A 56,520-nucleotide genomic window follows, 5' to 3' on the forward strand; every position below is an offset into this window, starting at 1 on the left:
GCGGACCCCCACGCGGCCCCGGCCGTCGGCGCCCCCGCCTCACCCTGCCCGGGGAGGTCCCCGGCGGGCGCGACCGCACCCGACTCGACCGGGGCGGAACGGGGAACGGCGGGCGCGCCGGCTCCGCCCACGTCCCCCGCCCCCGCCGCCGCTGCCGCTGCCAGGTCGACGATGTCGATCACGTGATCGGGCCCGCGGAACACTCCGTCGCGGGTGTTCACTTCGGCGGTCGAGCCGTCGTCGAGGGCGGTGAGCCGAATCTCCATCGAGCCGTCCGAACTGGTGGCCGCGGTGGTCGTCATGCCCGGCCGCCAGGTGGCGAGCGCGTCGCCGAGCAGGCGCAGGAACAACTGGAAGGCGAGCGGATCGAGTTCGCCCAGCCGGGACAGCCGCACCGGCCCGCCCGTGACGAGACGCTCCCGCGCCTGCCGGATCTCCCCCGCCTGCCGGGCGGCGATCTCGGCGAGCCTGCGCTTCGCCTCGCCCCGGTCGGCGACCTTGCGCGGCTTGCCCCGCCGTTCGTAACTGCCCGTACGGCGCAGCTGAGGGCTGATCCGCAGCGGCCGCGCCTCGCTCCAAGGGGTCGAGGCGGGCTCCGGCGAGGCGGCCCGCTCGGCGAGGGTGTCGGCGTCGACGGTGAGATGCCGGGAGGAGTGCAGCCCGAACGCCACCCGCCACAGCCGGTGCCTCGCCGCGTCGTCCGGCGCCTGGGCGAACCATCGCGCCAGCGTGCGGAAGTCGGCCGAACGGTCGGAACGCCCGGCCCGCCGCTCGTTCAACTGCCGTACCACGGCCAGCAGCTGCGGAATGGACCCGAGCGCCCGCCCGCGCAGCAGCCTGGCCTGCGACTCACGCCCCTCCCCCGACACGAACCACTGCCCGAGCCCGGACCAGCGGTCGGCCCACTTCTCGTACGCCGCCGCCTCCGCGTGCTCGGCGTCCTCGGGAGCCGCGTCGGCGGCCTCGCGGGCGGCGGCGAGCCGCAGCAACGGCCCGACCCGGCCCTGCCCCTCGAGTTCGCCGATCAGCAGGGCGATCCGCCCGCCGACGGTGATGAGGTCCTGGATGAACCGCTCCAGGTACTGGATCAGCCGGTCCTTGTACGCGAGGAACGCCTCGACCTCGATGTCGTGCAGATCGATGGTGCGCTGGAGCGACCCCATGAAGGCGCGGGCGTTGTCCGCGAGGTCACCGAACCGTGTCGTCAGCACGGACAGCGCGACGTACGCCTTGGCCGGGTCGGGCTCTTCCTCCGCGGCGATCACCAGGAGCGCCCGCAGCTGCGTGACGATGTCGTGCAGCGCGACCGCCTGAAGTTCGCCGCGTCGCCCCAGCACCTCGTCGTACGTCCCGAGCGCCGCCTCGGCCGCCTCACCGGCGCGGGTGAGCTGGTAGATGAACCGCCTGCGGTAGAAGTCCTCGACCGCCGTCACCCGCGCGTGGTCGGGATCGGCCCGCAGATTGCCCCAGCCGACGAGGCTGTCCAGCGCCTTCACGACCGCCTCGACATCGGCGGGCCGGCTTCCGGCATCCAGGGCGGCATACACGTCCTCCGGCCGCAGATGCACCGCGAACCGCTCCTTGGCGACGAGGAACGCGCGCATCACCTGCCGGTAGAGGGCGGCGTTGGGGACGGTGAGGTGGGCGAAGGGTGCGTAGTCGGCGGGCCGGTCGGTCGGGGGCACCGGAGAGGTCTGAGACGTCATCGTGGGTCTATTCTTCCGGACCGGTGGCCGCTCCCGTGCACGGTGTCCGATATTCGGCGGCCCGACCCGCCCGTGCACCTGCTGCGGCCCAGAACCCGCCAAGCACAGCAGGTAGGCGTCCCAGGGCCGAGGAGTCCCGCCGGATGTACGTCACCAGCCACTGCGACGTCGTACACGTCCCCGGGCGGAAGCTGTTCGGCACTCTCGTGGCCAGGGGATACGGCGGCACGCCGGGGCGGCCGTCGAGTACGACGGCGTTTCACCGAAATCCGTACTAGAATCTGTACAAAATCAAGACTCTATTGGGTACGGTGACAGCATGGAGATCCCGAAGGTCGTGACCGTCAGCGACGCGCGCGCGCGACTGTCACGGATCCTGACCGACCTGTCGGAGTGCGGCGCGGATGCCGACCCGGTCCTGATCGGCGCCCACCGCAAACCCCAAGGCGTCCTCCTGTCCGTCGAGGCCTTCGAGGCACTGAGCGGCCGAGCGGCACGGCGCGCGGCCGTCGCCTCGGCCACCGGCTCCATCGAGGCCGAGGGGCTCCACAGCTCCGAGGCCTCCGACCGCGACACCGAGGCGTACGTGAAGGGCGACCTCGACGCGGACACCCTTGTCGCCCGCGCGGTCGCCCGCCACCGACAGACTTCGGAGCGGCGGGCAGGGTGAACGATCCGTACGCCATGCCCAACGGCGTGCTGCGCAACAAGCTCGGCATCACCGACCGTGAGCCGCTCGATGCAGCGGAGGCGGACATCACTCGGGCACGCCTCGTCATGCTCTCCGAACGCCCCCTGCCCGGCGCGTACGACCTCGGCCATCTCCAGGCGTTCCATGCCGCGATCTTCGGCGACATCCATCCGTGGGCAGGCGAGTTACGCACTGTGAACATCGCCAAGCGCACACCGTTCTGCCCGGTTACGACCTGAACTGGTCGGGCATGGACCCGCAGCGCAACGAGGACGCCTCGGTGAAGAGTTTCCTCGGCGACAACAGACTGTTGTCGCAGGTACTCGATGAACTCATCACCACCCCGGGATGACGGCCTCCGCCTTCCCTGCCGGGCAGGCACGTGTCAGGCCGACGCCTCAGCCCGTCCAGCGCGGCCGGCATCGCGAGGCCTACAGCCGCAACAGCTGACAGATCGCGGGCCCGTTGCCTTTCGTTTCAGTCGCTCAGTCGCCCGTCCCTGATGGCCGAAACGAAGGAACTCCAGCCAGCAGTCGGGAACACGAGCACCGGCCCGTGCGGAGCCTTGCTGTCCCGCACCGGGACGGCAGCGGCGATATCGTCGGAGACCTCGACGCAAGCACCACCATCCGAATTGCTGTACGAGCTCTTGCGCCACGTCACGACGCTCGGGTCGATGGATCGCACGGTACTTCCTCCAACATGCGCAGGACGATCTTCCGCGACTCGGCCGGGGACAACGCCAGGTCACGCACTGCATCGTAAGCACCTTGCAGCTTCTCAACCGCCGCGCTGTCTTCGATCAGGTCGCCACGGTGTGCGTTCTCCGTGTACGCCACCGTACGTCCGTGCGGCAGACGTAGGAACCACACGTCAGTGCTGTCGAGCCCGTAAGGACCAGCGCTGAACGGAAGCACCTGAACGGCAACGTTCCGACGCTCCGCCATGTCAGCCAGGTGCTCCAACTGTCCGCGCCACTCGGAGGTGTCCAGCAACGCCGTCCGCAACACCGCTTCGGAAAGGATGGTCCGGAACCGGGGCGCATCCTCCCCCTCCAGCAGCTCCCGCCGCCCCATCCGCGCCTCCACCTGCTGCTCAAGCTCCTTCCCCTTGAGCCCGCCCGCCGCCAGTACCTCCCGCGCGTACCCCGGCGTCTGCAACAGCCCCGGCAGCACGCTCACCGCGAAGTGCCACAGGCTCACCGCCTCCGCCTCCAGGGCCATGTACCGCCGGTACCGCTCGCGGAACTGTGTGTGGTCCCCGGCGGCCACCTCCCACAGCGCCAGCAGCAGGCCCGGCGTCCCGTAGTGCGTGTCGAGCGCCTGGACGACCTCCGGGCTGCCGAGCGTCTCGCCCTTCTCCATCTTGCCGAACAACGACCAGTCCCAGCCCAGCCGTTCGCCGAGCGCCCGCAGGCTCGTCCCGCTCCCCGCCCGTAACGTCCGCAGCTCCTCGGCGAACCGCTGACGGGGCTCCTGGCTGCGGCCGGTGATGACGCGTCGCTGCGGCATACCGCTGCTCCCTCCGGGACGTTCACGTGACCGATGTGGAACGTGTGGAACCACCTCCGCGCGACGGGGAAGCACCTCCCCGTCCACGCCCTGATCGCCCACATCCAGCCGCATCCTCGTAACGGCCGGACTACGCAGCGTAATTCAGCCCGCGCAGCCCGGTCATGGAATCCGCGGAACCCCACCGCACCGCCCACCACACCGACGAGGACACATGGCCCCCACCGCTCACGCTCCCCGCCCTCCCCACACCCCCAAGGTCCAGGAGGCGGTCGATGCCCGCGACGCCCTCGCCGTCGCACTCACCCAGGCCGGCATCCAGCTCCCGGCGATGGACATCCGCACCCCCTGGGCCGACGACCGCAAGGCCGACGCCCAGTACGCGCTCGTCCACCTCGGCGTGTGCTCGGCACCCGTCGCACACCTGCTCGCGGACGTGATCACGAAGGGGATCGCCAGGTGACGCAGGACGCCGGCGGGACGCCCACCGTCGCCGCCGTCGGCGTGGCCGTCCACGACAGCGCCCACGACCGCGTCGGACGCGTCATGGGTCACGAGGGTTCGTACGTCCAGGTCCGCCCGCTCGCCGGGGGCCGCGAGTGGGACGCCGAGCCGGGCCACCTCCGCCCCCTCACCCAGGACGAGCTGCTGAGCGCCCTCGTCGCCGAGGTGAACGCCCGGAGCAGACAGCCCCGATGACGGAGTCACTCCCCGTCCGGAGCCGCACGCCAGTGACCCGCCCGCCGCCCCTCTCCGCCCCGCCCCGTCCCGGCCGGCTCCGTACCGATCCCCTCCCCCGTACAACACCTCCAGAAAGGGAACTCCCATGACCGTCACGCTCGACGCCCCTCCCGCATCCGCACCAGGGACCCGAAGGAGCTGCTCAACGCCGTCCTGCCGCGCGTCAGGCACCTGACCGTCAACGTCCTCGACAGCGGCATGAGCCTGTGGGATCGCGAGGTCGCCCTGCTGCTGCGCGACCACACCATGGTCCGCGACATGGCGGAACGCGTCCTCGGCAACGCCATCATGTACACCATCGGTTGCATGGAGCGCCCCGAGGTCCACCTGGGAGTCGGGAAGCTCGTCGACATCGGCGTCCACCAGCTCATCCTCGACACACCCGTGTGGTGGGCACTGTGCGATGCGTACAACGAGGGCCGCTACAAGCACCACGCCCCGTTCATCGACCGCCGCCGCGACGGGCTCTGCCTGCGCACCGCGGACTTCCTGACGTCCATCGGGTTCGCCGTCGACGATGAGCTGTGGGCGATCGACGTCACGGATTGCTCGCCGTGCGACAACAAGGTCCCCGACAGCCACTGAACCGCACTGCGCGGCCCCCGGCCTCGATCCCGGAGGGCAGGGGCCGCCGCCCCGCAGAGAGGAAGCGTCTTGCCCGCACAGCACGACATCGCCGCCGAGACCGAGCTCTGGGACGCCTACGCGGCCTCCGCCTTCAAGGACGACGCCGAGCCGGGCTTCTGCTGGACCCAGTACGCCGGTCACGGACCCGGCCCCGAACTGCTCGGCGACCCGCGCTCCGTGCTGGAGATCGGCTGCGGCACCGGCCGCGCCCTCGCCCACCTCGCTCGGCGCGGCGTCACCGCTCACGGCGTCGACCTGTCCCCCGTCATGGTCGAGAAGACCACGGCGAAGTGGGCCGGCACCGGCGCGGCGTTCGTGTGCGCAGAGGTCCTGGAGTATCTCGGTGAGCACGAGGAGGCGTACGACGCCGTCTACTCCATCTTCGGGGCCGCCTGGTTCACCGACCCCGCCCGTCTCTTCCCGCTCGTACGCCGGCGGCTCGGGCCCGGCGGTGTCTTCGTCTTCTCGCAGCCTCCGGCCATCCCGGGCGCGTACGGACCGCAGGGCATGTACAAGGGGGGCTTCGCGGGCAAGGCCATGTTCACCTACCGCTACAGCTACCGCCCGGCGGTGTGGGAGCGCCTGCTCACCACGGCCGGTTTCACCGCGGCCGACGCGCAGGTCCTGGAGGCGCCGCACCCCGGGCACATCGGAACGCTCCTCGTCCGCGCGGTCGCCCCCTGACCGGTTCTCACGACGTGTTTCGCTCACGACCAGGAGGCGGATGTGGGGACTTGACCGAAACCGAGGACGAAGCAACCGCACAACCTCGCGGGCGCCGACGCCCTGTCCGGATCCTTCTGGGGAATGCTCTTCGGACTGATCTTCCTCATGCCGCTGTTCGGAGCGGCGATCGGCGCCGCCGCCGGCGCTCTCGGAGGCAAGCTCGCCGACGTCGGCATCGGGGACGACTTCATCGACTCCGTCAAGGCCGAGGTCAAGCCGGGAACGTCCGCTCTGTTCCCGCTGTCCCGGGACGCGGTGGTGGACCGCGCGAGGAAGGCGTTGCCGCACGGCCACGCCCCAGCTGATCCACTCCAACCTGGACGGCGTCAAGGAAGCGAAGCTCCGGGAAGTGTTCGAGGCGTGAGTGCGGGTGTTCGGGGGCGACCGGAGGGGTGACGGCGAGCGGGGGCTCCGCATCTCTGGCGGAAACCGGCGTGCGCTTCGTGATCGTGGCACCCCTGCCCGCCAGGGCGCGCTGATGCCGGGTGGCGGCCGCGATCCCTCGGGGGGTGTGCAGTGGGCGTACTGGCAGGATACGGGGATGGCGACGAATCAGCCCTGGGCAGGGGTTCATGCCGACTTGCTGGCCGCGAAGGCCCGGGTGTACGACCCGAGTGGCTTTGCCTGCTCACAGCCGGTGCCTGAACCGGAGAGTGCCGAGTACGCGGCTCATGGGTTCGCGCTCGACGGGCAGTCGGTCAGGTTCCGCGTGGCCAAGACCACCCCGACGAAGGCCGGCCAGTTCGTGACCGTGTGGCAGCGGTCCGAGGAAGGCCCGATCCGGCCCTTCGATGCCGACGACGGAGTTGATCTCTTCGTCGTCAGCAGCCGCGCCGGCGGCCACTTCGGACAGTTCGTGTTCCCCCGGGAGGTGCTGTGCCGACGCGGCATCGTGTCCCGGAACGGCCTCGGCGGGAAGCGAGGGTTCCGCGTTTATCCGCCGTGGGTGACCACGACCAACCGGCAAGCGTGCAGCACTCAGGCGTGGCAGGTGACCTACTTCCTGCAACTCGGGGAGGACGGGTCCGCCGACGTGACGCGTGCCCAAGCCCTCTACCACCCGTAGGCGCGCCCTTCGGTCCCCTGGGCCTTCCCGGCCGTGGTCACGAAGCGGGAGGCCACTCCCGGCCAGTCCTCGGCGTCGGTGGAAGAGTGGCTGGGCCGGCCAAACTCACGGCTGCCCGACGGGAGTTGATCGGGCCGGATCTCGACATCCCGGGTGTTCTCAGCGATCAGAACGATCGCGAGGGCCGCCGGCAGGGCCGCGGTGATGCGAGTCGGCGTCATGGCGATGCGACGGTCCGTGCGCTTGCCCCGACCGATTCTTCGCTCCTTCTTGGCTCATGCCATCAGCTGCCGCGTACGCAGGCGGCCCCGCTCCGGTGAGCTACGCCGTACGGGCGACCGGCACGCCGTGCGGTCCGGCCGTCGACGAAGTGAAACCGTCCGGAGGCCGCGAACTCGGTGAACACCGACTCGAAGTGACTCGAGGTGCGGGCGGAGACAGCGGGGCAGCTGAGACGCACGCGTTCTCCAGGGGCCTTGGAGCCGGTGGCACGGGCCTTGCCGGGAAGGTGTGAATGGTGGTTCACTTCTTCCATGGCCTACCGCAAGACCTCAGCCGAGCTCCGCCGGCTCGAGGCCGCCCGGGAACACCTTGTCGCGCGTGCCACCGAGGTCGTCGCCGAGGTGGGCTGGGCCCACGCCTCCGTGACCGCGGTCGCCGACGCCGCGGGGATCGCGGCCGGCTCCGTCTACCAGCACTTCCCGTCCAAGGCGGCGCTCGCCGTCGAGGTGTTCCGACGCGCCGCGGGACGGGAGGTCGACGTCCTCCGCGAGGTGCTGCGGGGCTCCGGCACCCCCGTCGAACGGCTCGCCGACGGTGTCCAGGTCTTCGCGCGGCGCGCCCTGGAGAACCGTGGACTGGCCTACGCTCTGCTCGCCGCCCCGGCCGAGCCGGCGGTCGGCGCAGAGCGCCTCGACTTCCGCCTCCGCTACCGCGGCCTGTTCGCCGAGGTCGTTCGCGAAGGCATGACGGACGGCCTCCTGCCGGCCCAGAATGCCGATGTCACCGCGGCCGCCCTCACCGGCGCGATCGGCGAGGTCCTCGTCGCGCCGCTGGGCGCACCGGAGGAGGACGACACCGGCGATCTGCTCGTAGAACTCACCGCCATGGCACTGCGCTGCGCGGGCGCCGCACCCGCTGCACCGCGCCCCCGGCCCGGTACGCCGTACCCGCTGCACCGCGCCGCTGACCCGGCCCACCACATCGGAGACGCCCATGTCCGCAACGCCCGCACCGCGCAGCCACCCCACGGCGACGACACACGAAGTGACCAACCAGCCCCCACCGCTGACCGGCCATGACGTCGCCGACGACCCGGTGCTGACCGAAGGCGTACGCCGGGAGGGCGCCGCGTGGTACCTCGACGAACTGCACCGGCTCGGTCTCCGCGCCGGCAGCGAGGAGGTGCAGCGGTGGGCCGACGAGGCCAACCGCCACGAGCCGGTGCTGCGCAGCCACGACCGCTACGGCCATCGCGTCGACGAGGTCGACTTCCACCCCTCGTACCACGCCCTGTTGGACGTGGCGATCAGCGAAGGTCTCGCCGGTGCGGCCTGGGTGGACGAGCGTCCGGGTGCCCACGTCGCGCGTGCCGCCGGGTTCATGGTGTGGAGCAGCGCCGAGGCCGGTCACGGCTGCCCCGTGTCCATGACCTACGCGGTCGTCCCGGCCCTGCGCCACGCCCCTGATCTCGCCGAGACCTACGAGCCCCTGCTCACCAGCCGCGTCTACGACCCGGGACTGCGTACCCCCGCCGGCAAGCGCGGCCTGCTGGCCGGCATGGGGATGACCGAGAAGCAGGGCGGCACCGACGTCCGCGCCAACACCACCACGGCCGCGGAGCAGCCCGACGGCAGCTGGCGGCTGCGCGGTCACAAGTGGTTCACCAGCGCCCCGATGAACGACCTGTTCCTGGTCCTCGCCCAGGCACCCGGTGGGCTCACCTGCTTCCTCGTACCGCGCGTCCTGCCCGACGGCAGCCGCAACACGTTCCGCATCCAGCGTCTGAAGGACAAGCTGGGCAACCGCTCCAACGCCAGCAGCGAGCCCGAGTTCGACGACACCGTCGCATGGCTCGTGGGCGCCGAGGGCAAGGGCGTGCGCACCATCATCGACATGGTCACCATGACCCGCCTCGACTGCGTTCTCGGCTCCGCCGCCGGAACGCGCGCCGCGCTCGCCCAAGCCGCGCACCACGTGCGCCACCGCTCCGTCTTCGGAGCCAAGCTCATCGACCAGCCGCTGATGCGCAACGTCGTCGCCGACCTCGGCCTGGAGTCCGAGGCCGCCACCACCCTCGCCCTCCGCCTGGCCGGGGCCGCCGACCGTGCCCAGCGCGGCGACGCGCAGGAGCGCGCCTTCCTCCGGCTCGCCACCGCCGTCGGCAAGTACTGGGTCTGCAAGCGCCAGCCCGCCGCCGTCGCCGAAGCACTGGAATGCCTCGGCGGCAACGGCTACGACGAGGCGTCCGGCATGCCCCGGCTCTACCGGGAGGCCCCTCTCAACGGCATCTGGGAAGGCTCAGGCAACGTCAACGCCCTCGACATGCTCCGTGCCCTGGCCCGGGAGCCCGAGTCCCTCGACGCCTTCCGCGCGGAGATCGAGTCCGCCACCGGAGCCGACCGCAGACTGGACGCGGCCTGGCGCGAGCTCCAGGCCGAACTCGTCCTGAGTGAGGACGCTCCGCTGCGGGCCCGTCGCGTCATCGAACGCGCGGCACTGGTCCTGCACGGCTCCCTGCTCGTCCGCCACGCTCCCGCCGCGGTCGCCGACGCCTTCTGCGCCTCACGGCTCGCCGGCGACCACGGCCTCGCCTTCGGCACCCTCCCGCCCCGGACGGACTTCACGGCCCTGCTCGCACGGCTGCCGGTCTGAGGCCGTCGGACGGAGCGTCAGGAACCGGGTGCGGCTGCCGCGGTCGGCGCTTCCCCTGGTCGGGCTCGCGCGCACGGGTGAGGCGGCGGGCCGGGTCACTGCGGTGCTTCAACCCGCTGCGGGATCTGTCCGGGTCGGCACGAAGACTGTTCGCCGCCGTCGACGACGGTGGCGAGCATTTCGTCGTCGCATGTTCATCACGCAGACGTGCGTGGCGCATGCCGCTCAGGGGGTGTCCCTCCGGAAAACTGACCGGTGATCGCCGGAGCCTGCGCGACGAAGTCCGCGCGGGTGGCGCGCAACCACCCGCGCGCCTGGTGGAAGGACGGGGAATGGTCACACGCAGAGGCTTCATCGACGGAATGTCGGCGGCCGGTGCCGCAACACTCCTCGGTATCACCCCGTCGGCCTCCGCCACCACGCATGCAGGCGCGGCCGTGACGGACGCGGAGCTGAAGGCCCGTGACGCGATCCGAGCGGCCAACGTCGGTATGCGGGCGAACTATGCCGCACTCAAGTCCGAACTGATCAGTCGTCTCAGTCCTGTGATCGTCGTCCAAAACGATGCCAGGGGCGGCAAGTTCACTCTCATCCATGGCGGAAGCCCACGGGAATCAGTCAACCCGGTGCCCGAGCTGTTCGAACTGGCGAAGTCGATCAGCCACGTGCCTCAGGGCATTTTCTCGATCATTGCCGCGTACTTGAGCGACAAGGTGCCGAACCTCCCCAACGCCGGTCGCATCGACCCGCACGACCTGGACATGGTCGCGTTCGAGGGGCCCCGGGCAGACGGCTGGATCGGCCCGCTCCAGCGTTACGCTGCCACGCTCCACACTGCACGCCGTCAGCTCGGGGAGGCCAATCTGCCACAGGAGCTGGAAATCTCCTGCGGGAAGATCCTCGACGAAGCACTCACGTTCATCCGTGATTCCGTGCGCAGCAAAACGTTCGACATGGCGTCGTTCGAGGAGTTCTCGGGCAGGACGTACCCCGGTATCCGCACGAACATGAAGTACGCGGCCGCGGCGCAGATCCACGGCGTGGAAGGTCTGATGCGGAAGTGGCGGGCCACGATCGGCGAGGAGGCGTGGCAGGACCTGTATACGGTCGTGCTGTCGATCTGGACGACGTCCGAGTTGAACCAGGCATCGGTCATCATCAGGCAGTGCATGAATCCGGCGAAGGTCGCCACCCACCTGATCGACCTGCCGACCGTCGAAGTTCCTCGCGACCCGATCTTCGTCGCCCTGGACAACCTCGCCCGGATCGTTCAGGACAATGTCTCGGCCGAGATGGTCTTCCCTACCGATCCGGTGGTCGCGGACGCCTTCAAGGGCAAGGAGGACTTGCTCTCCGTCGAAATCCTGCATCAGATCGGGGAGACGGCCGGGGCATGCACGGTCTCCCCCTCGACGGCGGCGTCCGCCTGTCCCATGAACAAGGAGAAGGCTCAGCCTGCCGTTTGACGTCGGCGGCTGCTCGCCGGATCACCCTTCGGGAGCGGCATACCCGGGCACCGTCGGGTCCGGGCCGCCGAGCGCCTTCGCAAACCCCGTCGCACCCGGGGCCTCGGCCATCTCGGTGATCGCCGGCACCGTACGTCTGCGGATGCAGACGTCTCGCGAGTGCACGCCGGCGGCCAGTACCGCCACGCCGTGGCCGCCCGATCGCGCGAAGTGCCCGGCGCAGGACGCCGGCGGTCTCGGGGTCGGGTTCCGGCCAGGACCGTCCCGGCCGGTCTCTCGGCGGGCACCGAGCCGCCCTCGGGCCGAGGCAGCGCGGTCTGCCGGCAGCCGACCGCGCCTGGAAACCCGCAACAGCCGCTCGCCGCGACCGGCGGACGTATGCGGCTGGCTTCGCGACGGACACGGCGGACTGCACGAGTAGGGCTGTGGTAGCTTCCGGACGCCAGTCAAACTCGTGAACGCGGCCACGCGTGCACGAGTCAGGGAATCCGGTGAGAGTCCGGAACTGACGCGCAGCGGTGAGGGTGACGGGCGGGACAGCAGCCACTGGACGACGGTCACGGCCGGGTCCGGGAAGGCGTTCCGCCGGGGTGACCCCGAGTCCGAAGACCTGCTGGCACCCGACCGTCCGCACGGGACCCCGCGTATGGGTCCTGACGTTGAGAGAGCCGACACTGTGCATCTGCCGCGTCCCGCCCGCTGTTCCGTCCTGCTCCTGACCGGGGCGCTGCTGCTCACCGCATGCGGCTCCGGCTCAGGTTCCGGCTCGTCCGGAAAGTCCGCCACCGCCGGCGCGCAGGCCGTCACGTTCGACAACTGCGGGCAGAAGGTGACGGTCAAGGCTCCGCCGAAGCGGGCCGTGTCCCTGAACCAGGGCACCAGCGAGATCCTGCTCTCCCTCGGCCTGGCCGACCGCATGGTGGGAACCGCCACCTGGACCGACCCGGTCATGAAGGGACTGGAGCAGGCCAATGCGAAGGTGCCTCGGCTCGCCGACAACCGGCCGTCGTTCGAGAAGGTCCTGGACGCCGAACCGGACTTCGTCGCCTCCTCCTTCACCTCCACCCTGGGCAAGGGCGGGGTGGCACCCCGCGAGAAGTTCGAGGAACTCGGGGTGCCGACGTACCTGTCGCCCACCGACTGCGAAGGCAAGGACAACAGCGGCGACGGTGACGGCTCACGGACGAAGCCCCTGGCCATGGACACCGTCTACCGCGAAGTGAGGGAACTGGCCCGGGTCTTCGGGGTGGAGGACCGTGGCGAGAAGCTGATCGCCCGGCTGAAGAGCCGGGTGACGAAGGCGACGTCCGGAATCCGTGCCGAGAACGCCACCGTCCTGTACTGGTTCGCGAACCAGGAGTCCCCCTACATGGCGGGCTGCTGCGGCGCCCCCGGCATCATCACGAACGCGCTCGGCGCGAAGAACGTCTTCGACGACAGCACGCAGGAATGGCCCCAGATCAACTGGGAGACCGTAGCCGACCGCAACCCCGACGTACTCGTCATCGGTGATCTCACCCGCAAGTCGCAGACGGCCGAGACCGCCGCGAAGAAGATCGCGTTCCTGGAGTCGAACCCGGCGACCAGGAACATGGAGGCGGTGAAGAAGAAGAGGTACGTGCTGCTCAGCGGGCAGGCCATGAACCCGACGATCCGTACCGTCGAGGGTGTGGAGAAGGTGGCCGCGGCGCTGCGCGCGTACGGGCTCGCCGGATGACCACCGTCCTGCCGTCTCCCCGAGCCCGCCCGCTGCTGGTCGCCGCCGGTGTCCTGCGCGGTGCGGCCGGCCTGGGCGCCGGGCTGGCCGTGCTCGCCGCGTCCGTCGCCGTGGCCATCACCATCGGCCCGGCGGACATCGGCGTGGGCGACGCCTGGTCCGTGGTCGCCTCCCACCTGGGCTGGGGCACGACAGAGCTGACTCCCATCCGGGACGGCATCGTCTGGAACCTGCGGCTGCCGCGCACCCTGCTCGCCGCGGTGTGCGGCGCCGGGCTCGCCGTGTGCGGCGCGGTGATGCAGTCGTTGCTGCGCAACCCTCTCGCCGACCCCTTCGTCCTGGGTGTCTCCTCGGGGGCGTCGACCGGCGCCGTCGTCGTGGTCGTCCTGGGCGTCGGTGGCGGTGTCCTGTCCGTCTCCGGTGGCGCGTTCGTGGGCGCGGTCGGCTCGTTCGCGCTGGTGCTGCTGCTCAGCCACACGCTCGGCGGGGCGACGGACCGGGTGGTGCTGTCCGGTGTGGCCGCGATGCAGCTGTTCTCCGCCCTGACCTCGTTCGTGGTGATGACGGCGGCCGACGCGGAGACCACCCGCGGTGTGCTGTTCTGGCTGCTCGGATCGCTCAGCGGGGCCGACTGGACCGACGTGGGGCTGTGTCTGGCCGTCCTGGGACTGGCCCTGGTGGTGTGCCTGGGATACGCGCGCACGCTGGACGCCTTCGCCTTCGGCCAGGATTCCGCGGCGACGCTCGGGGTCTCGGTCGCCCGGACCCGGCTGGTGCTGCTGTGCGTGACCGCGCTGCTGACCGCCGCGCTGGTCAGCTCGGCGGGCGCGATCGGCTTCGTCGGCCTGGTCCTGCCGCACGCCGCACGCGCTCTCGTCGGCCCGGGGCACGCCCGGCTGCTGCCGGTCACCGCGCTCGCGGGGGCGGTGTTCCTGGTCTGGGCCGACACTCTGGCCCGTACCGTCCTCGATCCCCAGGAGGTGCCGGTGGGCGTGGTGACCTCGCTGGTCGGCGTCCCGGCGTTCGTCCTGGTCCTGTACCGCACGAGGAGGATGCGATGACGACCGGCACCGAGCGGCGGGACGACGGCGCCCGGCCGCCCCGCCCCGATCAGCCGACCGCAGGGCAGACGACCGCAGAGCAGACGGCCGCAGAGCGGACGGCCGCAGGGCAGACGGCCGCCGTAGACGCACCCGCCGGAGTGTCGCCCGCCGAGCCGCCCACCCTCGCCGCCGACCGCGTGAGCCGCACCGCCGACGGGCGGTTGATCCTCGACGGCGTGAGCCTCACCCCCCGGCCCGGCTCCGTGACCGGGTTGCTCGGCCCCAACGGCTCGGGGAAGTCGACGCTGCTGCGGCTGCTGTCCGGCGTCCTCTCCCCCGCCTCCGGCGTCGTCACCCTCGACGGGCGTCCACTCGGCGACTGGGGCCGCCGCGCCGTGGCCCGGCGCGTGGCCGTCGTCGAGCAGCATGCCGACACCCTCGTCGAACTGACGGTTCTCGATGTCGTACGCCTCGGCCGTATCCCGCACCGCCACGCCTGGACCCCCGCGACCGCGGCGGACGAGGAGGCCGTAGGCACCGCCCTGGAGCGCACCGGCCTCACCGACCGCGCGGACCAGCCCTGGCACACGCTCTCCGGCGGCGAGCGCCAGCGCGTGCAGATCGCCCGTGCCCTGGCTCAGGAGCCGCGCGAGTTGCTCCTGGACGAACCGACCAACCACCTCGACATCCAGCACCAGCTCGACCTGCTGAACCTGGTCGCCGAGCTGCCCGTCACCAGCGTCGTCGCCCTGCACGACCTGAATCTGGCGGCCATGTACTGCGACCAGGTCGTCGTGCTCCGGCAGGGCCGGGTGGTCGTTGCCGGTGCTCCGGGCAGCACGCTGACCGAGTCCCTGATCTCCGATGTCTACGGCGTGCGCGCCGCGGTCACCCGCCCCGGCCCCGGCGACCGGCCGCACATCCGCTTCCTGGGCACGCCGGCCGGGAACTGACCGTGGCCGACAGCGGAACGACGGAGCCCGCGTGGAGCGCGTGGTCCGCCTCACCTTCCGCACGCGGAAGGTGGCCCACCGGGCCGATGTCCGGCCCCGTGAGCCGGCCTGCGCAGCCGGTTCGCCCCGCCACCACCGGAGCCACCCCCGCGAACCCTGCCGAAACCACAGATCGAACGCCCTTCGGATGCGACGATGACGCGCCCTCGCTCGTGCCTCACCGCGGAGATCCGTGGTTGGCACCGTGCACCGCGCCGGGGTCACGGGGCAGCAGACCGACCGCGAGGACGGGGACGACGGCAAGGGCCAGCCAGGGGACGGCGGGTGGGAGGCCCAGGTCGAGGAGGGCGCCGGTCGCCGAGCTGCCTGCGAGGACGATCAGACCGGAGACGGAGGACAGTGCCCCGGTGTAGAGGCCGAGACGCCCGTCCTCGGCAAGGTCGGGTACCCAGGCTCGAGCGGTGGGGACGACCAGCATCTGGCCGAGCGTGAGCAGGACGACGTACCCCGCGGCGGGCAGCAGCCCGACGAGTCCTGTCCACTGAGCCGGACGTGCGACGGCCACGACCGTGAAACCGGCCGCGACCAGCAGCAGCCCGGCGGCCATGGAGCGGCGCAGGCCGAGCCTGTCGGCCGCCCAGCCGGTCACCGGGAGCTGGGCACACACGACCAGCAGGGAGGACAGGGCGAACAGCCACGACAAGGACGCCTGGGAGCCGGTCACACGCTCCACCTCTTCCGGCAGGGCGAGGTAGAGCTGGTTGTAGGCGAGCAGGTAGGCGCCGTACGCGCAGCACAGCGCGAGGAAACGGCGGTTGCGCAGCATCGCGCGGATCCCGCCCCGCTCCCGGATGCGGACCCGGCCGGGGATGTGCTGCGGCATCAGCCGCGCGTGCCCGGCGAGGACGAGGACGAAGACTCCGGCCCCGGCGAAGCACGCGGTACGGAAGTCCACGGCCAGCAGCAGACCGCCGAGCAGCGGTCCGACGAAGGCACCCGCCTGGCCGGCCGCGCTGAACAGGGCCAGCACCCGGGTGCGCGGGCCGTGGCCCTCCTCCTCCCAGACCACCGCCTGCCGGGCCGCCTCGGACTCCACAGCCGGTGAGAACAGGGCGGCGGCGAAGCCGATCAGCAGCACCGCGCCGATCACGGCCCAGGTTGCCGCCGCGCAGCCCAGCCAGGCGAACCCGGCGATCCGCAGCACGCAGCCGATCAGGACGACCGGGCGTACGCCGTAGCGGTCCACGAGCCATCCGCCGACCACGAACAGGCCCTGCTGGCTGAAGGTCCGCAGGCCGAGGACGAAGCCGACCAGCCAGCCGGCCATGCCGATCGCGGTGCCCAGGTGCTCGGCCAGGAACGGCAGCACGGCGAAGAAGCCGATGTTGAAGGCCAGCTGGGTCAGGATCAGGAGACGCAGCAGCGGTGACAGGTGCTTCCAGATCCGCCGGCGCGGGGGCTTGGGAGTCCGGGCGGCCCGACGGGGCAGGACGCGGGAGATCATGTCGGTCATCGTGCTCCCGTCAGTCCGCGGGCGGTGTCAGGACGGACGTACGCGGTGGCTCCGGCACGCTCGGCGCCGGCTCGGTCGGGGGTTTCGCGGGCGCCGCGGGAGGTTGCGACGCCTCCTTCTTCGGCCGGGGCACGCCTGCTGCCCCGACAGCCTTCGGCCGGGGTGATCCCCGTCTCGCCGCGCTCGCCGCCGTGACCGCGAGCGCGCCCAGGAGGGCGAGGACGGCGGCCGGGGCGAGGACGGCCCAGGGGGCGCGTTCGACGTACGGCTGGTTCTCGGCGAGCAGCAGGCCCCACTCGGGGGACGGCGGCTGAGTGCCCAGGCCGAGGAAGCCGAGGGCGGCCAGCGACAGGGCGATGCCCGGAAGCCGGAGCAGGGCGTGGCGGGTGACGGGCGGCAGGACGGCCGGAAGCAGTACGCGGGTGAGGACGTACCGGGGACCGGCACCGAGGGAGCGGGTGGCGGCCAGGTAGGTGGCGGCGCGCTCCTGTTGGAGCAGGGCCGAGACGTGGGTGGCCAGCGGTGACCAGGCGACGGCGGCCACGGCGAGCGCGGGAGTCCAGGGGCCGCTGCCTGCGACACCGGTGACGAGGAGGCCGGCCAGTACGGGCGGCACGGCGTTGACGGTGTCGACCACGGGCCCGGACAGCCGGGGCAGCAGCCCGAGCAGCACCCCGGTCACGAGGGCGGCGGCGCTCACCGCGAGGGCGATGCCGAGGGTCGTCAGGGCGCCGTGCGAGATACGGGCCAGGATGTCCCGTCCGAGCGCGTCGGTGCCGAACGGGTGGGTCGGGGAAGGGGCTTGGAGGCGGGCGCCGGTGTTCAGGGCGAGCGGGTCGCGCGGCAGGCCGACGCCGATGACGACGACGAGCAGCGTCCCGTACAGCAGGGGCGGCGTCCGCGGCGCGGGCGGTGCGGGCCGGTGCAGGGAGAGCAGGGCGCCGTCGCGCAGCGCGGGTCCGATCAGCAGCCGGGCACAGAGCCGGGCCAGGGTGCCGGCGGCGGCCGCGAGCAGTACCAGGCTGAGCGTGCCGGTCTGCAGGACGGGCAGATCCTGGGCGAGGGCGGCGCGCAGGGTGAGCCGGCCCAGGCCGGGTATGTCGAAGATCTGCTCGACGGCGACCGAGCCGCCGGTCAGGCCGACGACGAACAGTCCGAGGTTGGGCAGGAGTCCCGGCACGCAGCTCCGCAGGGCATGCCGCGCCACGGCGTGCGGCGGGATGCCTCGTGCGGCGGCGGCCACCGCCCATGGCGCGGTGAGCGCGCCGGGCAGCAGATCGTCCAGCATCCGCCCCAGGAGCGCGCCGGCGGGCAGCCCGAGGGCGAGCGAGGGCAGCACCATCCACTGCGGGCCGTACCAGCCCAGGGCGGGAAGCCAGCCCAACTGCACACCGATCACGGAGGCGAGTACGGCGGCGATGAGGAACTCCGGCAGCGCGGCCAGTGCCGCCGTCGCGGTGCCGCCGGGCGTGCGCTCGCCGAGTCTGCGCCGTGAACCGAGCCACAGGGTGCGGGCGGACACCGCGGCGGCCGTGCCCGCGGCGACCGCGAGGGAGCCGGCCATCAGCAGGAGCGAGACGCCGAGGGCCTCCGTCACGGACGGCAGGACGTCGGTACCGGAGATCCAGGACCGGCCCGCGTCCCCGTGCAGCAGCCCGCCGAGCCAGCGTGCGAGCAGGGCCGGCGGGCCTTCGTCCAGGCCGAGTTCGTCGCGTACGGCGGCCAGTGCCTCGGGGCTGGAGTCTTGCTCCGTCGAGCGGGCCTTGAGCACGGTCAGCGCGGGGTCGGTGCGCGAGAGCCACGGCAGCAGACCGATCCCGCACACCAGGGCCGCCGCGAGCAGGGCCCGCCACAGGAGCGTGGGCCCGCCGCTCCGTGCGAGGGCGCGCAGAGCGGCGGGCAGGGCGGCCGTGCCGCCCCGGGGGCCGTCGGAGATGCCGTTCAGCGCCGGGTCCCCGTCCCGACGAACTGCCGCTCGTACGGGTCGAGCAGCGTGCCCTGCACGGAGGCGCCGATGCCGGTGGCGACCTTCAGGTGTACGAGCGGAACGACCGCGTCGGTGCCGAGGACAGCCGCCTCCGCCTTCATGGCGGCGTCCTGCCGCTTGGCGGGGTCGGTCACGGCCTGGGCGTCCGCGACGACACTGTCGATCCTCTTGTCGCACAGCAACGACAGGTTGAAGTTCCCCTCGCAGGTGAAGTCGCTGCCGAGGACGGTGACGGGGTCGCCGGTGTCGAGCATCATGTTGCGGGAGGCGACGGCGGCGTCGAACTTGCCTGCGAGCAGGTCGCTTTCGAGGCGCGCGTACTCACGCACCTCCAGTTCCACCGTGAACCCGGCCTTCTCGAGCTGCTGTTGCAGCACCTGGGCGGTCTCCGCGAGCTCGGGCCGGCCGGTGTAGGTGGCGATGGTGATGCTCTTCGCGCCGGGATCGGTGGCCTCGGCCCGCCCGGTGGGCTCGATCCGCTTGCCCGCCGCCCAGTTCAGGGCGGGGCCGTAGATGCCCCGGGCGGCCTCGGCGTGGCCCTCGTAGACGTCCTTGGCGATGACGGAGGTGTCGATCGCCTCGCGCGCGGCGGCGCGCAGTCCCGCGTCGGTGAAGACGCCGGACTTGGTGTTGAGGTACAGGCTGGTGTTGCGGGGGGTGTTCGTCTCGTGGACGGTGCCCTTGTCCAGGGACGCGATCTGGGCCACGGGAAGGACCTCGGCGATGTCCGTCTGGCCGGTCCGCAGGGCGTTGGCGCGGGCGGTGCCGTCGGCGACGAACGTGGCGTCGATGCCCGGGGCCTGGGCGCGACCGCCCCAGTAGTCGTCGAAGCGGTCCAGGGCGGCCGCCGTGTCGCCGGTGATCCTGGTGAGCGCGAAGGGGCCGGTGGCGGTGCCGACCGGGCTCACGGCGCCCTTCTTCTCGTACGCCTTCGGTGAGAACACCGCCAGATTCGGGCTGGACATGCGCAGGGGCAGCACCGGGTCGGCCGCGCCGGTGCCGATCCGCACCCGGTCGTCGCCCACCGCCTCGGCGGTCAGCTCGACGCCGACGAGGGCGGTGGGGGCGGGTTCGGCTTCGGCGGCGTGCGTGAGGGCGGAGGCGACGGCCTGCGCGGTGAGCTCGGTGCCGTCCTGGAACTTCGCGTCCCGCAGCGTGAACAGCCAGCTGCGGCCGCCCTGCTCACTGGTCCACGACTCGGCCAGAGCGGGGACCGCGGTGCCGTTGGCGTCCAGCTTGGTCAGCCCCTCGGAGACCCCCAGTCGAGACAGGTGGAAGGCGTCCTGGCTGTACGGGGAGAAGTTCCGCGTCGGAGTGAACGCGAGCGCCACCCGCAGCCGGCTGCCGTCGCCGGAGCCGGCGGAGTCAGAGGACGAGCCGTCGCCGCCGGAGGCGAAACAGCCGGTGAGGAGCGGGGTAAGGAGCAGGCCGGCTATCAGGTGGCGGCGGGGTCTTCTCATGGCTCTCGCTCGTGTCTTCCGGTAGTACCGATCAAGGGAATAACGGAGAGTACATGAAAATCGTTTCCAGTTAAACCAGTGGGATCTCGAAGTGCAGAATCCCCTGCCCACCGCCGGGCTCCTCGGCCCGCTCGTCGCACACCAGCTTCCCCAGCGACCGCCACAGGGCCTCCGCCCCCGGGGACGTCGGAGAGGTGTGCAGGCAGACCGACCGGTAGCCACCGTCGGCCTTCGCGAACGCCACCAGCTCGGCGACCATGCGCCGGGCCAGCCCGTGCCGCCGATGCTCGGGGCGCACGCACACCCGTCGCAGCTGGGCGGTCTCGCCCGAGGGGTAACGCTCGGCCAGCCGACGCGGGTTGGGCGGGTGCTCGAGCCCGCGCCCGTCCAGTGCCGCCGTGGCGGCCACCGTCCCGTCCCGCTCGTCGACGGCCACCAGCAGCGTGTGCCGGGGCGGGGCGAGGTAGAAACGTTCCGGGTCGATGATGTCGGCGTGCCATCGGGGCACGTAGCCCGTACCGAAGTCCCGGTAGACGGCGTCCAGCATCACGGTCCGGGCGCCATCGAGGTCATCCGCGGTCGCGGTTCTGATGCAATATTCAAGCACTTGCACATCATAGGCAAGAGCCGTCGAGAGCATGTCGACGGCGGGCCGGGCCGCACCTGCCCGGCCCGCCGCAGCGGACCTTGGGGCACGCCGCTGAGGCGCCCCACGGACGTACAGGCCCCCGCCCGAGCGAGCCGGCCCAGGACGCGCGTCAACGGCTCCTGTTGATGTGCGGCGGATTCGCGGCCTGCGACATGGTGTTCCCGATCCACCTCGCCCGCCGCCGCTACGGCCCGAACCGGGCAGGCGACCGACTCGCCGGAGCACACACCGCGGGCGCAGACTGACAGTGGGTCGTGATGCCCTGGAGGCTGTTTCGGGGCCGATCCGAGAGGAGCGCCTCATGCATCCCATGGCTGTCGCCGGCGCCGCGGCCGGCCGGCTCGCCCACTACGCGGTTTCGGGAGTCGTGGGCGGCCTGATCATCCGTGGGCTCTCCAAGCGGCTGCCGGACGGCACGTCGGCGGCCCGCAAGGCCGTGGTGGGAGGGGTCGCCGGCGGTATCGTCGCCGGGCGCCGGCTCTCCTCGGCCGCCGAGGAGGCCCGGCTCAAGGCCGGTGACGTGCTCGCCGAGGCCCGTACGGCCCTGGGGGAGGAGGCCCCGCCGCCGTCCGCCGTCAAGGTCGGGGACCACGAGCACGAGCACTGACCTTGTCCCACGTCACCGTACGCTCGCTCGCCGCAGGCCGGGTGAGGCTGACCGTTCCGTGGGTGCGGGAGCGCCCGGGCATCTCGCCCCTGCCGCCGAACCCGGCGACAAGGTGGGGCTGCTGCGCCACTCGCGGTCGGTGTCCCGCACTTCGGGCACGGCACCACCCGTGGCGGGTTCGCGCCGACAGGCCGATCACCTCACCCTGGTCCGTCATGTTCTCAACGACCAGTGCCGGCAACCCGGAAAAGACACTTCCCACAAGGGAGTCGGCCTCACAGATGCGATACCGACCTCCCCGGCGGACTCGTTGACACCGGGTAGCAGCTTGCCATCCCGCACAGGGGATCGCTCGGCCCCGGAGCCGAAACCGCCTGGGCCGCGCGCAGTTGAGTCGGGCGCCGGACGCCAGGGGACATGAGCCTGCGCGGCCCCGGCCCTCTGTGACCTCCGCGTGACGTGAACCGCGGCCTGCCGTTGAAGGAGGCGATGCCCCTTACACCGCAGCGAGACGTCACCGCTCCCACGATCGTGATCGGAGCCGGCCCCCACGGCCTGGCTGCAGCCGCGCTACTGTGCCGCTCCGGCACGCCGACTGTGATCCTGGAACGGTCGGACCGAGTAGGAGCCAGCTGGGCGCGGCGATACGACCATCTGCGCCTGCACACACCCCCCGGCGTCTCACAACTCCCCGGCTTACCGGTGCCGCGCCAGGCCGGCCCGTGGGTGAGCCGGGACGACTATGTGCGCTACCTGGAGAGCTACGTCGCCCACCACCGGCTCGACGTTCGGCTGACCACCCCGGTGCTGCGCATCGAGCGGGCCGAGCCCGGCTCGGGTCCCCGGTGGCTGGTCCACACCCCGGACGGCCCCGTCCCGACTGAAGCGGTCGTGGTGGCCACCGGCCGCTGCCACACCCCGGACGTCCCCCACTGGCCCGGGCGTGCGACCTTCACCGGCACACTGCTGCACTCGGCCCACTACCGCTCTCCGGCCCCCTACCGCGGGCAACACGTCCTGGTGATCGGCGCCGGCAACAGCGGTACCGAGATCGCCGGCGTTCTGGCCGGAGCCGGCGCCCGGCGGGTTCGGATCGCAGTCCGCACCCCACCCAACATCCTGCCCCGCTCCAGCGCCCGTTGGCACGTGGTCGGCCGGCTGACGGAGGCCCTCCCGCTGTCGTGGCGCGACCACACCTCCCTGCTCACGCAACGTCTCGCGGTGCCCGACCTGACCTCACGGGGACTGCCGCGGCCCCGGACGGGGCTGTACACCCGCAATGCCCGCGAAGGGGTCAACCCGGTGCTCGATCACGGCTTCGTGGACGCCGTCCGCTCCGGGCGGGTCGAGCCGGTCACGGCCGTCCAGGGGTTCGACGGCCCCGACGTGGTACTGGCCGACGGCACCCGACTGCGGCCCGACACGGTCATCGCCGCCACCGGGTACCGGACCAACCTGCACGACCTGGTCGGGCCCCTGGGCGTTCTCGACGAGGACGGGCAACCCCTCGCCGTAGGGGCAGAGAGCCATCCCGAAGCCCCGGGCCTGTACTTCGCCGGCTACACCAATCCCCTCACAGGCGTTCTCCGCCAGGCGGGTATCGAGGCGCGCGCCATCGCCCACGCGTTCCGCCGCGAGACCGCGCGGACACCGCTTCTCGGCCCCCGGGTGGGCGACCGCCCGGCCGACACCCTCCCCAGAGGACACGCTCCGGGCTGACGGAGCCTCGGGGAGCATGCCGGGTTACGCCCGCCCGACGGGGCCGGCCAGCGGTCGCTCCTGTGCCCTCGAAGCCGCGGGGTGTCCCCGGTTCTCCGCGTGGATTCATGTCCAGAAGGGAACATCGCTCCAGCGGCATGGGACCGTGGACAAGGAGATCTCCGTGACGGCAAAGTCCGGTCGTGCTGTCCGTGCCCGAGCTCGCGGAGCAGGACAAACAGCGCACGGTCTACGTCGATCCCTGCACGGGCGAGGTGCGCGGCGCCCTGACCACGTGGTTCGGTTCGACCTCCCTGGCCACCCGGCTGGACGGTCTGCACCGCCCTCTCCACCTCGGTGAGAAGGGCCGCCTGTACTCCGAACTCGCCGCGAGCCGGCTGTGGGTGCTGGTTCGGGCGGTCTGCTGGTGTGGTTCGGGCGCCGGCGCACCTACGCGGGCGGACCGAAGCGCAACACGGTGCTGCCCGAGCGCGGGGCGCGGGGTGTGCGCCGCAGCCGCGGTCTGCACGCGACCACCGGGGTGTGGATCTCGGCCGGCCTGCTCGTCCTCAGCGCCACCGGGCTGACCGGGTCGGCGTACGCCGGTGAGCGCTTCGCCGAACTGCGCACCTCGCTGAGCGCCTGCGCGCCCGAGTTGGACACCTCCATCTCCGGCCGCTCGAAGGGCACGTCCGGGCACGACCGCTCCGCAGGGCACGAAGCCGCGGCGGCGGGCAGCCTGCCTGCCTGCCGGGCTCACCGTGGACCAGGTGCTGGAAAGGGCCCGTGGAGCGGGGCTCGACGGCCCGTATGGAGTGCGTGATCGAGTCGGTGGTGACCAAGCGTTTGGGCGCTCTGCCCGTCGCTGCCGAGTTTCCGCGCCGACTGGATGTTGCGGGGATCGTCGATGCCCTTGCCCGCCCGATCCCCGGGCGGAGCTGACGCACGGCCGCGTGATCGAGGTGCTGGTGGCCAACCGGGAGCCGGCCCGCCAGGCCGAGGCCGCCCGCGGCGAAAGCAAGGGCCGGAAGACCCGCCGCTCCCGCTGGACGCTCGCCCGGTGAGCCGTACGCGGTCGCGCCGGGGGACGACCACCGGGGAGTCGTCGCCCGGCGCGGCCGCGGGAGCTCGATGAGAGCGCACGATGCGGCGATGAGTTTTCCCGGCCCGGCCGGTCTACCGTTCGTCAATGATCAGAAAGCGCGAAGCAGGAGGAGCGACGTGAGCCAGTTGCTGCGGGTCCAGAACTTCACCGTCTCGAGCGACGGGTTCGGCGCCGGCGAGGGCCAGAGCCTCGAGAAGCCGTTCGGCCATGCCGATCCGGGGAACATGTTCGCCTGGGCCATTGCCACCGACCACTCACCCATCAACCGCTCCGAACCCGGCGGCAGCCGAGGTCTGGACGACTACATCACGCGGGACTACGCCCGCAACATCGGCGCCGAGATCATGGGCCGCAACAAGTTCGGGCCGCAGCGCGGGGCCTGGCAGGGCCACGAGTGGCAGGGGTGGTGGGGTGACGAGCCCCCGTTCCACACGCCGGTGTTCGTCATGACGCACCACAAGCGCCCGTCGTTCACGCTCTCCGACACCACGTTCCACTTCGTCGACGGCGACCCGGCCGCGGTGCTCGCCCAGGCGAAGGAGGCGGCGCAGGGCCAGGACGTCCGGCTTGGCGGTGGGGCCACGATTATCCGGCAGTTCCTCGAGGCCGACCTCGTCGACACCCTGCATGTGGCGGTCGTGCCGACGAAGCTCGGCTCCGGGGCCCGGCTGTGGGAGTCCCCCGATGAGCTGCTCGATCGGTTCCACCAGGACGTCGTGCCCAGCCCGAGCGGCGTGACGCACCACCTGTTCTGGCGGAAGTGAGGCCGGACCAGCCGGTCGGCGCGGGTTCCGTCACCGGCGCCCGCGGCATGGCCGCCGCCCAGCGGCGTCCCCAACCTCACGGGTCAGTACACCTGGCCCCTCGACCACAAGTGTCCTCGCCCTGCCCCTGGAGGACAGGGCGAGAAGCGTTCACACATGCCTCGAGGAGGTCGACCGCCACCACGCCCGCAGCCGCTTCGAGCATGAGGATCTGCAGACGAACGGCACGGGCGCCGAGTGGTCCGACGACCAGGTCTCGCCGCCTACGGTGTGGAGGAGGCCACCGGATCCGGCTCAACGGCCGGACGACCGTGGTGGTGTCACACCCACTCCACGCCCGGCTTCTACGGGACTGTGAAACTGAGCCGCCCCGCCCTGACCGGTCAGCTGCCCACCTGCGTCGCAGACTGCAACTCCAGACTCCTGTCAGTCGCTTGGCACCTCTTCCTTGATCGTCAGATCCGCCGTTGTCCCATAGAGAGTCTCCAGATCAACGAGGAGCAGATCCTCGCGGCCGGCCGCGGACTCCATCAGGTCCGGGTAGAACCCGTGCAGGGAGAACAGGGCCAGGGTGGTGCCCGTGGTGTCGTAGCCCTGCTCGGTGAGCAAGGTACGGATGCGTTCCAGACGTTGCAGGTCGCCGGTACCGCGGCGGGCTGCTGTCGCCTTGGCCTCACCAAGGAGGGCGATCTTGGCGCGGGGCGCCTGAGGGCGCTCGCCCAGGGCCAGAGCGATGACGTCGACCTCGTGCTTGGTGCGGGCCGCGGGATCGGCCACTTCGGTGGTACCGACCGGGCCGGGAAGACCGCCGGGGAGCAGGGTGCGGGCGTAACGGCGGGTGAAGGCGCGGGCGAGGTCCTCGAAGTGAGGGCCGAGGATCTTGGAGTTGAAAGTGGGCAGGGCCGCCTGCCACGCCTCGTCGGCGAACCCTTGCTCGATGGTGGCCGCCTGCGGCAGCGTGATCAGCTGGTTGAAGCGGATGACGGGGTCAGCCAGGGTGATGACGGGGTGGCGGGGGCGGAGGATGTCCTGCTCGCGCTGGATGTAGCCGGTGGACTCCAGGACGTGGAGCGGGTGGGTTACCGCGTTGCGCTGCCTCTCCAGGGCCGCGCCGATCTTGGTGGGGGTGGTGGCGCCCTGGGCGATCGCGGTGAGGATGTCGTAGTAGAGGGTGTGCTGGGTGATACGCGGGTCCTCTCGCAACAGGTACTCCGTCTCTGTCCGCGAGTAGACCGCGCGCCCCGAGTCCAGGAGCGTCCGGGAGAGCCAGGCGGCGAAGCCGGCGTCCGGGTGCGGTCGGGCGGCGACCGGCCGGTAGCCGGGGGCCCCGCCGAGCACCGCGTGAACCTGCAGGGCGGTCAGTGGGTCGTCGATCCGCCAGAACTCGCGGGCGGCCCGGTAGTCGAAGGCGCCCAGGCGCAGGTCGACCACCGCGCGGCCCCGCAGCGGCTTCGTCCCGGACAGCAGCTCGTGCATCACGCTCATCGCGGACCCGCAGAGGATCAGCCGTGGCCCGGCTCCGGCGCCGCGCTGGCGCTCGTCGTAGAGCTGCTGAAAGACGATGCCGTCGGATGCCGCAGCGGCCCCCGACCAACGGAAACGCCGCAGGTCAGGGCCGCGTTGAGCGGGCCGACCTGTTGTGCGGGCGAAAACAGGGCGGACTGTCGAGGCCACCGCGAAACCGCAGGTCAGCGAGCCTTCGACGCCGGCTCGAGGATCGCGACGACCTCCATCGTGACGCGGCACGGGAAACAGATCCACTGATCCACCCCTCGGATCAACGACGCCGCGCTCACATGGACGCTCTCCCGCCTGCGGGTCGAACCGGTCACCCCGGCCCTCGCCCAGTCCGCAGCCACCCTGCTGCGCGCGGCCGGACTGCACGGCCACGAGTACGCCATCGACGCCATGCTCTGCGCCTCCGCCCTCGCTCAGCCCGGTCGGGTCACCATCCTGACGTCCGATGTCGAGGACATCACCGTGCTCACCACCGACCACCCCCGTGTGGCTGCCGAGAAGGGGCGAGCTGACCGACCGGATCGGCGAGCTGCCCGAGGACACAGAGGTCGTCGTCCACTGCCGAGGTGAGTGCTGCGCGCTCGCCCACGACGCCGTACGGCTATTCACCGATCACGGCCGGCAGGCGATCCGGCTCAACGACGGCATGCTCGAGTGGCGTCTGGCCGACCTCCCCGTGCACGGCGGGGCGACGGCGTGAATGCCATCCCCGGCAGCGTTCCCTCGCCCCCGGGTCTCGCGGCGCCGGCTGCGACGCAACGGCGGCCAAGACCGGCGAAGGGGGCGGCGGCGGAGCCGCGGCCCGGCCCCGCGGCCTCATCGTGCGCGCCCTGGCACCGAGCCGGGTGACTTCTCCGCTGCTTGCGGCCGGCCGCACCGCCTGTCGATGTGAACGCTCACGCCGCCCACCGGACTGTGCGCCAAGGCCGGCGGGCACGCGCATCTCACGCCGCGGTCGTCGGACTGGGTTGGGCGGCGCGGTGGTGTTCGACATTGATGCGCTGGGCTTCTTCGAGCTGGTCTTCCAGGACGACGATGCGGCAGGCGGCCTCGATCGGGGTGCCCTGGTCGACGAGCTCGCGGGCGCGGGCGGCGATGCGCAGCTGGTAGCGGGAGTAGCGGCGGTGTCCGCCTGCGGAGCGGAGCGGGGTGATCAGGCGGGCATCCCCGAGGGCGCGGAGGAAGCCGGGGGTGGTGCCGAGCATGTCTGCCGCCCGGCCCATGGTGTAGGCGGGGTAGTCGTCGTCGTCGAGACGGCCGTACGAGTCGTCTGCTGTCATTTCACCTCTCTGTGGCACGCATGGAGGGGCCCTGGTGCCGCACGGCACCAGGGCCCCGAAGGAACTGCTACACCACCTGCCGGCCCTTGTGCTGCACCGGCCTTCTGTATCCGCATGCCAGACCTGGATGCTGTCCGGGGTGCGGGGATCGCAGTTGCGTGACCGGAGACCACCTCGCTATCGATGTCCTGCGGTACCCGGGTTCGAGACATCTGCCCGGGCGATCCTGATGGTGCTCGGCTCCTCCGTTCTTCCCTCTGGATCGATCACTTACCGAACGGGAACTACGTACTGCTGGTGTTGCGAACTACTGGTGTTGCGAACTGCTGGTGGCCTCTCACAGCGCCACTTCGGCAGCCAGCCCCGTCGCCCGTCCTGCGTCTGCTCTGGCTTGGAACCCCACTGCCGAACCTCCCGGTGCGCGCGCCCGCAGCCGACGCCTTCACCGAGGTACTGCTCACCAACTTCACTGCTGGGTACCGCGAACTGCACTTACTACGGGTACTGCCACTGCGGTAACTGCCGTATTGCTGATGGCGGCCCCTGATCACTGCGGGCCACCCGGTCCGGTCACCAGTCCCGTCGCCGTCCTGCAACAACCCTGGCTTCGAAACTCCGTCACCGCACCGTCCTGCGAACTGCACCTGCGGGCACTGCTGCCCGGCAGTTCATCTCTGCCGGGCCCTGCTGTCTCTCTGGGCTACGACAGAAACCATAGCCACGACACCACCTCATGTCTACTCCGGCCAGCATAGATTTTCGCGTGTTCGGCAATGAGGTGTCGGCTTCGAAGAGTGAGGGGTGGGGACACCGGGCAGTCATCGTCGGGGTCGACCGCCACAGGCCGGGGCACCAACCCGTGCATGCAGGGCGGGGCATCGGCGATCCACCCCGGACCCCGGCACCCCGACCTGCGGATACTGCGGGATCGAACTGCCCCGGACCGCGGGGAAGAGTACGCCGTCCTGGTGTTCCCCACGCTGCCGCCGGATGGCACACCGCCAAGGAGTGGAGCGGCCCCCGGGCCGCCGACCCCGACCGCCTCTCCGGCGAAGCTCTGCACGAAGTACGACGAGATCATCCACCGCATCCCCATGAGCCGCCGCGGCCCGGCTGGGTACTGCCAGCGATGCCGAGACCAGGACTACCTCCAACGCCGGCAGAGCCCCACTCGGCCTCCCGCCGGCCACAGCGTTCCGACGGGTCCGACATGCGGCTTCTGCCGATCCCCCATGGAAGCGGCCTCAGCCGCCCGACGATGGTGCTCGCACGCCTGCCGACAGGCCGCCTACCGAGCACGCAAACTCGGCGAGTGACCGGTGCCAGTGATCGTTGATCGATTGCCACTCAAGGATGATCGACGTCAGTTGGTGCCACCGAAGGTTGATCAGTGGGGCGTACAGGCAGGCCGGGGACGTGGTGGGGGCACCTGTCGGTGTGAGGTCCGGAGACCCCGGAGTCAGACCTTCCGGATCCGGTCGGTGATCTCTTGCCTCGCCGCGAACCCGGCCGCCTTGTACGTCGCGACGCCGCCGACGTTGGAACTCGGCGTGCACACGCGCACGCTCGACGAGCCCATCTCCCGCAGTGCGGCCGCCCCGGCGACGGTGATCGCCCGGCCATAGCCGCGGCCGCGGTGGCCCGCATGGACGCCCATCGGCTCGACCAGTCCCGGCTTCCCCGGGCCGGCCGACCAGACCGTCACCACCGCCGCGGGGTTGCCCTGGTCGTCGTAAGCACCCAGGCATCGGACGTCGGCGTAGAACGGTCCCGCGGACATCTCGTGCCGGTACTCGCGCGTGGGCCTCGTGGTGTTGAACGCGGACCGCAGGACGTCGGCGAAGTCCTGTGCCTGCTCCAGGCCGATCGCCTTGATCCACACGCCGGGGTCCTCCACCGCTTCGGCGAGGTCGCGGAAGAGCGGCGTCCACGGCTCGTCGACACCCCAGCCCTCCTTGGACAACAGGTTGTGGAGCAGCAGGCCCTGCGGCGCCTCGATGGACACCGCTCCTTCCGGCAGCACGCCGCGCTCAGGCAGCGAGAAGTCCCCGACGAGCCGCCGCGCCAAGTCCTCGTCCTGGAAAGCGTCGGGAGCGACCGTCATCCGCACCAGCGTCGGCGAGTCCAGCATCCCGACAGCGAGGATCCGTCCGCCCCGGCTCCAGGTGCGGACCACTGCGGCCGTCTCGGCGGTTCCAAACCGGTAGTTCCAGCCGATGTCCCCGGGATGCAGCTGCATCGGCGCTTCGTCGTGCTGCCACTCCCGCAGCGCCGCAATAGCCTCGCGCATCCCGTCGGCCGTCGGCGTACTCAGCACAATCGTCATAGCCGGGATCTGACACCCCCGCTCGGTGGCGTGCAACCGATTGACGTAACAGCCGAGCGATCGATCACGGCCCAAGACGCTTGGTACTGAGTGACGGTGACAGCTGAGGCGACCAGCCTTCACCGAGGCGCAGCAGCGATCCGTGAAGAACGTCCTCGACCGCCGTACCTGGGCCACCCGCCAGGAGTCGCGGATCGCGATCGTGACCTGGATCGAGCGCACCTACCACCGACGCCGGTGTCAGAGACGCCTGGCCCGATTGACCCCCGTCGAGTACGAGACCATCATGACCCCAGCCGCAGCCCTGGCTGCATAAACCCCGCTGTCACCCAACCCTGCAGCAGTCCCCAAGTCTGTCGAGAGGTCGGTGGGAAAGCCTGCCACACGTCGCCGGGGTGGGCTCTCACCGCTGTGTGGGCCCTTGATCCGCCACCGATTGAACACGCAAAGCCGAGTAAACCGGCTCCTCACGGGGAACGATCAGGGCTTCCGAACGGGCACCACCGCTCGCCTACCGCAAGGACCACCGATGCTTCCTGAGGTCCGCCCTTACGTATCCGCGCCCCTTACAGGCCAGTTGGAACACCAATTGGGTCTGGCTCCGAACTGCGGAGCCGGCCATCTCGATGTGGAGCACGTCGCCGGCATCGCAGTCGTCGCGGCTGCCCACTCAGGTGGCTATGCGGCCATCGGTCATCTCCTCGGACTGCTGGCCGCGCTCCCTTCCCCTGCCGAGGCAGGGGAACGTTTCTGGTCGGACCTGTGGAGGTCCTCCGGCACCGTCTACCTGCTACCCGCCACCATCAAGGCCGACGTGTTGCAGGCCCTGGCAGGCGAGGGGACCGCCCTGGCTCGGCAGATCCTTTCGGCAGTCGACGAGATGACCCCGCCGCAACGCGTCGCAGCCGGAGAGGTGATCGGCCAAGCCCTCGCCGAATCCGACCATCTCCCCGACCTCAAGACACAGGTCATCGGAGAACTGTGGCTCCGCGATCTCGAACTCACCGCCTGGCACGTCCTGCACGCCGACCGCAGGGCGGACGATCCCACTGGGCGGAAAGCCTTCCTCGAAGCCTGGACGAACGCCTGAAAGTCCAGGAGCCTCCGTCACTCGAATTGGCTGGTCAACTAATGTGACGGTCGCTGGGGATCAGCGCTGTGCGGCGAACATGCCTTCGATCTCCTTGAGTACGGGATCAGGTCGGTCCGTCGGCACCTCGTGGGAAGTGCCCTTGGCGGTGACGCGGTGCGCAGCCGCCCTGTCGCACCACGACAGCCGCAGTGAGAACAGATCGGACCCACGTCGGCACTCCCCTCGGGCGAATGGTGAACCCGTTGCCGCAGTGGGGTAGCTTACCTTCTCGTGCTCGCCAGAAAAGTCGTGTCACCGGGTACGTACTGAGGGCGAGCACCCTGACGGGAAGGGCGCTCCCATGCGGGACAGCGGAACGGGCGGACTGGGTGAGGCCCTGGCCGCGGCGGAGGCCGCGCCGCCGGTGGAGTCCGTCGACGTCATAGCCGCAGCGTTGCGAAGACAGTTCGGGGCCCGGTCCGTGTCGTTCCTGATCACCGACTTCACCGGCACCTCCGTCGTCCGCCTGGGCACGGCGGACGACATCGACCTGGACCGCCCCGCAGATCCGATCGCCGTCTCCGGCACCGTGTACGACGAGGTGATACGGACGCAGCGGCCGCATGTGGAGGCCGTAGGGGGCGGTGGCTCGACGCGAGTGATCGCACCGGTCACCAATCGCGGGGATGCGCTCGGGCTGCTGGAGCTCCATCTGCCACACCACCCCGGCCCGGCCACCCTGCCGGAGATCAGCCGGAGCGCCCACGCCCTGGCGTACATCATCATCGCGAACCGGCCCTTCACCGACCTGTACCAGTGGGGCCGCCGCACCAGCCCGCTGAGCCTGGCCGCCGAGATCCAGCACCGGCTGCTGCCGACGTCGCTGGCCTGCGAAGCCGCCCAGTTCGCAGTTGCCGGCGCCCTGGAGCCGGCCGAGTTCGTCGGCGGCGACACCTTCGATTACGTCATAGACCGCGACCACGTCCAGCTGTCCGTCACCGACGCCATGGGGCACGACGTGGACGCTGCCCTCCTGGCCACCCTCCTCGTCGGCGCACTGCGCCGCGCCCGCAGGCAGGGAGCCGATCTCCGGGAACAAGCACAGGCCGCCGACCAGGCCGTGGCCAAGCACAGCGGCGGCCGCTACGTCACCGGGCAACTGCTGCGGATCAGCCTGCACGACGGACGAACCGAGTTCATCAACGCCGGCCACCCCTGGCCCCTGCGCCTGCGCGGCGGCAAAGTCGAGGAGATCGCGCCGACCATCGACATGCCCTTCGGCTTCCTGGCCCCGCACACCTACACGGTCCAGCACCTGGACCTGCGGGCAGGGGACCGGCTGATCATGCTCACCGACGGGATGCAGGAGCGCAGAGCCGCGGACCTCGATCTGCCGGTCCTCATCGAGAACACTCAAGACCTGCACCCCCGGGAGGCCGCCCGTGTCCTGATCGAGCACGTCGTCCATGCCCACGACGGGCTTCTACAGGACGACGCCACTGTGATGTGCCTGGACTGGTACGGCACCGAGTCCACTCGCCGCGACGCCGACCACGGCGCCGACCTCACCGACGCCTCCCCCACCGTCGGAGAGCACACCGCACCCGCAGGGCCCGCAGACCCCCGAAGTTGAAGTTGCCCTGACAGGTTCATTTCCCCGGACCAGAGGGCGCGTCCGAGCCCAACGGACCGACTCAACGCGAGTGTAAGCAGACTTGCTCCCCCTCGGATCTGCTGCCGGACCGGTTTCGCCGGGGCTTCCTGAGAGTGGGGAATCCAGCTGGCCGTATGTGGAAAATCTTGGCTGCCCCCGCAGACGTCCCCGCGCCTTCAGCGACAGGGCCTCAGCGTCGTCCTGCCCGAGCCCGGCACCGCGAAAAGCAGCCCGCCGGTCGGCGAATACAGGGCCCATGTCGAAGCCTGACGCGCTGCTTGTTGACGATGCCGGCCTGGTGGAGTCCGGGCGCAGCAATCAGATGCCTCTGACTGTGGTCGCCGGTGGTGCTGTCATCACGGGTCGACTGGCTCCCGAGGCCGTCTGGAGGCAGCGGGTGTCCAAGGTCCTGGCGGACTCGGCCCGCCTGAGCGACTTCTCCGCCGTGTTCACAGCTGCGGCGCGCGTGGAGGGACCGCCCACCCGTCTGCATTTCCATGTGGCTCGGATTCTCCAGGGCACCGTGGGGATCCCGGAGACAGGCGGGATGTACCGGGTGGCGATCGAAGAAGTCAGCGCCTGGACCATGGGCGACTTCAGCTGCTCCGAGCACTGACACACTGCCGCGCCGAGAACCTCGCTACGCGGTGAGGTCCGACCGGCGCACCCCGGCCGGACCCTCACCGCTGGTCTGCTGACGGCTCGCGCCTGCCCGGCGGTCAGGCTGCCGCAGGGGCGCCGAGCATCGCGGAAGCCTGCTGCATCGGGGTGCGAACCCTCGTGAGCGCGGCGGCCTGGGGAAGTTCGCGGCAGGTGAAGCCGAGCTGGGTCATGGCCCGCAGGACCTCACCGGCACTGAAGTCACGGCGGTCCTGGCGAGTGACGACTTGGCCGACCTGTTTGACGGGGTAGGTGCGTCGGCCGATGATCACGGACTCGCCGGAAGCCTGCTCGGGCTTGACGCCCTTCATCGATTCCAGGACTCCGCTCCTGGTGAGGTCGAACGGAAAGCGGGCGATGACACAGCGCATAATGCCTCACAGGGAGAGGAACGAAGAGGGAGTGGTTCTGCCGCGGATGTGACGGCTCAGCGGGCGAGGGCGAGGACGCCCAAGGCACTGCCGTGTTCGTCGACCACGGGCAGGGCATCAACCTGGCTGTAGCGCATCATGTGCCCGGCTTCGGCCATGGTGGTCACCGGCGAGGTGAACGGCCCGCGGTCGCCGAGGATGTCCCGCAGCTGGACCCTGTCCGAGTACGCGGAGCCGTCACGGGCTGCTGTGAGCTGAGCCTGGGTGACCAGTCCGATACACAGTCCGCTGTCGTCGCAGACAAGCAGACGCCAGGTACGGGCACTGGCCATGACGGACAGGGCCACCTCGACGGTCATGCCGTCACAGACCTGCGGTCCGGCGGTGTCCATGACGTCGGCCACCGTGCTGTGTACGGCAGGGGCATTCGTCGAGCGGGGCTGCATCTGAACCAGCGTCAAAAGGTGCCTCCTGCATGAGTGGGTCAGCTTCCGGATCACGAAGTTCTCAGGCCGCCGCGTCGAAGGCTGACTGCCGCGCGGTCACGCGCCGGGCCGCCGAGGCGGGGCTGCGCCGGCCGCGTGAGGACACGCTGCGCTGACGCCGCTCGACCACCGGCGCTGTGATCGTCACCGGAATACCGGAGGGAGTCTGGGCGCCGGTGATCCGGCCGAGTGCCTCCTCGCCGGAGCGGACCTGGGTGGTCTGGGGCACGATGCCGGCGGCGGTCATGAGGCGGGTCATGTCGCGGCGCTGGTTGGGGGTGACCAGGGTGACGACACTGCCGGACTCCCCTGCCCGCGCGGTACGGCCGCCGCGGTGGAGGTAGTCCTTGTGGTCGGTCGGCGGGTCGACGTTGACGACGAGGTCGAGGTTGTCGACGTGGATGCCACGGGCGGCGACGTTCGTGGCCACGAGCACGGTGACATGCCCGGTCTTGAACTGAGTCAGAGTCCGGGTGCGCTGTGACTGCGCCTTCCCGCCGTGCAGGGCGGCGGCCCGCACCCCGCTGGCCAGCAGGTGGTCGGTGAGCTTGTCCACGGCCCGCTTGGTGTCCAGGAACATGATCACCCGGCCTTCGCGTGCCGCGATCTGCGTCGTCGTGCGGTGCTTGTCGGTGCCGTGGACGTGCAGCACGTGATGTTCCATCGTCGTGACCGCGCCTGCGGACGGGTCGACGGAGTGGACGACCGGGTCGGTGAGGTAACGGCGGACCAGGCGGTCGACGTTGCGGTCCAGGGTCGCGGAGAACAGCATCCGCTGGCCCTCGGGGCGGACCTGGTCCAAAAGCGCTGTGACCTGGGGCATGAAGCCCATGTCGGCCATCTGGTCGGCCTCGTCCAGGACAGTGATCGCGACCTGGTTCAGCCGGCAGTCACCACGGTCGATGAGGTCCTTGAGCCGACCCGGCGTCGCAACGACGACCTCGGCGCCACCACGCAGCGCGTTGGCCTGCCTCCCGATCGACATTCCGCCGACAACGGTGGCCAGGCGCAGCCTCACCGAGCGGGCATAGGGGGTAAGCGCGTCGGTCACCTGCTGGGCCAGCTCACGCGTCGGCACAAGGACCAGGGCCAGCGGCTGGCGGGGCTCGGCGCGCTGACCGGCGGTGCGGGCCAACAGCGCCAGGCCGAAAGCGAGAGTCTTGCCGGAGCCGGTGCGCCCGCGCCCCAGGGCATCACGGCCCGCCAGGGTGTTGGGCAGGGTCGCACCCTGAATCGGGAACGGAACGCTCACACCCTGCGCGGTCAGCGCCGCCAGCAGCTGCCCCGGCATGTCGAGGTCGGCGAACGCCTCGACCGCGGGAAGCGCAGGAGTGACCGTCTTCGGCAGGGCGAACTCCCCCTGCACCGCCGCGGGCCGCCGACCATGTCCGCTCGACCGGCTCGGACCCCCTGAACGGCTCGGGGCGGACGAGCCGAGCCGTGCGCCCCGCCGCGAACCAGCGTCGGAGCCGAAAGCGAGAGAGTCGGTCCGGTTGCGGCTGGAGGAACGACTGTTCGTACGTGTGGGGTTCATCGAGAACCTTCCTTGATAGCGGCACGTACCAAGGAATTCCCGCAACGGAAAAACAGTGCAGGGAATCACAAGAAACGGACCGAATGGAATGCGAAAAGAATCTGGTGTGCAGTGAATCAGGTTCGGCACGAAGGCGATGAAATGAGCGAGTCACACGGGATGCGAAATCCCGGAAGTCGACCGGTTTCAGCTCCGAAGAAGCACGGACCCCTGGATAAGGAATACAGGCGATGCCCAGGGGAGACCACTGCGGGAAATGTCCGTAGCTGGGGCCCGCACCCCGAGGGATGCGGGCCCCAGCTGCGAAGTACACGACAGCGTCAGGCCGGAACGATGTTCTCGGCCATCGGGCCCTTCTGGCCCGGCGCAATGTCGAAGATGACCTTCTGACCTTCGAGCAGCTCACGGAAGCCCTGGGCAGCAATGTTCGAGAAGTGGGCGAACACGTCAGCGCCGCCACCATCCTGCTCGATGAAGCCGAAACCCTTGGCCGCGTTGAACCACTTCACAGTGCCTGATGCCACGTCATGTCTCCTTTGGGGCAGTACGCCGGGATCCCCGATGCCAGGTATCCGGGTCGCCGCGATGATGCCCCGACCGGAAAATGACCGGCAATAAAAGCGCTTCCAGTGGCCGACAATTCCGGCGAAGGCGCTTGAAGTCTTGGGAACCACAACTGCAACTGGGATCGACAGTAGCATGCCGTAACGGCCCGGGCACGGTAAATAACTTCGCTCTGTTGGTTGCGGTACAAACACTCCCCGCATGGCACGTTGAACTCTGACCTCACGGTCATAGATATTGCCCCACCCCGAACGCACGGTTTCGTGAAGAGCGGTCGCGGTACGGCTGGGAGAGCACAATTTCCCGGTGGCATCCTCCTGCCGGCCGGCGCCGCAGACCGTCGAGGTGCGACTCGGCCACGAGGAGACGGAGGCGCTGCTGCACCGCCTGCCGTCGGTGTACCACACGCAGATCAACGACGTGCTGGTCACCGCGCTCGGCCGCACCCTGGCCGACTGGACGGGAGCCGACCGTCTGGTCCTGGGCCTGGAGGGACACGGTCGGGAGGAGCTGTTTGAGGAACTGGACCTGTCCCGCACGGGGCTGGTACACCACCCACTTCCCGGTCGCCCTCACGCTGCCAGCCGGGCACGGCTGGGCCGAGCCGGTCAAGTCCGTCAAGGAGCAGCTACGGGCCGTGCCGGGCCGCGGCCTCGGCTACGACGCGCTGCGCTTCCTGTCCGCGCCGGGCACGCCCGGTCACGCGCTGCGCGCGGACCGGCTCCCGCCCATCAGTTTCAACTACCTCGGCCAGTGGGGCGGCACGACCGCGCGGGACGGGCTGGTCCGCGACCGCCTGCCCGCCCTCGGCCACGACCACGCGCCGGACGAGCCCCGCCCGTACCTCCTCGACGTCGTCGGCATGGTCGAGGACGGCCGCCTCGGCTTCACGTGGATCTTCTCCGGTGAGGTCTTCGACCGGTCGACGGTGGAGCGCGTGGCTGGCGAGCACGTGGCGGCGCTGCGGGCCCTGGTGGACCACTGCCAGGACCCGGCGGCCGGCGGCGCGACGCCCTCCGACTTCCCGCTCGCCGGGCTCGACCAAGCGGCCGTGGACCGGATCGCCGGCGACGGCCGGGACGTCGAGGACATCTTCCCGCTCACGCCCATGCAGAGCGGCATGTTGTTCCACACCCTCGCCGAGCCCGGTTCGGGCGCCTACTTCGAGCAGATGAGCTTCGTCCTCGACGGTGTGACCCGGCCCGGTCTGCTGGAGCGGGCCTGGCAGCACGTCACCGACCACCTGGAGATCCTGCGCGGCGCCGTCGTGTGGGAGGGCGTGGACCGCCCGCTGCTGGTCGTGCGCCGGCACGTCGAGACAACGGTCATCCACCTCGACTGGCGCGGCCTGAGCGCCGACGAGCAGGCCCGTGCGCTGGAGCTCCACCTGGCGGATGACCGGGAGCGCGGTATCGACCTGTCGGCCGCCCCGATGACGCGCATCGTCATCGCCCGTGCGTCCGACACGTCCGTACGGGTGGTGCGCACCTCCCACCACGTGCTGCTGGACGGCTGGAGCACCTTCCAGATGCTCGACGAGCTGACCACGGCGTACCGGGCGCTGGCCGCCGGCGAGGAACCGGTGCTGCCCGCGCGGCGCCCGTTCAGCGCGTACGTGGAGTGGCTGGAGCGCCAGGACCTGTCGGAGGCGGAGGCGTGCTGGCGGGAGCTACTGGACGGGTTCGACGAGCCCACCGCGCTGCCGTACGACCGCCGTCCCACCGCCAGCCACCGCGCGCAGTCCACGGCGCGGCTGGTGACGCGGCTCTCCCCCGACGCCTCGCGACGCCTGTACGCGTTCGCCCGGGCCCACCGGCTGACCGTCAACGCGGTGGTGCAGGGCGCCTGGGCGCTGCTGCTGCCCCGGTACGCCGGTGAAAGGGACGTCGTGTTCGGCGCCACCGTCTCGGGCCGCCCGGCGGACCTGCCGGGTGTCGACTCAATGGTGGGCATGCTCATCAACACCCTGCCGGTGCGGGTGACCGTCGACGGCGACGCCCCGGTCTCTGAGTGGCTGGCCCGCGTGCAGGAGGCCCAGGTCGAGGCGCGCCAGTACGAGTATGTGCCGCTGTCGCGCCTCCAGGGCTGGAGCGGCGTCGAGCGCGGTACGAACCTCTTCGAGAGTCTGGTGGCGTTCGAGAACTTTCCCGTGGACGGTGACAGCGGCCACTCCGACGGCGGCGTGCGGCTCCACGGCCTGGAGGGTGCCGACGTCACCAACTTCCCGCTGAACCTCGTCGCCTACGCGGGTGACGAGCTGGCGTACGCCCTGGCCTACGACCCCGAGCTGTTCGACGCGGCCACGGTCGAGCGGATGGCCGGCCACCTGGACGCCCTGCTCACCGGCATGGCAGCCGAGCCTTCCCGGCCGGTTTCCGCGCTGCCGGTGCTGGCCCCGGGTGAGCGGGAGCGGCTGGTGCACGATTGGGCGGTCACGCCCGGGGTCACCGCGTGGGAGGGCACGATCCACGAGCGGGTCGCCGCGCGCGCCGCGACCACGCCGGACGCGCCGGCCGTGACCTGCGCGGGCGAGTCCCTGACCTACCACGAACTCGACGAGGCCGCGAACCGCCTGGCCCACCACCTGGTGTCCCTGGGCGCCGGCCCCGGCCGACTGGTCGCCCTCTCCATCGAACGCGGCACCCAGATGGCCGTCGGACTCCTCGGCATCCTCAAGTCCGGCTCCGCCTACGTACCGCTCGACCCGGCATACCCCGCCGACCGCCTCGCCTACATGCTGGAGGACTCCGGCGCCACAGTCCTCGTCACCCACCGAGGACTGAGCACCGGGCTGCCGGTCAGTGACGTACGGGTCGTCGATCTGGACGCCGAGCACGAGGCCATCGCCGCTCGGCCGGTCACGGCACCGGCGACGGGCGTGTCCGCGACCGACCTGGCGTACGTCATTGAGGGGCCCCGCACCACTCCTCCGGCCGGCATGGCGCCGGGCACGCGGGTCCCGGCCCTCACGTCGTCGTGCGTCAGGAAGCGGGGAACCAGGCCGAGAGGCGCTTGGCGATGATCGGGACATCGATGTTGTCCTGCGCGACGTCCTCGACGAACGGTCCGGCCATGGAGACGGGCGGCGGGGCAATACCGGCGCTGACGCCGTTGAGCCGCAGGAAGACGCGCATGGCGAGCCAGGCGGTGCGCTTGTTGCCATCGATCAGCGCGTGATTTCGGGCAACAGAGTGCAGCAGTGCCGCCGCCTTCTCGTGCAGCGTGGGATACAGCTCGGCCCCGAACACGTTGGTCCGGGGCCGTTCGATCGCTGACACCAAAAGCCCCATGTCCCGCACGCTGTGCTCGGTACCATTGACCGCGCGGGCGATGGCCAGGATCTCGTCGATCTGGATGTAGCGCACCTCGGTCACTTCAGGTAGTCCAGGATCTCCGCATCGCTGTCCATGAGTTCGGCCAGGACGTCATCGACTTTCAGCTCGGCCCGATTCTGGGCGTCCCGGATGGCCTCGATGGCGAGTTCCTGCTTGCTGCGGCGCTCGCGGCGAGCACGCTCGGTGAGCTTTGCGTCGAGGTCGTCGGGGAGTCGGAGTGTCATCGCCATACAGCTATGATACCGGACTGGTATCTGGTCGGCGAGGTGATACTGGCCACTCGGGGCCTCGGGCGCCGGCACTCGGTGGCCGGACGGGCCACGCTCTCGGTTCCGGCCCTTCTCCCCCCAGGTACGGCCGGTGACCTGGTCGGAGCGGACGCCGACCTGATCGGCGAAGAGGATCTCACCGCCCTCCTTCTTCGCCTTCGCCCAAATCTTCGACCAGACCTCTGGGTGCCGGCGCCGAACGAAGCCGGCGAAGGAGGCGTAGTGGTGACGGCGGAGCCGAGAGCCGGCCCCTGCGGCGGCATCGCGGTCAAGGATGGCACCACCGCCTGCGTCCGCCTGAGGGCTGACTCTCTGGGCGGATGCTGTGCCGCCGCCGGCCGTGCTCGCCTGCCACCTTCCCGAACGAGAACCGTCAGCGGAGAGGAAAGCCATGGTCGACATGGGAGGCCGGGTCCTTCGGGAAGCCGCCCTCCAACCGAAATGTCCCATCGGTCAGGAGGGCGGCCTTCTGCTACTGATAGTGCGTCAGCTCATACGTTGGACGTGCGTCCGCTCCGGCGTCCGGGTCAGGACGGGTCGCCGTACTGGAGGCCGCGTCCGTTGGTGCCGACATACACGCGACCGAAGGTGTCGGGGTCGCCGGTGATGACGCCGACGCCGCCGATGCTGCCCCACTGGTGGGCGTCGTCGTTGACGCGGAGCCAGGTGGCGCCCTTGTCGGTGGAGCGGAAGACGCCGGTGACGTCCTTGACTGTGCCGATCATGTACAGGGCCTGGTGGGAGGCGCCGGGTGCGGCCTTTCCGAAGCCGAGGGCGGAGGCGGACTTCACCGTGGTGAGCGTGGTGAAGGCGCGGCCGCCGTCGGTGGAGTGCAGCAGCCCCTTGGTGCTGCTGGCGATCCACAGGTCTCCCGCGACGCCGGGGACGGCCGTGAGCCGGCCATCGGCGGGAAGGTCGTTGGCACGGGCGGTGAAGGTCGCTCCGCCGTCGGTGCTGGCGTAGAGCGTGCCGCCGGCCAGCGAGTAGAAGGTCCTGGCCGAGGAGCGGTCGGCGACGACCACGGCGCCGGTGCCCAGGCCGCTGACCTTCGTCCAGCTCGTCCCCTTGTCGGTCGAGCGGTACGGGGCCTGGCCGGCCTGGGTCCAGACGATGGTGGAGCCGTCCGCCGAGAGCGCGACACGCCCGTCCTGGGCGCCTGTCACCGGCTCTGCCTTGAAGCCGTTCCAGCTGATGCCGCCGTCGGTGGAGTAAGCGCCGTCCTGCGCGCCGCCACGGCCGACACGGACCATCACCGAGGGCTTGGACTGGGCGAAGTCGATGTCGGTGCTGTTGGTCATCATCGGGTTGCTCAGCCGCCCGGAGGGCACCTTGGTCAGGTCGTCGTGGCGGAATCCGCCTTGGTCGCCCATGGCGGTGATGACGGTGGCACCGCCGGGCGGGGCGATGGCGTCCATCAGCGCGGTCTCCTCCAGCCCTCGGGCGCCCACGGTCCAGTGGCTGGTGCCGCCGCTGTCGGTGGCGTCGGCGTCCTTGCTGCGCCAGATGCCGTTGCCGGTGCCGTACAGCACATGACCGGAGTCGAAGGGGTCGATGGCCAGGGCCGTCATCCAGTGCCCGGTGTGGGTGCCGATGTACGGAGCGGCGGAGGCGTTGCGCACGGACTTGTCAGCCAGGGCCTCCCAGGTCGTGCCGCCGTCGGTGGTGCGGTAGATCTCGTCCTCGGGCCACCAGCGGCCGAGGGTGGTGACCATCACCGTGGAGGGCCTGCGCGGGTCGACGGCCAGGCCGGAGAACCCGTATCCGCCCCGCGAGGGGGAGATGTTCTTCCACGTCCCGCCCCGCGGCGTGTACTTCCACACCGAGCCCGCCGTCACGCCGTTGGGTCCGAGGGCGTTGGTGTACGTCAGGTACAGCGAGCCGTCACCGGAGACCACGCCGTGCTGCGGCAGCTGGCCGGTGGGCTGCCCGGGGACGGCCTGCCAGGTGCCGCCGCCGTCGGTGGAGCGGTAGAGGGAGGTGGACTTGTCCGCGACGCCGACGTAGATCGTCCTGCTGCCGGCCGGGCCGTATGTCACGAAGGAGACGCCCGCGCCGCTGCTCGCCCCGTCCTTGACGGGGAACGAGGAGACCTGCCGCCATGTCGTACCACTGTCCGTGCTGCGCCACAGGCCGTTCTTACGGGTGCCCAGCAGCAGGGTGCGGTTGTCCGAGGGGTCGATCACGAGCCGCTCGCCCGCCCCGCGGCCGTCCTCGTTGCCGCCCAGCTTGAACGGCAGCTCAGTGCGCTGGAAGGTGCGGCCCCGGTCGGTGGAGCGCAGGACGGCACCGTTGCCGGCCCACTCGTTGGTGTAGGTGCCCGCCGCGAGGTAGAGGCGGTTCGGGTCCACGGGGTCGGTGGCCAGCGCGTCGATGCCGAGCAGGTTCCAGTCCTTCTCGCCGAGCCAGTCGGTCAGCGGGATCCACTGCTCGGCACCGGTGTCCCAGCGGTAGGCGCCGCCCATGTCGGTACGCGCGTACAGCAGACCCTTCTCCCGCGGGTTGAACACCAGCCCCGTGACGTAACCGCCGCCCACCACCTGGGCGTTCCGCCATGTGTACGGGCCGGCCGCGGCTGACGGGGCAGCGGCCACCTTCACCAGCTTCCACTGCTGGTTGGTGCTGCCCCTGTCCGGATACTGAATGATCGCCGCGCCCTGGGCCCTGGAGCCTCCGAAGACGTCCAGAACCAGGCCGCTGGCGCGGGAGGTGAAGGTGACGGCGTCGGTACCGCTCACCGTGTCGATCTGCCACTCCTGGGAGGGCGACGAGCTGTCGGTCTGCTGCTCGGCGGCGGCCGACCGGGCGGTCGAGCCGCCGGCTATGCCCAGCACTTTGCCGCTGTTGCGGTTCACCAGCTCGTAGAAGCCGTTCCCGGTGGACCTCAGCCTCCACTGCTGGTTGGCGGTGTTCTGGTCGGTCCACTGCTGGATGCGTGTGCCGTCGGCGGTGGAGAAGGCGTTGACGTCGAGCGCCTTGCCGCTGCGTACGGAGACCAGCCGGTAGTAGGCATTGCCGTCGACCGTCGCGGCCTGCGAGTCGTCCTGCACGAACAGGAGGTACGGCACGACGGTGGCGGGCACACCGAGCAGCAGGGCGGTGGCGGTCCTGCGACGGCGGTGACGTCCGCGGCGCCCGCCGTTCGTGGGGTTGTTCATGGGGGTGTTTCTCCTTGTGCAACCGTGGGTCGGGCTGGTCAGCGCTGCAGGGTGAGGACACCCGGCCGGTACGGCAGCTGGTCGTAGGGTCCGCCCGCCTGCGGGGACTTGCCCTGGTAGAGGAACTGCAGGTTGCAGGGGTCGATGGTCATGGTCTGATCGGGGTTGGTGCGGATCAGATCACCGTGGCTGATGTCGTTGGTCCAGGTGGCACCGCTGTTGGCCTTGCCCGCGAAGGGGTTGCTCTCGCTGGCGGCCTGCGGGGTCCACGAGCCGCTCAGGCTGGTGGCCGTGAAGGAGCGGAAATAGCGCTGCTCATGCGCACCCCGAGCTTCGACGATCATGAGGTACTGGTTCTGGCCCTGGACCTTGTAGACCTGCGGCGCCTCGAACAGGTTCTTCGCCGTGTCGCTCATGACCGTCGTGTACGACGAGCCGAAGCTGCCGGGGAAGTTCCCGATCGGCATGCCGGCTCGGTAGATCTTGCCGTTGTCGCCGGCGAAGAAGAGGTACATGTTCCGTTCGTCGGCGATCAGTGTCTGGTCGATCGGGCCCGTGCCGGAGTCGGTGCGGGGGATGCTGCCGGTGAACAACGGCTGCGGCGCGGACCAGCCGTTGGGGTCGGTGGGGTCGCTCGACGTGCGGTAGCTGAAGGGCGATGCCCCCCACTGGTACGCCAGCACCCAGATCTTCTTGGGCGCGAAGTAGAACAGCGTGGGCGCCACCGCGTTCTGGTTCATCCTGGCCTGCCCGGCTGCCGCCATGTCCGGCCAGTTCGTGAAGGGGCTGAACGCCATCGAGCCGTAGGAGGTGCCCGACGCGCTCGACGCGTAGACCAGGTGCTTGCCGTTGTGCGTCACATGGGTGAAGTCCTTCAGCGCGGCCCACCCGTTCGACGGCTGCGCGAGGGGACCGGTCGAACTCCACTTGTACGTCGACGGAAGAGCACACGTACCGCGGCCCGTCCCGGACGGGGCGATCCACTTCTGGTTGCCGACGGACGCGCAGGCGTACAGCTGGATCCGGGTGCCGTTCGCGGTGGCGGCGCCGACGGCGTCGAGGCACAGCCCGGACTGGACGCCGGTGATCGTGCCGTTGGTGTGGATGTTCCACTGCTGGTTGGCGCCGCCGTTGCAGTCCCAGACGATCACCGAGGTGCCGTTGGTGATGCCCTTGCTCTTGGCGTCCAGGCACTTGTTCCCGTGGACCTTCAACTGCTTTGCAGCGGTGTAGGTCAAGCGCTGGTTCGCCTGTCCGCTGCAGCCCCACAGCTGCGCCTGGGCGCCGTTGGCCGTGGCGGAGCCGGGGATGTCGATACAGCGGCCGGAGGCCACGCCCTTGATCTCCCCGGTACTGTCGGCCGGGTTGACCGGCGGGGTACCTGAGCCGGAGTTGAACGCATGCGTGACGGCGGTGTACGCGGGCTTGGGCTTGCCGTTGCTGTCGAACAGCAGGGGATTCTCGCCGCTGCGCCAGGAGTCGCTGTCACGGACGCCCCACACCGTGATGCCGGTGCACCGTGCCACGGACAGGCAGGCGTTGACCGTGTTCGCGTAGTGGGTGGGTGACGCCTGGGCGATGTCCAGCTCGGTGATCTGGACGTCGACGCCGAGGGCGGCGAAGCCGGCCAGGGTGGTCCTGAAGCTCGCCGGCGGGCCGCCTGCCCCGAAGTGGCTCTGGAAGCCGACGCAGTCGATGGGCACGCCGCGGGACTTGAAGTCCTTGACCATCCGGTAGACGCCCTGGGTCTTGGCGTCCGACCAGTTCTCGATGTTGTAGTCGTTGTAGCAGAGCTTGGACGAGGAGTCGGCCACCCGGGCGGTGCGGAACGCTTCCTCGATGAAGGCGTTGCCGAGCACCTTCTGGAAGACCGAGTCGCGGAGTTGGCCGCTGCCGCCGTCGGCGAAAGCCTCGTTGACGACGTCCCAGGCATAGATCTTGCCCTTGTAGCGGGTCATCTGGGTGGTGATGTGGTGGTTCATCACGCTGCGCAGCGTGCCCGCGTCGCGGATGGCGCTGACCCAGGAGGGGAGCTGCGAGTGCCAGACCGTGGTGTGGCCGCGCAGGCGCTGGCCGCGTGCCAGGGCACGGTCGACGATCCGGTCCGCGGGGCCGAACTGGAAGTTGCCGCGGGACGGTTCGATGGCGTCCCACTTCATCTCGTTCTCCGGGGTGATCATGTTGAACTCCCGGTCCGCGATCGCGGTGTACGTCGGGTCGCCGAGCCTGCCGGCGGCCACGGCGGTGCCGAAGTACCTGCCCGAGGAGGCCGCCTGGGTACCCAGGCCCGCGGCTCCGGCGGAGCTGGGGAGGAACGTCACGACACCGGCCACCAGCGCCGTGGCCGACAGTCCTGTCATCAGTGTCCAGCGACGCCGGCGGAGCCGGTGCAGGCCCTTCATGATTCTCCTCGGGGGTTGCGGGCCATCCCGGGTGCCGTGATCGTGCGGGCGTCGGCCAGGGTGGCCTGATCTGCCGCGAGGTGGGCGCGGTGCGGGACGCGTGGCCGTTCCTGCGCACCGGTCGCACCGGGTTCGTCGGTGTGTCGGGTCATGGGAGTGACTTTCTTCAGGGGACAGGTCAATGGGGGAAGCCGGGAAACCCGCCACGCCAGCACGTCAAGGTGAGCGGCGGGAAGGGAACCCCTGAAGTGGAGGCTTGAGGACTCGCGGTCTCGTAACGGAAAAGTCGCGCCGTCCGGACGATCGCTCGGTGATGCATCTCGCAGGTGGAAAGCGTTATGCCAGGCCCCGAAATCTGACGTCCCTTGGGGAACGGCGCACCGCACCGCTCATCACTGACGGAATCCGCTCACGGGGAGGCAGCCGTCGACGCCATGAGGATCGGAGCCGGGTTCGGGCGCGGCACCCGGCTCACCACCGGGTGGAGAAGGCGCGGTGCGGGACCGTAGTGCGGGATCACCCGCTGTCACTGAGACGGCCTGATCCCCGCTGAGCGGGGAGCGGTTCTCAGGCCAAGGGCCGGCGCATGATGAAGGAAGCCTGGCCGGCGAAGGCACGAGTGCCGTCGGAGCCGTCGAGCCAGATGCCGCCGTCGCGGTGACGGATGACCGATCCGGGATAGTTGTGCGCGTGCAGGGTCACCGACCCGGCGACCGCCCCGGGGCGCGGACAGAAGGTGGCGTCTTCCCGGAACAGTTCGCTGCCGTCGTCGGTGCTCAGCCGTAGCCGCAGGTACTGGTGGCGGAGATACCGGCCGTCCGCGGCGCGGAAGGTGACGCACCGTGTGTCGGCCAGCCCCCTGACGACCGTGAAGGTGACCCGTTGCCGTGTCCGCTCGCCGCTTGACGCCGAGACCGGACCGAGCGCCGCGAAATCACCGTCATACGTGACGAACAGGCTGGGCTGGTCCACGGACTCCAGCGACTGCGCGCCCAGCGGAACAGTGTCGGTGACGGCGGACGGACCCACCGGGGACGGTGTGGCCGGCGAGGTGGTGGGCGACGGGATCGGCGTGGGAGCAGCGACCGTGGGAGCGGCGCTCGTGGAGGCGGCGACCGTGGGAGCGGCGCTAACGCCGGGCACCCGAGGCGCCTGTTCGGGCCATACCGCGTAGGTGGCGGTCCCGACGACGAGCACCGCGCCGGTGGCGAGGCTGAGCATCGGATGGGCGGTCACCGCGTGGAGTTTGCCGAGCAGCGAGCCGTGCAGACCGCCTCCCCCTGTCGCCGCGCCGGCGGCGACGTGTGCCGTGGCCAGCCCGGCGGCGCTCGCGGCCGTACCCGACAGCAGGCCCTTGGCGGCCAGCGCGGCGACGAGTGCGGCCGGGACGGCCAGCGGTGTGAGGCTGAGGAGCAGCAGTTCGGCCGGAACCCGTTCTGTCGTCGTCGACGTACAGATGGGGCAGTCGCGGGTGTGCCGCGCGATCCGCTTGCGCCACACGGATGTACGCAGACCGTCCCAGCCGACGACGGTCTCGTTCAGCCCCGGACAGCGCGGGTCCGCCTCCAGCGCGGCGACGATCGTCCGGCTCAGTTCCAATTGCTCGCGCATGCGCTGCAGGCGGACTCCGGCGTGGGCGACACTGAGCCCCATCGCGTCGGCGATGTCCTGGCGGCTCAGCAAGCCGGCGCATTCCTGCCACCACAGCGACAGCAGCACCCGATGATCCGGGTCGAGCCACCGGCCGGCTTCGACCGCATGACGGCGTTCGTCCGACATGTGCAGACGCAGGATCGTCACATCCTCGAGCGCGCCGCCGACGTTCGGTACCCGGAGCGCCTCGTCGATGACCGTGGTCCTGTCGGCGAGAGTGCGCTGCCGGTGCCAGTGGGTATTGATCTGGCGGAGCGTGATGGACACCAGCCAGGACCGGAAGCTTTCCGGGGCACGCAGGGCCGGCAGGTCGCGCACCACGCGCAGCAGGGTCTCCTGGACGACGTCGTCGACGTCGGCATGTCCGCTCAGCGCTCGCCCAACGATGTTGTAGAGCAACGGCAGGTACGCGGCGATCAGCTTCTCGCGCGCGCGATCGTCACCGGCCTGCGCCGCGACAACCAGCTCCGCGTGATCCGCGTCCATGAGCCCCATTCCCACCTCTTCAGGAGAGCGATCCGCCGAGTACGGCGCCATACCTTAGCGTCGGCGAAGGCATGCGGCCCAAGCCTGGCCGAAGTACGGCGGCAGCGCGGCCTGCCGCCGCCGTCAACGGCGCTCCGGCCGAGCTCCCTTCGAGCTCAGGCAAGACCAGCCCTCAGGAGCGCGCCTCGCAGCACCCGCACCATGCACGATCGACGTCCGCCCGATGCCTCGCCCGGCGTCACGGAACGTCACTACTGAAAGGCGAACCAGGAGGTCGGCCACCGACTCACCAGCCGGCCTCCTCACCCCTTCAAAGGGCCCACCGCCACCCGGCTGTGGGCTCCTCCGTCTGCAGCAGAACCACGCACGACGACCCATCAGAAATCGCACCGCCCGTGCGTCAAACGTGCGTCACGCGCGTCAGATATCGCATGCAACGCATGTAACGCACGTAACGCACATCACCCAAAGCCGCAGGTCAGCGGCCCTTTTCGGCGGGCTCCAGAATCGCCACGCACTCCACATGGTGCGTCATCGGAAACAGGTCGAACGCCCGCAGCGTCCGCGGCTGGTAGCCGCCGTCGCGGAAGTACGCCAGGTCGCGGGCCAGGGCCGCGGGGTCGCAGGCGACGTAGGCGATGCGGCGGGCGCCGAGGGAGGCGAGGTGCTTGACGGTCTGCTTGCCGGCGCCGGCGCGGGGCGGGTCGAGGACGATCAGGTCGACGTCCTCGATGCCGGTGCGCGGCAGTACGGACTCGACCTTGCCCTGCTCGATCCGGACCCGGTCGAAGTGCTGGAGGTTGTGGCGGGCGTCCTCCACCGCGCGCTTGCCGGACTCGATGCCGAGCACCGCGCCCTTCTCCCCCACCCGGTCGGCGAGGGCGCCCGCGAAGAGACCCACGCCGCAGTAGAGGTCGAGCGCCATGTCGCCCTTGCGCGGCAGCAGTCCCTGCATCACGGCCTTGACGAGCATGTCGGCCGCCTGCGGGTGGACCTGCCAGAAGCCGCCCATGCCGACGCGGTACGTACGGTCGTCGGCGCGCTCGCGGACGAAGGCGCGGCCGTGGACGCGGTGCACTCCCCCGTCGCGTTCCTCGACCCGGAGCACCGAGACGGGCTTGTCGAGTTCGACGAGCGGGAGCCGGCCGCCGGGGCGCGGGGTGAGGACGACCTGGCGGTCGTTGGAGCCGGTCGCGGCGATCGCCTCGACCGTGGCCATCTGCGGCCAGTCCTGCTTCTCGATGCCCAGTTCGCTGACGCCCGGGGCGGCGATCAGGCAGTGGTCGATCGGCTGGACGTCGTGCGAGCGGTGCTTGCGCAGTCCGGCCCGGCCGTCCTCGTCGATCGCGTACTGGACGCGGGTCCGCCATCCGGGCACCTCGCCCGCGGGCAGCTTGTCCCCCGGTGCGGGCATGACGGTGCCGTCCCAGCCGGCCTCCTCGGGAGTGAGGCCCGCGAGGCGCTGCAGCTGCTCCGCGATCACTTCGCCCTTGAAGCGGCGCTGGGCGCCCGGCTTGGCGTGCTGCCAGTCGCAGCCGCCGCACTTGCCGGGGCCGGCGTACGGGCACGGGGCCTCGACCCGGTCCTTGGACGGCTCGAGCACCCGCACCGCGTCGGCGCGCAGGAAACGGGAGTCCTCATCGCCCTCGGTGATACGGGCGACGACCTTCTCGCCGGGCAGCGTGTGCCGTACGAACAGCACCCGCCCGTCCTCGGTACGGGCGACGCAGTGGCCGCCGTGGGCGACCGGGCCGACCTCGACCTCGTGCTCCTGCCCGACCAGCGAGGACTCAGGTGCGTTCTGCATGGTGGGGTGACTCCAGAGATCAAGGGGGTGCGCGGGACCCGGCGGACTGCCGGAAGCAGTTGTCCTTCCGGCGGCCGCGTCACGCAGGACAACGACCGACCAGTCTACGTCGGTCCTGAGGCGCGTCACGCCTTCCCGGTCGGCTCCTTCGGCCGGCCGTCCACCATGCCGCGCCGTACCGACCCGGGGGCGTTCCAGTCCTGGCGCTTCTTGGCCCGCTCCTTGGCCGCTTCGGAGGACACCAGCTGGTACGGCACCGAGGTCACCATCACGCCGGGGGTGAACAGCAGCCGTCCCTTCAGTCGCAGGGCGCTCTGGTTGTGCAGGAAGTGCTCGTACCAGTGGCCCACGACGTACTCGGGGATGACCACGCTGACCACGTCGCGCGGGCTCTCCCGGCGCAGGCCCTTCACGTACTCGATGACGGGGCGGGTGATCTCGCGGTACGGGGAGTCGAGGATCTTCAGCGGGACGTTGATGGCCCGCCGGTCCCACTCCTGCTGGAGCGCCTTGGTCTCGGCCGGGTCGACGTTGATGCTGATGGCCTCGAGCCGGTCGAAGCGCATCGCCTTGGCGTAGGCGACGGCGCGCAGCGTCGGCCGGTGGACCTTGGAGACGAGCACGATCGCGTGGACGCGTGACGGCCGGACGCTGTCCTCGCCGGGCTCGTCGGGTGCCGCGATCTCCTCGGCGACCCGGTCGTAGTGCTTACGGATCGCGCTCATCGTCCCGTAGAAGATGACCATGCCCAGCAGGGCCACCCACGCGCCGTGGGTGAACTTGGTGGCCAGCACGACGACCAGCACCAGGCCGGTGAAGAAGGCACCGAAGGCGTTGATCGCCCGGGAGCGGATCATGTGGCGGCGTTTGGCCTTGTCCCTCTCGGTCTTCAGATGCCGGTTCCAGTGCCGGACCATGCCGGTCTGGCTGAGGGTGAAGGAGACGAAGACGCCGACGATGTACAGCTGGATCAGTTTCGTGGAGTCGGCCTCGTACACCCAGACCAGCAGGATCGCGGCGCCGGCCAGCAGCACGATGCCGTTGGAGAAGGCGAGCCGGTCGCCGCGGGTGTGCAGCTGCCGCGGCAGGTAGCGGTCCTGCGCGAGGATCGAGCCGAGCAGCGGGAAGCCGTTGTACGCGGTGTTCGCGGCCAGGAACAGCACCAGGGCGGTGGCGGCGGCGAGCAGCACGAAGAAGAACGTTCCGTCCCCGAAGACGGCGGCCGCGACCTGCGAGATCACCGGGTGCTGGACGTAGTCCGAGCCGACCGGGGCGCCGTTCGCGAGCAGGTCCTTCGCCGGGAACTCCGCCATCTTGACGTCGGTGGCCAGAGCCAGGCCGATGATGCCGCAGAACATGGTGACGGCCAGGGCGCCCATCATCAGCAGCGTCGTCGCGGCGTTCCGGCTCTTCGGCTTGCGGAAGGCGGGGACGCCGTTGCTGATGGCCTCGACGCCGGTCAGCGCGGCACAACCGGACGAGAACGCGCGCAGCAGCAGGAAGAGCAGAGCGAAGCCGGCGAGGCCCTCGTGCTCCGCCCTGATCTCGAAGTCGGCGGTCGGGGCGCGCATGGTGTTGTCGAGGACGACTCCCTTGAACGAGCCCCAGACGATCATGATGAAAACGGCGGTGACGAAGACATAGGTGGGAATCGCGAAGAGCTTGCCCGACTCCTTCACGCCACGCAGATTCATCAGGGTGAGCAGGACGATGATCCCGATCGCGCAGAACACCTTGTGCTCGACGACGAACGGGACCGCCGAGCCGAGGTTCTCCACTCCGGACGAGATCGACACGGCCACCGTGAGGACGTAGTCGACCAGCAGGGCGCTGGCGACGGTCAGACCGGCCTTCGGGCCGAGGTTGGTGCCCGCGACCTCGTAGTCGCCGCCGCCGCTCGGGTACGCGCGCACGTTCTGCCGGTACGAGGCCACGACCGTGAACATGAGCACGACCACGGCGGCCGCGATCCACGGGCTGAAGTGATACGCCGACGCACCCGCCAGGGACAGGACCAGCAGCACTTCGCCCGGCGCGTATGCCACGGAGGACAGTGGGTCGGAAGCGAAGACGGGGAGAGCGATGCGTTTCGGGAGAAGCGTCTCCCCCAGCTTTTCACTGCGCAGCGCCCGGCCGATCAGGATCCGTTTGGGAACGTCGGTCAGTTTGGACACGCTGAGGATCGTAAGCGCTCGATATGAGCCAAGCCCAACCAGCAGCGCACAACCTGCGGGATCTTGACGCGGGTGCCTCGCCGGGCCCTCTTGTCGGGCGGTGCGTACCCTGTCCGGGCCGTGGTCCGAGACCCTGCCGTGGTCTGAGACCCTGTGGTGCACTTGGAGTGCAGTGCCTCAGTGACCGGTACCGCGGAGCAGTGCCTCAGGGCGGTACCGCAGAAGACATAGCCGGAAGGACGGTCGTGCACATCGTCATCATGGGATGCGGGCGAGTGGGAGCCGCTCTCGCGCAGACCCTGGAGCAGCAGGGGCACACGGTCGCCGTGGTCGACCGCGACCCCACCGCCTTCCGGCGCCTGGGATCCGGATTCGGCGGCCGCCGCGTCACCGGTGTCGGCTTCGACCAGGACACCCTGCGGGAGGCGGGCATCGAGGACGCGGGCGCGTTCGCCGCCGTCAGCAGCGGTGACAATTCCAACATCATCGCGGCCCGGGTGGCACGCGAGATGTTCGGCATCGAGAACGTCGCGGCCCGGATCTACGACCCCCGGCGGGCCGAGGTCTACCAGCGTCTCGGCATCCCGACGGTCGCCACCGTCCGATGGACCGCCGACCAGATGCTGCGGCGGCTGCTGCCCTCCGGCGCGGAGCCGCTGTGGCGCGATCCGAGCGGCGGCGTGCAGCTGGCCGAGGTCCACACCTCGCCGTCCTGGATCGGCCACAAGATCAGCCGGCTCCAGGACGAGACGGGCGTACGGGTCGCCTTCCTGACCCGGCTGGGTGAGGCGGTCCTGCCGACTTCCCAGACCGTCCTGCAAGAAGGTGATCTCGTGCATGTGATGATGCACACGGACGAGATCGCGAAGGTCGAGGCGGCCTTCGCGGAGGGTCCAGAGGAGGGCGGGCACTGATGCGTGTCGCTATCGCGGGCGCCGGTGCGGTGGGCCGTTCCATCGCCGGGGAGCTGCTGGAGAACGGGCACGAGGTCCTCCTCATCGACAAGACACCCACCGCGATCTCGGTGGAGCGCGTGCCGCAGGCGGAGTGGCTGCTCGCCGACGCCTGCGAGATCACGTCCCTGGACGAGGCGGCGCTGCAACGCTGCAGCGTGGTGATCGCCGCCACCGGCGACGACAAGGTGAATCTCGTCGTGTCGCTGCTCGCCAAGACGGAGTACGGGGTGCCGCGGGTCGTCGCGCGCGTCAACAACCCGAAGAACGAGTGGCTCTTCAACGAGTCCTGGGGAGTCGACGTCGCCGTCTCCACGCCGCGCCTCATGTCGGCGCTGGTGGAGGAAGCGGTGAGCGTCGGCGATCTCGTACGCCTGCTGCGCTTCAGCCACGGCGACGCGAACCTCGTCGAGCTGACGCTGCCGCCGGAGTCGGCGCTGGCGGGCACGCTGGTGGGGGATGTGGCCTGGCCCGAGGACACGTCACTGGTCACGATCATCCGCGGGTCGCGCGTCCTGACGCCCAGCCCGGAGCAGACGCTCGAGGCGGGTGACGAGCTGCTGTTCGTGGCGGCGCAGGCGCGCGAGGAACAACTCGAGGATCTCCTCTCGGTCCGCCGCGAGAGCCCGCCCCAGGCGGGCTGAACCTCCCGGGCCACGCTCCTTGCGGGGATGTGGCCCGGGGCCCGTCGCGGGCCACACTGACGTGGTCGTCAGGGGGCTGCCGCCAGGGCGGCGACGTTGCGCCCCGGGCCCAGGGCGGATCCCACGCTCCCAAGGGGCACCGACGGCAGGCGTCGGGAGGCGAGGCCGCGGCCCAGAAGGCCGACGGCGCCGGGCGTCGGGGTCCCGGGGTGGGATCTTCGGCTTCGGTGCGAAGGGCGGTGAGGGGGACGGGGGACGTCGCCCCACCGGCCCCGCCCCGGTCTCCTCGTCAGCTCGCCTTCTCCGCCTTGCGCCGCTCCTCCTCCGCCTCCATCTCCGCGAAGACGTCGATCGGCGGCGGCGCCTTCGCCAGGAAGACCCACGTCAGGTAGACCGCCAGCAGGAACGGCGGGATCTTCAGCGCCACCAGCACCCAGCCGAGCTGCGTCGTGTCGGCCCACCAGTACAGCGGGAAGAGGATCGCGCACTTGGTGAGCAGGATCAGCCCCCACGCCCAGCTCGCCTTGGTGTACGCCTTCTTGCGGCCGGGGTTGCGGGTCCGCCAGGAGAGGTTCTCCTTGAAGACCGGCCCGAGGATCAGGCCGATCAACGGGACGCCCGCGATCGCCGTGACGATGTACGCCAGTGCCAGGCCGAGCGTGTACAGCATGCCCGGCAGATAGAAGTCCTTCGCATTGCCGGTCATCATCGCGAACACGACACCGAAGGCCACACCGAAGACACCGCTGAACGCGTGCTTGACGGTGTCCCTGCGAAGGAGCCGGACCACGACCATCAACAGGGCGACGCCGAGGGCCGCGATCGCGGAGAGGTGCAGGTCCTTGTTGACGGTGTAGATCGAAACGAAGAGCAGCCCCGGCAGGACCGTCTCCACCATGCCGCGGACACCGCCGAATGCCTCGAACAGAGCCGCCTCCGTGACCGCCTTCACGTCGCCGGAAGCAGGAGCGGAAGCGGGGTCGGAAGCGGAAGCGGGGCCGACGGCGGAAACGGGGCCAGGGGCAGGCTCCTGCGCGTCGCCGGTCGTGGTAGTGGGGGTCGGCTTGTCGACAGACGCCACCGGCTACTCCTGTCCGAGTGGTCGGAGTTCGTATTTGGGATTGAACAGCACCCGGCGGCCCTGGCTCATCGAGACCCGGCCGGAGGCGATCATTCTGCGGCCTGGCTCTATGCCGACGATGGAACGCCGGCCCAGCCAGACCACGTCCAGCGGAGCCGTGCCGTCGAAGAGCTCCGCCTCCAGCGCGGGCACGCCCGCGACCGGGCGCAGGGTGACCGTGCGCAACGTACCAGCGACTCTGACGATCTGACGGTCACCGCAGTCGCAGATCCGGGTGCACCCCGATGCCTGTGCGTCCTCCTGGAGCTCCTCGGACTCGAGGTCCTGCTGTGAGCTGGAGAGCCGGTCCAGCATGCGCCGGAAGCGGCCGGCCTGTCTGGCCACCGATTCCTCCTTCGCCGCCTTCGCGGAACGGGGTCGAGCACTCATACAGCAAGCCTACCGGCCGCCACCAGCCCCGGATCAACGTTCGAAGCGGTATCCCATGCCGGGCTCGGTGACGAAATGCCGGGGATGCGACGGGTCGGCCTCGAGCTTGCGGCGGAGCTGCGCCATGTAGACGCGCAGGTAGTTCGTCTCGGTGCCGTACGAGGGCCCCCACACCTCCTGGAGCAGCTGCTTCTGGCTCACCAGGCGCCCGGTGTTGCACACCAGGACCTCGAGCAGATGCCACTCGGTCGGGGTGAGCCGTACGTCACGGCCTTCGCGGTGCACCTTCTTGGCGACCAGGTCGACGGTGAAGCCCTCGGTCTCGACCACGCTCACCTCCTGCTCGCCGCCGACGGGCTCCGCCCTGCGGACCGCGGCGCGCAGCCGGGCGAGGAGCTCGTCCATGCCGAACGGCTTGGTGACGTAGCCGAACGGCTTGGTGACGTAGTCGTCGGCGCCGGCGTCCAGCGCCTCGACCTTCTCGTCGGAGGAGTGACGGGCGGACAGGACGAGAACGGGTACGCGCGTCCAGCCGCGCAGCCCCCTGATCACCTCGATGCCGTCCATGTCGGGCAGTCCGAGGTCGAGCACGACGACGTCGGGGTGGCGGGCCGCGGCCAGTTCGAGGGCGGTGGCGCCGTCGGAGGCCGAGTCCACCTCGTACGTGCGCGCCTCCAGGTTGATCACGAGGGCGCTTACTATATGCGGCTCGTCGTCGACCACGAGCACCCGGGTCATGCGCTGCCCGCCTTTCCGCCCGTGCGGGCCGCTGCTGGGAGTGTTCCGGTGGGACCGGGGGCGGCCGCGAGGGTGAGCACCATCGTCATGCCACCGCCGGGGGTGTCCTCGGCGGTGAGCGTCCCGCCCATCGCCTCCATGAACCCGCGGGCGACGACGAGTCCCAGGCCGACGCCCGCGCCGCGCGGGGCGTCGCCGAGGCGCTGGAACTGTTCGAAGATCCGCTCCTTCGCCTCGTCGGGCACGCCCGTGCCGCGGTCCACGACGCGCAGTTCGACGCGCGGGCCCAGGGCGCTCGCGGCGACGGTGACGGGAATGCCGTCGGGGCCGTACGTGACGGCGTTCTCGACGATGTTGGCCACGGCCCGCTCCGGCAGCCCGCGGTCCACGGCAACCATCGGCAGCGTCTCCGGGATCTCCAGTTCGACGCTCTCGGCAGGGACGCCGGCGAGCGCGAGGGGGATCACCTCGTCGAGACCGGTCTCGCGGATCATGGGGTGACGGTCCCGGTGTGCAGCCGCGACATGTCGAGCAGATTGCCCACCAGGCATCGAGTCGGTCGGCGCCCGCTTAGACGCCTGCCAGCAGCTCGGCCTCGTCCGCCTGGGATCAGGTGACGTCGTCGGAGCGCAGCGAGGTGACGGCCGCCTTGATGCCGGCCAGCGGGGTGCGCAGGTCGTGGCTGACGGCGGCGAGCAGGGCCGTGCGTATCCGGTTGCCCTCGGCGAGTTCCCGGGCCTGCTCCGCCTCGCCGACCGGGCGCTGCCGGTCCACGACGACGGCGGCCTGGGTGGCGAACGCCGCGAGGACGCGCCGGTCCTCTGCGGGCAGGACGCGGCCGCAGAGCGCCATCGCCATGTGGTCCCCGACGGGCATGTGCACGTCCGCGTCGTCGGGGCGGGTGGCGGGCCGCGGGCCGACACTCGCGGTGCGGGTCCACGGGCCGACGTCGCTGTCGCGCTCGAGCAGCGCGACGGACTCCATGGCGAACGTCTCGCGCACCCGCTCCAGCAGGGCGTCCAGCGC

47 protein-coding genes, 9 pseudogenes and 1 riboswitch (1 of these 57 only partly in view) are annotated in these 56,520 nt (G+C 70.5%); of the genes and pseudogenes, 28 read left to right on the plus strand and 28 right to left on the minus strand.

Annotation, left to right across the window (positions count from 1 at the left end; all coding sequences use genetic code 11):
- A partial coding sequence (locus tag AB0903_RS21780; protein ID WP_366705182.1) for a TIGR02677 family protein occupies positions 1-1,706 on the minus strand: 1,706 nt, incomplete at its 3' end.
- A gap of 319 nt (positions 1,707-2,025) precedes the next feature.
- Between AB0903_RS21780 and AB0903_RS21785 the strand changes: the two genes are divergently transcribed.
- Positions 2,026-2,376 carry a type II toxin-antitoxin system Phd/YefM family antitoxin gene (locus tag AB0903_RS21785; protein ID WP_366705184.1) on the plus strand — a complete coding sequence of 117 codons (351 nt, stop codon included), beginning with the start codon at positions 2,026-2,028 and terminating at the stop codon, positions 2,374-2,376.
- Complete coding sequence (locus AB0903_RS21790) at positions 2,373-2,636, plus strand: hypothetical protein (RefSeq protein ID WP_366705186.1); 264 nt, start codon at positions 2,373-2,375, stop codon at positions 2,634-2,636. The genes AB0903_RS21785 and AB0903_RS21790 overlap by 4 nt, the downstream gene beginning before the upstream one ends.
- Positions 2,637-2,874: 238 nt before the next feature.
- On the opposite strand, the gene AB0903_RS21795 is transcribed toward AB0903_RS21790, so the two are convergent.
- Both AB0903_RS21795 and AB0903_RS21800 read right to left on the minus strand, forming a co-directional pair.
- A complete protein-coding gene (locus AB0903_RS21795; protein ID WP_366705188.1) occupies positions 2,875-3,084 on the minus strand; it encodes a DUF397 domain-containing protein in 210 nt (69 codons plus the stop codon).
- Entirely contained in the window at positions 3,057-3,908 is an 852-nt protein-coding gene (locus AB0903_RS21800; RefSeq protein ID WP_366705190.1) for a helix-turn-helix transcriptional regulator, read from the minus strand. The genes AB0903_RS21795 and AB0903_RS21800 overlap by 28 nt, the downstream gene beginning before the upstream one ends.
- A 214-nt stretch (positions 3,909-4,122) precedes the next feature.
- Here AB0903_RS21800 and AB0903_RS21805 point away from each other — a divergent pair, with 214 nt between their 5' ends.
- The 6 genes and pseudogenes from AB0903_RS21805 to AB0903_RS21830 all read left to right on the plus strand — a co-directional run bounded on the left by AB0903_RS21805 (position 4,123) and on the right by AB0903_RS21830 (position 7,068).
- Complete coding sequence (locus AB0903_RS21805) at positions 4,123-4,371, plus strand: hypothetical protein (protein WP_366705192.1); 249 nt, start codon at positions 4,123-4,125, stop codon at positions 4,369-4,371.
- 41 nt (positions 4,372-4,412) lie between these two features.
- Entirely contained in the window at positions 4,413-4,607 is a 195-nt protein-coding gene (locus tag AB0903_RS21810; protein WP_366705299.1) for a hypothetical protein, read from the plus strand.
- A 127-nt stretch (positions 4,608-4,734) separates the two neighbouring features.
- Positions 4,735-5,234 (plus strand): annotated as a pseudogene (locus tag AB0903_RS21815) (hypothetical protein).
- A gap of 69 nt (positions 5,235-5,303) precedes the next feature.
- Positions 5,304-5,960 carry a class I SAM-dependent methyltransferase gene (locus AB0903_RS21820; protein WP_366705194.1) on the plus strand — a complete coding sequence of 219 codons (657 nt, stop codon included), beginning with the start codon at positions 5,304-5,306 and terminating at the stop codon, positions 5,958-5,960.
- Between the two features lie 123 nt (positions 5,961-6,083).
- On the plus strand, positions 6,084-6,398 hold the full coding sequence (locus AB0903_RS21825) for a DUF1269 domain-containing protein (RefSeq protein ID WP_366705196.1): 315 nt from the start codon (positions 6,084-6,086) through the stop codon (positions 6,396-6,398).
- Positions 6,399-6,543: 145 nt separating this feature from the next.
- Positions 6,544-7,068, plus strand: a complete 525-nt coding sequence (locus AB0903_RS21830; RefSeq protein ID WP_366705198.1) for a MepB family protein — start codon at positions 6,544-6,546, stop codon at positions 7,066-7,068.
- On the opposite strand, the gene AB0903_RS21835 is transcribed toward AB0903_RS21830, so the two are convergent.
- A complete protein-coding gene (locus AB0903_RS21835; RefSeq protein ID WP_366705200.1) occupies positions 7,056-7,289 on the minus strand; it encodes a hypothetical protein in 234 nt (77 codons plus the stop codon). The two genes, AB0903_RS21830 and AB0903_RS21835, sit on opposite strands and share 13 nt — an antisense overlap.
- A gap of 312 nt (positions 7,290-7,601) precedes the next feature.
- Between AB0903_RS21835 and AB0903_RS21840 the strand changes: the two are divergent.
- The 6 genes and pseudogenes from AB0903_RS21840 to AB0903_RS21865 all read left to right on the plus strand — a co-directional run.
- Positions 7,602-8,207, plus strand: a pseudogene (locus AB0903_RS21840) (TetR/AcrR family transcriptional regulator); the annotation flags it as partial.
- A gap of 76 nt (positions 8,208-8,283) precedes the next feature.
- A complete protein-coding gene (locus AB0903_RS21845; RefSeq protein WP_366705202.1) occupies positions 8,284-9,942 on the plus strand; it encodes an acyl-CoA dehydrogenase family protein in 1,659 nt (552 codons plus the stop codon).
- Between the two features lie 218 nt (positions 9,943-10,160).
- Entirely contained in the window at positions 10,161-11,408 is a 1,248-nt protein-coding gene (locus tag AB0903_RS21850) for a hypothetical protein (RefSeq protein ID WP_366705204.1), read from the plus strand.
- A 426-nt stretch (positions 11,409-11,834) separates the two neighbouring features.
- Positions 11,835-12,041: riboswitch (cobalamin riboswitch) on the plus strand.
- A gap of 13 nt (positions 12,042-12,054) precedes the next feature.
- Positions 12,055-13,125, plus strand: coding sequence for an ABC transporter substrate-binding protein (locus tag AB0903_RS21855; RefSeq protein ID WP_366705206.1), 1,071 nt, complete (start codon positions 12,055-12,057; stop codon positions 13,123-13,125).
- Positions 13,122-14,186, plus strand: coding sequence for an iron chelate uptake ABC transporter family permease subunit (locus AB0903_RS21860; protein ID WP_366705208.1), 1,065 nt, complete (start codon positions 13,122-13,124; stop codon positions 14,184-14,186). Before AB0903_RS21855 ends, AB0903_RS21860 begins: the two co-directional genes overlap by 4 nt.
- Positions 14,183-15,121 (plus strand): ABC transporter ATP-binding protein, encoded by a 939-nt coding sequence (locus AB0903_RS21865; RefSeq protein ID WP_366705210.1) that lies wholly within the window; start codon positions 14,183-14,185, stop codon positions 15,119-15,121. The genes AB0903_RS21860 and AB0903_RS21865 overlap by 4 nt, the downstream gene beginning before the upstream one ends.
- A 217-nt stretch (positions 15,122-15,338) precedes the next feature.
- Here AB0903_RS21865 and AB0903_RS21870 read toward each other — a convergent pair whose 3' ends face one another.
- The 4 genes from AB0903_RS21870 to AB0903_RS21885 all read right to left on the minus strand — a co-directional run bounded on the left by AB0903_RS21870 (position 15,339) and on the right by AB0903_RS21885 (position 20,688).
- Positions 15,339-16,634: an MFS transporter gene (locus AB0903_RS21870; protein ID WP_366705212.1), complete on the minus strand. Its 1,296-nt coding sequence runs from the start codon at positions 16,632-16,634 to the stop codon at positions 15,339-15,341.
- 10 nt (positions 16,635-16,644) lie between these two features.
- Positions 16,645-18,459 (minus strand): ABC transporter permease subunit, encoded by a 1,815-nt coding sequence (locus AB0903_RS21875; protein ID WP_366705214.1) that lies wholly within the window; start codon positions 18,457-18,459, stop codon positions 16,645-16,647.
- A gap of 116 nt (positions 18,460-18,575) precedes the next feature.
- Complete coding sequence (locus AB0903_RS21880; protein ID WP_366705216.1) at positions 18,576-20,081, minus strand: ABC transporter substrate-binding protein; 1,506 nt, start codon at positions 20,079-20,081, stop codon at positions 18,576-18,578.
- Positions 20,082-20,151: 70 nt separating this feature from the next.
- The gene (locus AB0903_RS21885) at positions 20,152-20,688 is read right to left on the minus strand and encodes a GNAT family N-acetyltransferase (RefSeq protein WP_366705218.1); all 537 of its coding nucleotides are present in this window, start codon (positions 20,686-20,688) and stop codon (positions 20,152-20,154) included.
- Between the two features lie 343 nt (positions 20,689-21,031).
- Between AB0903_RS21885 and AB0903_RS21890 the strand changes: the two genes are divergently transcribed.
- The 4 genes and pseudogenes from AB0903_RS21890 to AB0903_RS21905 all read left to right on the plus strand — a co-directional run bounded on the left by AB0903_RS21890 (position 21,032) and on the right by AB0903_RS21905 (position 24,904).
- The gene (locus AB0903_RS21890; protein WP_366705220.1) at positions 21,032-21,337 is read left to right on the plus strand and encodes a DUF1490 family protein; all 306 of its coding nucleotides are present in this window, start codon (positions 21,032-21,034) and stop codon (positions 21,335-21,337) included.
- Positions 21,338-21,826: 489 nt separating this feature from the next.
- The gene (locus AB0903_RS21895; protein ID WP_366705222.1) at positions 21,827-23,056 is read left to right on the plus strand and encodes an NAD(P)/FAD-dependent oxidoreductase; all 1,230 of its coding nucleotides are present in this window, start codon (positions 21,827-21,829) and stop codon (positions 23,054-23,056) included.
- A 173-nt stretch (positions 23,057-23,229) separates the two neighbouring features.
- Positions 23,230-23,711, plus strand: a pseudogene (locus AB0903_RS21900) (PepSY-associated TM helix domain-containing protein); the annotation flags it as partial.
- 545 nt (positions 23,712-24,256) lie between these two features.
- On the plus strand, positions 24,257-24,904 hold the full coding sequence (locus tag AB0903_RS21905) for a dihydrofolate reductase family protein (RefSeq protein WP_366705224.1): 648 nt from the start codon (positions 24,257-24,259) through the stop codon (positions 24,902-24,904).
- Between the two features lie 426 nt (positions 24,905-25,330).
- On the opposite strand, the pseudogene AB0903_RS21910 reads toward AB0903_RS21905, so the two are convergent.
- Positions 25,331-26,470, minus strand: a pseudogene (locus AB0903_RS21910) (ATP-binding protein); the annotation flags it as partial.
- 204 nt (positions 26,471-26,674) lie between these two features.
- Between AB0903_RS21910 and AB0903_RS21915 the strand changes: the two are divergent.
- Positions 26,675-26,905 (plus strand): annotated as a pseudogene (locus tag AB0903_RS21915) (DNA-binding protein); the annotation flags it as partial.
- The gene (locus tag AB0903_RS21920; RefSeq protein WP_366705226.1) at positions 26,868-27,122 is read left to right on the plus strand and encodes a rhodanese-like domain-containing protein; all 255 of its coding nucleotides are present in this window, start codon (positions 26,868-26,870) and stop codon (positions 27,120-27,122) included. The pseudogene AB0903_RS21915 and the gene AB0903_RS21920, both read left to right, overlap by 38 nt.
- Positions 27,123-27,366: 244 nt before the next feature.
- On the opposite strand, the gene AB0903_RS21925 is transcribed toward AB0903_RS21920, so the two are convergent.
- Both AB0903_RS21925 and AB0903_RS21930 read right to left on the minus strand, forming a co-directional pair.
- On the minus strand, positions 27,367-27,702 hold the full coding sequence (locus AB0903_RS21925) for a MerR family transcriptional regulator (RefSeq protein ID WP_366705228.1): 336 nt from the start codon (positions 27,700-27,702) through the stop codon (positions 27,367-27,369).
- 1,459 nt (positions 27,703-29,161) lie between these two features.
- The gene (locus tag AB0903_RS21930; RefSeq protein WP_366705230.1) at positions 29,162-30,028 is read right to left on the minus strand and encodes a GNAT family N-acetyltransferase; all 867 of its coding nucleotides are present in this window, start codon (positions 30,026-30,028) and stop codon (positions 29,162-29,164) included.
- 145 nt (positions 30,029-30,173) lie between these two features.
- On the opposite strand from AB0903_RS21930, the pseudogene AB0903_RS21935 reads away from it, so the two are divergent.
- From AB0903_RS21935 to AB0903_RS21950, 4 genes and pseudogenes are all read left to right on the plus strand, one after another.
- A pseudogene (locus AB0903_RS21935) lies at positions 30,174-30,344 on the plus strand (IS3 family transposase); the annotation flags it as partial.
- A 213-nt stretch (positions 30,345-30,557) separates the two neighbouring features.
- On the plus strand, positions 30,558-31,118 hold the full coding sequence (locus tag AB0903_RS21940) for a hypothetical protein (RefSeq protein ID WP_366705232.1): 561 nt from the start codon (positions 30,558-30,560) through the stop codon (positions 31,116-31,118).
- Positions 31,119-31,461: 343 nt separating this feature from the next.
- Positions 31,462-32,733, plus strand: coding sequence for a SpoIIE family protein phosphatase (locus AB0903_RS21945; protein ID WP_366705234.1), 1,272 nt, complete (start codon positions 31,462-31,464; stop codon positions 32,731-32,733).
- Positions 32,734-33,010: 277 nt separating this feature from the next.
- Positions 33,011-33,370 carry a hypothetical protein gene (locus AB0903_RS21950; RefSeq protein ID WP_366705236.1) on the plus strand — a complete coding sequence of 120 codons (360 nt, stop codon included), beginning with the start codon at positions 33,011-33,013 and terminating at the stop codon, positions 33,368-33,370.
- A 103-nt stretch (positions 33,371-33,473) separates the two neighbouring features.
- On the opposite strand, the gene AB0903_RS21955 is transcribed toward AB0903_RS21950, so the two are convergent.
- The 4 genes from AB0903_RS21955 to AB0903_RS21970 form a co-directional block, all read right to left on the minus strand.
- Positions 33,474-33,785 carry an SCO5918 family protein gene (locus tag AB0903_RS21955; protein WP_366705238.1) on the minus strand — a complete coding sequence of 104 codons (312 nt, stop codon included), beginning with the start codon at positions 33,783-33,785 and terminating at the stop codon, positions 33,474-33,476.
- Between the two features lie 56 nt (positions 33,786-33,841).
- Entirely contained in the window at positions 33,842-34,246 is a 405-nt protein-coding gene (locus tag AB0903_RS21960; RefSeq protein WP_366705240.1) for a CBS domain-containing protein, read from the minus strand.
- A gap of 46 nt (positions 34,247-34,292) precedes the next feature.
- Positions 34,293-35,804, minus strand: a complete 1,512-nt coding sequence (locus AB0903_RS21965; RefSeq protein WP_366705242.1) for a DEAD/DEAH box helicase — start codon at positions 35,802-35,804, stop codon at positions 34,293-34,295.
- 320 nt (positions 35,805-36,124) lie between these two features.
- A complete protein-coding gene (locus tag AB0903_RS21970) occupies positions 36,125-36,328 on the minus strand; it encodes a cold-shock protein (protein ID WP_214981215.1) in 204 nt (67 codons plus the stop codon).
- 385 nt (positions 36,329-36,713) lie between these two features.
- On the opposite strand from AB0903_RS21970, the pseudogene AB0903_RS21975 reads away from it, so the two are divergent.
- Together AB0903_RS21975 and AB0903_RS21980 are read left to right on the plus strand one after the other, a co-directional pair.
- Positions 36,714-36,848, plus strand: a pseudogene (locus tag AB0903_RS21975) (hypothetical protein); the annotation flags it as partial.
- A 34-nt stretch (positions 36,849-36,882) separates the two neighbouring features.
- Entirely contained in the window at positions 36,883-39,390 is a 2,508-nt protein-coding gene (locus AB0903_RS21980) for a condensation domain-containing protein (protein WP_366705244.1), read from the plus strand.
- On the opposite strand, the gene AB0903_RS21985 is transcribed toward AB0903_RS21980, so the two are convergent.
- The 9 genes and pseudogenes from AB0903_RS21985 to AB0903_RS22025 form a co-directional block, all read right to left on the minus strand.
- Positions 39,350-39,742, minus strand: a complete 393-nt coding sequence (locus tag AB0903_RS21985; RefSeq protein ID WP_366705246.1) for a type II toxin-antitoxin system death-on-curing family toxin — start codon at positions 39,740-39,742, stop codon at positions 39,350-39,352. The two genes, AB0903_RS21980 and AB0903_RS21985, sit on opposite strands and share 41 nt — an antisense overlap.
- On the minus strand, positions 39,739-39,933 hold the full coding sequence (locus tag AB0903_RS21990; protein WP_147995503.1) for a ribbon-helix-helix protein, CopG family: 195 nt from the start codon (positions 39,931-39,933) through the stop codon (positions 39,739-39,741). Before AB0903_RS21990 ends, AB0903_RS21985 begins: the two co-directional genes overlap by 4 nt.
- Positions 39,934-40,038: 105 nt before the next feature.
- A pseudogene (locus tag AB0903_RS21995) lies at positions 40,039-40,140 on the minus strand (IS630 family transposase); the annotation flags it as partial.
- A 359-nt stretch (positions 40,141-40,499) separates the two neighbouring features.
- Entirely contained in the window at positions 40,500-43,127 is a 2,628-nt protein-coding gene (locus AB0903_RS22000) for an RICIN domain-containing protein (protein ID WP_366705248.1), read from the minus strand.
- 38 nt (positions 43,128-43,165) lie between these two features.
- The gene (locus tag AB0903_RS22005) at positions 43,166-45,529 is read right to left on the minus strand and encodes a non-reducing end alpha-L-arabinofuranosidase family hydrolase (protein ID WP_366705249.1); all 2,364 of its coding nucleotides are present in this window, start codon (positions 45,527-45,529) and stop codon (positions 43,166-43,168) included.
- A complete protein-coding gene (locus AB0903_RS22010) occupies positions 45,526-45,681 on the minus strand; it encodes a hypothetical protein (protein WP_366705250.1) in 156 nt (51 codons plus the stop codon). Before AB0903_RS22010 ends, AB0903_RS22005 begins: the two co-directional genes overlap by 4 nt.
- 415 nt (positions 45,682-46,096) lie before the next feature.
- The gene (locus AB0903_RS22015) at positions 46,097-47,668 is read right to left on the minus strand and encodes a sigma-70 family RNA polymerase sigma factor (RefSeq protein WP_366705252.1); all 1,572 of its coding nucleotides are present in this window, start codon (positions 47,666-47,668) and stop codon (positions 46,097-46,099) included.
- 478 nt (positions 47,669-48,146) lie between these two features.
- Positions 48,147-49,475: a class I SAM-dependent RNA methyltransferase gene (locus AB0903_RS22020; protein ID WP_366705254.1), complete on the minus strand. Its 1,329-nt coding sequence runs from the start codon at positions 49,473-49,475 to the stop codon at positions 48,147-48,149.
- Positions 49,476-49,600: 125 nt separating this feature from the next.
- A complete protein-coding gene (locus AB0903_RS22025; protein WP_366705256.1) occupies positions 49,601-51,649 on the minus strand; it encodes an APC family permease in 2,049 nt (682 codons plus the stop codon).
- A gap of 245 nt (positions 51,650-51,894) precedes the next feature.
- Between AB0903_RS22025 and AB0903_RS22030 the strand changes: the two genes are divergently transcribed.
- Complete coding sequence (locus tag AB0903_RS22030) at positions 51,895-52,563, plus strand: TrkA family potassium uptake protein (RefSeq protein WP_366705258.1); 669 nt, start codon at positions 51,895-51,897, stop codon at positions 52,561-52,563.
- Positions 52,563-53,246 (plus strand): TrkA family potassium uptake protein, encoded by a 684-nt coding sequence (locus AB0903_RS22035; RefSeq protein ID WP_366705260.1) that lies wholly within the window; start codon positions 52,563-52,565, stop codon positions 53,244-53,246. Before AB0903_RS22030 ends, AB0903_RS22035 begins: the two co-directional genes overlap by 1 nt.
- Before the next feature lie 289 nt (positions 53,247-53,535).
- Here the strand turns inward: AB0903_RS22035 and AB0903_RS22040 are convergent, their stop codons facing one another.
- The 4 genes and pseudogenes from AB0903_RS22040 to AB0903_RS22055 form a co-directional block, all read right to left on the minus strand.
- Positions 53,536-54,198, minus strand: coding sequence for a DUF3159 domain-containing protein (locus AB0903_RS22040; protein WP_366705301.1), 663 nt, complete (start codon positions 54,196-54,198; stop codon positions 53,536-53,538).
- 132 nt (positions 54,199-54,330) lie between these two features.
- On the minus strand, positions 54,331-54,756 hold the full coding sequence (locus AB0903_RS22045; RefSeq protein WP_366705262.1) for an OB-fold nucleic acid binding domain-containing protein: 426 nt from the start codon (positions 54,754-54,756) through the stop codon (positions 54,331-54,333).
- Positions 54,757-54,789: 33 nt separating this feature from the next.
- The gene (locus tag AB0903_RS22050) at positions 54,790-55,494 is read right to left on the minus strand and encodes a response regulator (RefSeq protein WP_366705263.1); all 705 of its coding nucleotides are present in this window, start codon (positions 55,492-55,494) and stop codon (positions 54,790-54,792) included.
- Positions 55,491-56,520 (minus strand): annotated as a pseudogene (locus AB0903_RS22055) (ATP-binding protein); its annotated part runs 1,130 nt beyond the window's last position; the annotation flags it as partial. The pseudogene AB0903_RS22055 and the gene AB0903_RS22050, both read right to left, overlap by 4 nt.

The organism is Streptomyces sp. NPDC048389, assembly GCF_040706335.1.
Taxonomy (GTDB): Bacteria; Actinomycetota; Actinomycetes; order Streptomycetales; family Streptomycetaceae; genus Streptomyces.

What these genes read in the sequence shown, in the direction of transcription:
- AB0903_RS21850 (WP_366705204.1), top strand. Translation starts at nt 10,161, where the DNA reads ATGCCGCTCAGGGGGTGTCCCTCCGGAAAACTGACCGGTGATCGCCGG.
- AB0903_RS21880 (WP_366705216.1), bottom strand. Translation starts at nt 20,081, where the DNA reads ATGAGAAGACCCCGCCGCCACCTGATAGCCGGCCTGCTCCTTACCCCG.
- AB0903_RS21930 (WP_366705230.1), bottom strand. Translation starts at nt 30,028, where the DNA reads ATGACGATTGTGCTGAGTACGCCGACGGCCGACGGGATGCGCGAGGCT.
- AB0903_RS21920 (WP_366705226.1), top strand. Translation starts at nt 26,868, where the DNA reads ATGTCGAGGACATCACCGTGCTCACCACCGACCACCCCCGTGTGGCTG.
- AB0903_RS21865 (WP_366705210.1), top strand. Translation starts at nt 14,183, where the DNA reads ATGACGACCGGCACCGAGCGGCGGGACGACGGCGCCCGGCCGCCCCGC.
- AB0903_RS22000 (WP_366705248.1), bottom strand. Translation starts at nt 43,127, where the DNA reads ATGAACAACCCCACGAACGGCGGGCGCCGCGGACGTCACCGCCGTCGC.
- AB0903_RS21825 (WP_366705196.1), top strand. Translation starts at nt 6,084, where the DNA reads ATGCTCTTCGGACTGATCTTCCTCATGCCGCTGTTCGGAGCGGCGATC.
- AB0903_RS21855 (WP_366705206.1), top strand. Translation starts at nt 12,055, where the DNA reads ATGGGTCCTGACGTTGAGAGAGCCGACACTGTGCATCTGCCGCGTCCC.
- AB0903_RS22050 (WP_366705263.1), bottom strand. Translation starts at nt 55,494, where the DNA reads ATGACCCGGGTGCTCGTGGTCGACGACGAGCCGCATATAGTAAGCGCC.
- AB0903_RS21785 (WP_366705184.1), top strand. Translation starts at nt 2,026, where the DNA reads ATGGAGATCCCGAAGGTCGTGACCGTCAGCGACGCGCGCGCGCGACTG.
- AB0903_RS22020 (WP_366705254.1), bottom strand. Translation starts at nt 49,475, where the DNA reads ATGCAGAACGCACCTGAGTCCTCGCTGGTCGGGCAGGAGCACGAGGTC.
- AB0903_RS21990 (WP_147995503.1), bottom strand. Translation starts at nt 39,933, where the DNA reads ATGGCGATGACACTCCGACTCCCCGACGACCTCGACGCAAAGCTCACC.
- AB0903_RS21870 (WP_366705212.1), bottom strand. Translation starts at nt 16,634, where the DNA reads ATGACCGACATGATCTCCCGCGTCCTGCCCCGTCGGGCCGCCCGGACT.
- AB0903_RS21945 (WP_366705234.1), top strand. Translation starts at nt 31,462, where the DNA reads ATGCGGGACAGCGGAACGGGCGGACTGGGTGAGGCCCTGGCCGCGGCG.
- AB0903_RS21830 (WP_366705198.1), top strand. Translation starts at nt 6,544, where the DNA reads ATGGCGACGAATCAGCCCTGGGCAGGGGTTCATGCCGACTTGCTGGCC.
- AB0903_RS21860 (WP_366705208.1), top strand. Translation starts at nt 13,122, where the DNA reads ATGACCACCGTCCTGCCGTCTCCCCGAGCCCGCCCGCTGCTGGTCGCC.
- AB0903_RS22015 (WP_366705252.1), bottom strand. Translation starts at nt 47,668, where the DNA reads ATGGACGCGGATCACGCGGAGCTGGTTGTCGCGGCGCAGGCCGGTGAC.
- AB0903_RS21845 (WP_366705202.1), top strand. Translation starts at nt 8,284, where the DNA reads ATGTCCGCAACGCCCGCACCGCGCAGCCACCCCACGGCGACGACACAC.
- AB0903_RS21925 (WP_366705228.1), bottom strand. Translation starts at nt 27,702, where the DNA reads ATGACAGCAGACGACTCGTACGGCCGTCTCGACGACGACGACTACCCC.
- AB0903_RS21950 (WP_366705236.1), top strand. Translation starts at nt 33,011, where the DNA reads ATGTCGAAGCCTGACGCGCTGCTTGTTGACGATGCCGGCCTGGTGGAG.
- AB0903_RS21955 (WP_366705238.1), bottom strand. Translation starts at nt 33,785, where the DNA reads ATGCGCTGTGTCATCGCCCGCTTTCCGTTCGACCTCACCAGGAGCGGA.
- AB0903_RS21890 (WP_366705220.1), top strand. Translation starts at nt 21,032, where the DNA reads ATGCATCCCATGGCTGTCGCCGGCGCCGCGGCCGGCCGGCTCGCCCAC.
- AB0903_RS21895 (WP_366705222.1), top strand. Translation starts at nt 21,827, where the DNA reads ATGCCCCTTACACCGCAGCGAGACGTCACCGCTCCCACGATCGTGATC.
- AB0903_RS21805 (WP_366705192.1), top strand. Translation starts at nt 4,123, where the DNA reads ATGGCCCCCACCGCTCACGCTCCCCGCCCTCCCCACACCCCCAAGGTC.
- AB0903_RS22005 (WP_366705249.1), bottom strand. Translation starts at nt 45,529, where the DNA reads ATGAAGGGCCTGCACCGGCTCCGCCGGCGTCGCTGGACACTGATGACA.
- AB0903_RS22045 (WP_366705262.1), bottom strand. Translation starts at nt 54,756, where the DNA reads ATGAGTGCTCGACCCCGTTCCGCGAAGGCGGCGAAGGAGGAATCGGTG.
- AB0903_RS22035 (WP_366705260.1), top strand. Translation starts at nt 52,563, where the DNA reads ATGCGTGTCGCTATCGCGGGCGCCGGTGCGGTGGGCCGTTCCATCGCC.
- AB0903_RS21940 (WP_366705232.1), top strand. Translation starts at nt 30,558, where the DNA reads ATGCTTCCTGAGGTCCGCCCTTACGTATCCGCGCCCCTTACAGGCCAG.
- AB0903_RS21965 (WP_366705242.1), bottom strand. Translation starts at nt 35,804, where the DNA reads ATGAACCCCACACGTACGAACAGTCGTTCCTCCAGCCGCAACCGGACC.
- AB0903_RS22010 (WP_366705250.1), bottom strand. Translation starts at nt 45,681, where the DNA reads ATGACCCGACACACCGACGAACCCGGTGCGACCGGTGCGCAGGAACGG.
- AB0903_RS21800 (WP_366705190.1), bottom strand. Translation starts at nt 3,908, where the DNA reads ATGCCGCAGCGACGCGTCATCACCGGCCGCAGCCAGGAGCCCCGTCAG.
- AB0903_RS21835 (WP_366705200.1), bottom strand. Translation starts at nt 7,289, where the DNA reads ATGACGCCGACTCGCATCACCGCGGCCCTGCCGGCGGCCCTCGCGATC.